We start from the raw sequence: 56,431 nt of genomic DNA, 5'->3' as shown, positions 1-56,431 counted from the left end.
CCCCTACCCCATCTTCGGCCTGCCCCGGGTCATCACCTGTGAGGAGAATCTGGACCGGTACCTGTCCATTGTGGACTCCCCCGCCAACAGCCTGTGCCTGTGTACCGGCTCCCTGGGCTGCGCCAAATTCAACAAAATTCCCGCCATGGTGCGGAAGTATGCCGGCGCCGGCCGCATTGGTTTTATGCACATCCGCAACGTAAAAATTCTGGCCGACGGCTCCTTTGAGGAGCGGGCCCATCTGACCTTCTGCGGGAGCCTGGACATGTATGAAATTGTAAAAGCGCTGGTGGACAGCGGGTTTGACGGCTACGTCCGCCCCGACCACGGCCGGATGATCTGGGGCGAGAGCGGCAAGCCGGGCTACGGACTCTATGACCGGGCCCTGGGCGCCGCCTACATCAATGGACTGTTCGAGGCCTGTGAAAAGGCCAAGCGAAGCTGAGAAAGGATGATTTTTGTGGAAAAGAACGTTCTGAATACCGATCTGACTGGAAAAGTAGTGGTGGTCACCGGTGCGGGCGGGGTGCTGTGCTCCGCTTTCGCCAAGGTGCTGGCCCGGGCGGGGGCCAAGGTGGCCCTGCTGGACCGCAACCAGGAGGCCGCCCAGAAGTTTGCCGACGAGATCACCGCCGAGGGCGGCGTGGCCAAGGCCTATGTCTGCGACGTGCTGGACAAGGAGGTCTGCTATGCCGTGGCCGACGCGGTGGAGGCCGACCTGGGCCCCTGTGACATCCTCATCAACGGCGCCGGCGGCAACAACCCCCGGGCCACCACCGACAAGGAGTACTACGAGGACGGGGACATGGACGCCGACACCAAGAGCTTTTTCGACCTGGACAAAAGCGGCGTGGAGTTCGTCTTCAACCTCAACTTTATCGGCACCCTCATCCCCACCCAGGCCTTTGCCCGTCAGATGGTGGGCCGGGAGGGCTGCAACATCCTGAACATTTCCTCCATGAACGCCTACACCCCCCTGACCAAGATCCCCGCCTACTCCGGGGCCAAGGCGGCCATCAGCAACTTCACCCAGTGGCTGGCCGTCCACTTCTCCAAGGCCGGCATCCGGGTCAACGCCATCGCCCCCGGCTTCTTCTCCACCAAGCAGAACCAGAAGCTTCTATTTAACGAGGACGGCACCCCCACCGCCCGCACGGGAAAGATTCTGGCCGCTACCCCCATGGGCCGGTTCGGCGACACGGAGAAGGAATTGGCAGGCGCGGTCCTCTTCCTGCTGAACAACGAGGCCGCCAGCTTTATCACCGGCGTGTGCATCCCCATCGACGGCGGCTTCTCCGCCTACTCCGGCGTGTGAGCCGGGAAATTTCCCCCACAGTCCCCGCCGGCCTGCCGCCTCCGGTCCGGAGCGGGCAGTATGCTTCCAAACGCCTGGCTTTCTCCGGGCCCTAACGCACCCTTTTTTCTTTGTCAATCCTGCCGGAGTGTAAAATTCTTTTACACTCCGGCCCTTTGTGTCTATACACATTCAAAGCAGTGCCAATTGCGGCCTCGGAGTCAACCGCTATAATAACAGACAGAAAGGGGGCCAGAGGCATGGCACATGAGATCCTGGCGGTGAAGCTTTGCGAATTGGAGGATCGGTTTATCCGTCTGAGAAGCCGAATCCATCTCAGCGAAACCGCCGGTCACGATCAGCTCCGGCAGGAGATCCGGTCCTTGTCCCGAGAGTGTATGGAGACGGAGCTGACCCTGTGGCAAAAATTGCAGCTGTCCAGAGCCGAGGTTGTGGCAACCCTGGCAGGCACTTACAGCGAAATCGAGCAGAGTATTCAACGGGCAAAGGCAAAGCTGGAAGAACAGGCCGCCGCCCGAAATGACGCCGAGGCCCAGGCGGAAGAGAAGATCCTCCTGGCGGAGTACGCCCTGGATTTTGCCGTGCAGGCGGCCAACCGGGCCTTGCTGCTGGCGATGGAAGCCATTGACGCCCAGTCGCCCGGCCGGGAAAACGAAAGGAGACCGTCATGAAAGAAGTAAAATCGCCCAAAAAACCGCTGATTTATTATTACTGTATCGTTCTGCTGATGATCCTGGCGTTCAATATGCTGGTCACCCCCCTGCTCACCCAGAACCGGGTGGTGGAGGTGGATTACGGGACCTTTATGGACATGATCGACGACAGGAGCATCGGCGTGGTACAGGTCGAAGACACCCAGATCCTGTTCACCGACAAAACCGGGAGCACCATCTACAAAACCGGTCCCATGGAGGACCCCACCTTGACACAGCGGCTCCACGAATCCGGAGCGGAGTTTACCCGGGTGAGTGCCGAGTCGGTCTCCCCTGTGTGGAGCTTTCTGCTGACCTTCGTGCTGCCCATGCTGATTTTTGCCGCCCTGGGCCAGTACATGAGTAAAAAACTGATGGAACAGGCCGGAGGCGGAAAAAACTCCATGGCCTTTGGAATGGGAAAGAGCAACGCCAAGGTCTATGTCCAGTCCACCAAGGGGATCAAATTTTCCGACGTGGCCGGTGAGGACGAGGCCAAGGAGAGCCTGGCGGAGATCGTGGACTACCTCCACAACCCCAATAAGTACAGCCAGGCCGGCGCCTCCATGCCCAAGGGCGTCCTGCTGGTGGGCCCTCCGGGCACCGGCAAGACCATGCTGCCAAGGCCGTAGCCGGCGAGGCCAACGTGCCCTTCTTCTCCATGTCCGGCTCGGAGTTTGTGGAGATGTTCGTGGGCATGGGCGCCTCCAAGGTCCGGGACCTGTTCCGGCAAGCCAAGGAGAAGGCCCCCTGCATCGTATTTATTGATGAGATCGACGCCATCGGTCAAAAACGCCACTCCGGCAGCGGCTACGGCGGCAACGACGAGCGGGAACAGACCCTGAACCAGCTGCTCACGGAGATGGACGGCTTTGAAGGCAACACCGGCGTGATCATCCTGGCGGCCACCAACCGGCCTGAATCTCTGGACCCGGCCCTCACCCGCCCCGGACGGTTTGACCGGCGGGTGCCCGTGGAGCTGCCCGACCTGGCGGGCCGGGAGGCCATTTTGAAGGTCCACGCCAGAAAGATCAAGGTAGGGTCGGATGTGGACTTCCATACCATCGCCCGCATGGCCTCCGGCGCTTCCGGCTCGGAGCTGGCCAACATCATCAATGAGGCCGCCCTTCGGGCGGTGCGCAACGGGCGCACCATCGTCAACGAGTCGGACCTGGAGGAGAGCATTGAGGTGGGCATCGCCGGTTATCAGAAGAAAAACGCCGTCCTCTCCGACCACGAGAAAAAGGTGGTCTCCTACCACGAGATCGGCCATGCTCTGGTGGCGGCCAAGCAGACCAACTCCGCTCCGGTGCAGAAAATCACCATCATCCCCCGCACCTCCGGAGCTCTGGGCTACACCATGCAGGTGGAGACCGGCGACAAGTATCTGATGACCAAGGAGGAGATCGAGAACAAGATCGCCACCTACACCGGCGGTCAGGCCGCCGAGGAGATCGTCTTCGGCTCCTACACCACCGGCGCCTCCAACGACATCGAGCAGGCCACCAAGCTGGCCCGGGCCATGATCACCCGCTACGGCATGAGCGAGGACTTTGACATGGTGGCCATGGAGACGGTAAACAACCAATATTTGGGCGGCGACGCCTCCCTGGCCTGCTCTCCCGAGACCCAGCGGGAGATCGACCGGCAGGTGGTGGAGCTGGTGAAGCGGCAGCATGAAAAGGCCAGGCGGATTCTGGAGGAGAACCGGGAAAAGCTGGACCAGCTGGCCCAGTTCCTCTATGAAAAGGAGACCATCACCGGCGAGGAGTTTATGGAAATTCTGATGGGAGGCGAAAGGAAATGAGAAGGCGCTCCGGATTTGGCTGGCTGGAACTGGCCATTGGCATCCTTCTGATTCTGTTGGGGGCTCTGGCCTTTCTCCGGCCGGACCTTGCCCTGAACAGTCTGGTGTTTGCCTATGGCGTGGCCGCCGTGGTCATGGGCATCGCGGACATCATCCTGTACATCGAAGTGGAACGGTATACGGGCTTCGGCCCCATCCTATCCCTGATCGCCGGGGTTTTGAGCGTCATGTCCGGCGTCATGCTGGCGGTCTATCCCAGGACGGGAGTGCTGGTGCTGACAGTGCTGTTCCCTATCTGGTTCATCGCCCACTGCATCTCCCGCCTGACCCAGCTGAACCATGTCCGCTATGTGGCAGGCAGCGGGGTCTACCGCTTTGCGCTGGTGATCAACATCATCGGTTTGATCCTGGGCTGCCTCATGATCCTGCGCCTGCTGTTCACCCTTGCCACACTGCGCTATTTTGCCGGCTTCTACCTCATTTTGCTGGGCATTGAAGCCGTGGTGACGGCGGTCAGCCGCATGGGCACCCGTCGCTGAGGCTTCTCCTGCTCCGCTTCCGGCTGAGCAGGCCTCCCCCGCGGAGAAAACAACAAAACAGAAAGGCGTTTGTGTATGGACCCGATTTTTCTTTTGGCCACATTGGATGAAACCTATCTTCCCCAGCTCCAGGTGATGCTCACCTCTCTGCGGGTGAACAATCCCCGGGATACCTTCGTCCTTGCCCTGCTCCACAGCGGGATTTCGGACCAGGCCCTGGACAGGGTGCGCATACAGTGCGGCACATACGGATATACGTTTATGCCCGTTCCGGTGGATGACACCCTGTTTCAGGAGGCGCCCATCACGCGGCAGTATCCCAAGGAGATGTACTACCGGCTGCTGGCCCCCCACCTGCTGCCCAAACAGCTCCGGCGGGTCCTCTATCTGGACCCGGACACCCTGATCATCAACCCCATCCGTCCCCTGTGGGAGACAGACCTGAGGGGCAAGCTCTTTGCCGCCGCCGCCCACACCGGCAAGACGGAGCTGATGAGCGGCGTCAATCAGCTGCGGCTGGGCACCGAACAGGACTATTACAACTCCGGCGTCCTGCTGATGGATCTGGAGGCCGGGCGGCGGGAGATCGTCCCCCAGGAGATCTTTCAATATGTACAGCAGCACCGCAGAGAGCTGATCCTCCCCGATCAGGACGTTCTCAACGCTCTGTACAGTGAGAAGATCCTTCCCCTGGAGGATGTGCTGTGGAACTATGACGCCCGCAATTACAGCAGCTACCTGGTCCGCAGCGGGGGGCGGTGTGACCTCAGGTGGGTGATGGAGCACACGGCGATCCTCCACTTCTGCGGAAAAGAGAAGCCCTGGAAGCCCAAATATATCCACCGCTTCGGCATCCTGTACCAGCACTATATACAGCTGACCCGGCGGGAGTGGGGAGTCCGTCTATGACCCACCGGTACGCGCGGATTTCCGGCCGCCTGCTCCTCGCCGCCACCCCCACGGCGCCGGACCGTCCGTGGCGTGTCCATACTGAAACAAAAGGGCCGGCCCACTGCTTTAGCACCGGGCCGGCCCTTTGGGAAAATCCAGATCTCAATAATCAAACTTCCACATGTAGCGGCGATAGCTCATGGGATGCATCCGCACATCCCCCATGGCCGCAATAAATTGCTTGGAGATGGGGTGGAGCAGCAGGGCGTTGAAGTACTCCGCCACCTGAGGATCCAGCTGGCCCAGGCCAAGCTCCTCCGCATCGATGATCCAGTGGTGGCCGCCAAACTGATTCAGGAACCGCTCGGCCCGCTCGTCCAGTGGACGGGTGCGGCCCACGCTCTTGAACAGCAGAATAGCCAGATCCTTGTCACAGGTCTCAAAGGCGCCGTGGAAATACTCGCCGGAGTGGATGGGGACACAGTGCACCGTCTGCATCTCCTGGAAGAAGCAGAAGGCATCGGAATAGGAGACCTCCCAAGCAGCGCCGCTGCTCATCACGTTCCACACCGTGTCATCCTTATAGGTCATGGCAAACTGGGCCGCCTTGGCCTTGACGCTCTCATGGGCGGCGCCGTAGATCTCAGGCATCTTTTCAAAGGCCTCGATAGCCTTATCATAGGCGGCATAGTGGTCATATTCCTTCAGCAGCCAGAAGGCAATTTTCAGCGCCGTGCCCTGGCTGTTGTAATGGACCAGAGAGGGGTCCTGATACCACTCGTCCGCATGGTAATAGGTGATATAGTACCGGGCGGTCTGAGCCGTGAGAGAATCCGCATAGCCGGACAGACCCACCGTTACAGCGCCCTTTTCATTGGCCACCCGCAGGGCCTCCACCGTCTCCGCGGTGGCCTTGGTGGAGGTGGCAATGACCAGAGTGTTGGGACCTACGGTCTGGGGAGTGGCATTGACAAACTCGCTGCTGTTATAGCCCAGCACCTTCAGACTGCTCTCCTGCCCCAGCAGATACCGGGCCGGATAGGAGGAGGCGAAGGACCCGCCGCAGGCCACAAAAATCACCTGCTGCAGTCCGCCGTTGGCGTCCAGATCCCCCTTCACCTTCTCCATGACATCAATTACTTCCTGCATGCCTTTTACCATTGCATGTTCCTCCTTTTTATTCCGCCCTGGCGGCTGCGGTGGCGGCCTCATCCACCTGGAACTCCACGCCCTGGCGGCTGATGACCACACCGTACTGGTCTCTGGCCGCTTCCACGGACACCTTGCCTTCAATCACGTCCTTGAGCACCTTTTCCGCCGGACGCTTACGGGGATCGCCGTAGCCGCCGGCTCCCGGCGTGATGACTCGGATCACATCGCCCTTCTTCAGGGGCAGGCTGGTGGTCTTGTGCCCCATCCGGGTCACGGAACCGTCTTCCGCCGCGACACGGTAGAAGGCGCCGGTGCCGCCGGGCTGGCCACCCTCCAGCCCCCAGGGGTGGAACTTGTGCCGGTCGCCCAGGCCGGTATAGAGCACATTGTCCTGGAGGATCTCCAGTTCCCGCTCAATGCCCAGTCCGCCGCGCATCTCACCGGCGCCGCCGGTGTCCGCCTTCAGCTCATACTTCCGGGCCAGAATCTTGGTAAACTCCATCTCCGTGGCCTCAATGGGCATGTTGGAGGTATTGGTCATGTTCACCTGCACACCGGACAGGCCGTCATAGTTCCGGGAGGCTCCGCCGCCGCCGGCAATGACCTCGTGGAAAATAAAGACGCTGTCTGTGCCGATGGCTCCCTCGCCGGACAGAATGGTCGTGGTGCAGGCTCCGTTTCCGGCGGTGACAATGGCATTGGGGAAAATGGGGGCCAGCGCGCCAAAGATCGCGTCGGGTATCCGCTGCTCACAGTCAATCTGGGCGCCCACCGGGCTGGGCTCTGTGGGATTGACAATGCAGCCCTTGGGGGCAATGAGGGTTACAGCCCGGTTAATTCCCTCGTTGGCTGGAATATCATCGCCCATCAGGGCCTTTACCGCAAAGAACACCGCGGCCTGGGTACAGGGGTATGGCACGTTGATGGGGGCCTTGATTTGCTCCGCCGTTCCGGTGAAGTCGAAGATCAGGTCGTCCCCCTTTACGGTGACGGACACATGGATGGGCAGGGGATCGGGATACTTGTCCCCGCAGCCGTCCACATAGTCGGTGTAGGTGTACACGCCGTCGGGCAAACTGGACACCACGGCCCGGACCCGGCGCTCGGAGTAATCCACCAGTTCCTTCATGCAGTCAATCAGGGTGTCGCCGTAGCGGGCATAAGCCTCCTGCAGCCGCTCCACGCCGATGAGGTTGGCGGAGATCTGGGCGGTCAGGTCGCCCTCCCGCTCCTGAGGTACGCGGGTATTGTCCAGCAACAGGTCCATCACGCTCTGGTCCAGTTCTCCCTGCCGTCGGATCCGGATCACCGGAATCCGGATGCCCTCCTGGAACAGGGAGTCGGCATCGCCTGAGGTGGAGCCGGGCACCTTGCCGCCAATGTCCGAGTGGTGAGCGATGTTGGCGATCCAGCCGATGAGCTTCTCCCCGGCAAAGGCGGGGGCGGCGATGACGATGTCAGGCAGATGGTTGCCGCCGCCGTGATAGGGGTCATTGGCAATGAACATATCTCCGGGCTTTACATTTTCCCGACCGAACTTGGCATAGATGTTGGGGACTACTCCCAGCATGGAACCCAGCAGCACCGCCAGGCTCTCCACCTGGGCCACGCTGTTGCCGTCCGGGTCGATGACGGCGGTACACACATCCCGCCGCTCCTTCATGTTGGTGGAATAGGCGCTGCGGACGATGATGCCGAAGGTTTCTTCCGAGATGGACATCAACAGGTTCCGGAGGACCTCCACGGTCACTGTATCAATTTTTCTTCCCATCTTACTTCTCCTCGTCATGGATCTTCAGATTGTGATAACCGTCCACATGGATCGTCCAGCCCGTCGGCACCACCAGGGTGGTGTCCATCTGCTCGCAGATGCAGGGACCCGGAATGGCCTGGCCGGGCACGAAGCTCTCCCGCTGGTACACCGGAGTCTTCACATAGTAGTTCTGGCCCTGGAACAGCACCTGCCGGTAGGCGATGGGTTCGGGCAGATCCGCATCGGGCCGCAGGGGCTCAGGCGTCAGCTCCGGCTTGTCAATGATACCGATGGCGGACACCCGGTAGTTGACCACCTGGACCACGGCATCCTCCTTGCAGTAACCATAGCTGCGTTTGTGCTCGGCGTGGAAATAGGCCAGCACCTTCTTCAGGATCTCCTCGGTCATCTCGCCGGTGGGTACCTGGATGCTGATTTCAAAGTTCTGACGCAGGTAGCGCATATCCAGGAAGTATTCAAACTGCCGCCGCTCTCCAAGGACACCCTCCTTGTCCAGCAGTTCGTTGCCCTGCTCCGTCATGCTCTGGAACTGTCTGGCCATCTCCGGCACATTTTCGGGAACGGCATTGAGCACCATGGTCCGGGACAGGTCAAACTTGGTATCGGCCAGCAACAGGCCAAGGCTGCACAGGGTGCCGGGGTGGGGCGGGATCAGGACCTCCTTCATCCCCAGCTCCTTGGCCACCTCGCAGGCGTGGAGGGGACCGGCGCCGCCGAAGGCCATCAGGCTAAACTCCCGGACGTCATAGCCCTTTTCCACCGAGACGCTACGGATAGCGCGGACCATGTTGGAGTTGACCACGGTGATGATACCGTTGGCCGCCTGCTGCAGGTTCAGGTCGGACTTGTCGCAGATCTTGGTCTGAATGGCCTGCTTGGCCAGCTCGATATCCACGTCCATGCGTCCGCCCAGGATCTTTTTCTGGTTCAGCTTGCCCAGAACGATGTTGGCGTCCGTGACGCAGGGGTTCTCCCCGCCCCGCATGTAGCAGGCTGGGCCCGGCGTGGCGCCGGCGCTCTTGGGGCCGACCTTCAGGGCGCCGCCATCGTCAATTTTGGCAATGGAGCCGCCGCCGGCGCCGATGGTGATGATATTGATCATGGGAATGCGGGCGGGGTAGCCCTCTACCTCCCGCTCGTTGGACACCTGAGGCGTGAAGTTCTCAATCAGGGAGATGTCCGCGCTGGTGCCGCCCATATCAAAGGTAATGATCTTGTCCGCATTGCACTGCTTGCCGATAAAGGCCGCAGCGATGACGCCCGCGGAGGGGCCGGACACAGCGGTCTTGATGGGGCAGTCCACCGTCTCCTTGATGGAGATGATGGAACCGTTGGACTGGGTGACATAGGGCTCCACCTGGATGCCGATGCCCTCTACCGAGTCCCGGAAGTTGTTCACATACTTCTTCATCACCGGGCCCAGGTAGCTGTTGAGCACCGTGGTGCTCATGCGGCTGTACTCCCGGAACTCAGGCACCAGTTTGCTGGAGATGGTGACGTAGGCTTCGGGAAACTCCTCTTTGATGATCTCCTCAATGCGCAGCTCGTGGACCGGATTGACGAAAGAGAACAGGGTGCACACGGCAATGGCGGCCACCTTCTGCTCCTTCAGATAGCGGACCACCCGGCGGGTCTCTTCCTCGTCCAGAGGAGTATCCACCGTGCCGTCATAGCGGATCCGCTCCGTCACCGTGCAGTTGAACCCCGAGGGGATCAGCGGATAGGGCTTCTGGGCCTGCAGGTTATACAGAGACGGGCGGCGCTGGTTGCCGATCTCCATCAGGTCCTTGAATCCCTTGGTGGTGATCAGGCCCAGCCGGGCCCCCTTCTTTTCGATCAGAGCATTGGTTCCCACGGTGGTGCCATGGGCCAGATAGCTGACGGAGGCCGCCTCCGCCTTTTTCATGGCCAGCACCGCCAGAACGCCCTGAATAATCGCCTTGGAGGGGTCGGAGGGGGTGGAGCTGTCCTTGTGGTGGAACAGCTCGCCGCTCTTCTGGTCAAATACGGAGAAATCCGTAAAGGTGCCTCCAACATCTACGCCAATCATGTAAGCCATATGTTTCACCTCATCGTACAATTTGGAGTGTTGTCCTCTCCGGACGTTTCAGTCCCCCTCACGGGTTCCGGGGCGCCCAGTTGGCGCACAAGACGCCGCCTCACTCTTCTTTTTGCCGATGCCACGGCGCCAACGGCATCCGTGGCATCGGCCTTGGTTGGGATGGATCTTAGTGCTCGTTCACCACGACCTGCTCCAGGCAGATTCCGGCCTGCTGGCTCAGAACTCCGGAGAGGAAGTCAAAGTTCTCCACATAGTTGCCGGACACGAAGGCCTGCTCCCGGTAGCAGATAAACACCAGGGGAGACAGCTCCAGGGCCCGCTCACGCAGCTGCTGATAGATCTCGTTGCGCGCGGTCTCGTCCAGGATGGTACGTCCCTCGTACAGCAGCCGGTCGATCTCCTCATCGGCAAAGTAGGGGGAAGCATCCATACGGACATCGCCGCTCTGATAGAAGATGGAGGTCCAGTCCATATCCAGGATCTTGCCGATGGTGCCGCAGACAATCATGTCGTAGTCACCGGTGTTGCTGCGCTCAATGCGGGTGGCCCAGTCGGGCAGATCCGCCGTCACCTGGATGCCGATCTCGCTCAGAGCGTCGGCCACCACCAGGGCGGTCTGCTCGTGGAAGGAGTAGTCGCTGGTGGCCAGGATGTTGCAGCTGAAGCCGTCGGGATAGCCGGCCTCGGCCAGCAGCTCTTTGGCCTTCTCCAGATCGCGGCTGAAGTAGTTATCAAATTCGCCGTTGTAGCCCTGCTGTCCCGCAATGGTGGGGAAGCCATACAGGGCGGTGCCGCGGTCGTTGAAGGCGGTCTGAATGACGGCTTCGCGGTTGATGGCATAGGCCACAGCCTGACGCACCCGGTAATCGGCGAAGGGGCTGCCCTCTTTGCAGTTGAACTCCAGCATCATGAAGGCGCCCTGGCGGCTGTACACGGTCACGTCCGAGTTGCCCTCAAACTGGGTCACGCCGGTGGCGCTGACATAGTCGATCAGATCCACCTCGCCGCTGATCAGGGCGTTGTTCCGGGTGGTCTCGTCCAGATAGAAAATAAAGCTGACGTTCTTGGTCTTGGGCAGGCCCTCCTTATAGTAGCCGTCATAGCCCTCCACGTCGATCTGGAGGCCCCGGTCCCAGCTGACCAGCTGATAGGGGCCGCAGCCCATGGCGGAGGTGGCGATATCGTTGCCGGCCTCCATCCAGGCCTTGCTGATGATGGCGCTCTCAGGCAGGCTCAGGTACTCCAGGAAGGGGGCGCAGGGCTCAGGCAACACGAACTCCACGGTGCTCTCGTCCACCACATTGACGGTGACACCGGCGTCGGTGAAGTAGGACTTGTAAGTAGCCGTGCTGTCATCGGCCATGATGCGGTCAAAGCTGTACTTCACGTCCTCTGCGGTAACCGCGGACCCGTCATGGAAGGTGACGCCGTCCTTCAGCACGAAGGTGTAGGTCAGGTTGTCATCGGAGACGGTGTAGTGGTCGGCCACCTCGCACTCAATCTCGCCGTCCAGATTGTACCCCACCAGTCCGCGGTACACGTTCTGGAGCAGGAAGCGGGTGGAAACATTGGAGTGAATGTGGGGGTCCAGAGTGGCGGGCTCCACGCTGGTGCCGATAAGCAGAGTGTCAGAGGTGCCGGTGGGCTCCACTTCCTCCAAACTTCCGCTGCCGGAGGGCTGGGAGCTGCTCGTACTGTCTCCGCCGCCGCAACCGGCCAGCAGGCCCAGGGACAACGCAAGGCTCAGGCAGATGCTGATCAGTCTTTTTGCTTTCATTGTGTTTCCTCCTTATTCAGATGCTTATTCCGAGAGCCGGGGGCGCCGGCCGCAGAATCCTTGGATCAGGATGCCTCAAAAGCTCTTCTTCAGCTTGGGGTCCAGCACATCCCGCAGGGCGTCGCCCATCAGGTTGGTGGACAAAATGGTCAGGCACAAAAACAGGGAAGGCCAGAACATGTACTGCCCGTTTGTGGCGATGTAGGCCCGGGCGTCGCCAATCATCTGGCCCCAGGAGGGATTGGGCGGTTCCACGCCCAGTCCCAGGAAGCTCAGTCCGCTTTCCAGCAGGATGCCGCTGGACACAGTCAGGCTGAACTGGATAATGAGAGAGGAGACGATGTTGGGCAGCAGGGTCTTTACCAGGATGCGGAAGGTGCTGGCGCCCAGCAGCTGCTGGCTTTCCACATACTCCACCCGCCGCAGCTTTCGGGTGGAGGAGTAGGCGATACGGCAGAAGTGAGGGGTATATAGGATCCCCACCACGATAACCAGATTGAACATGCCCGAGCCCCAAAAGCCTACCACCAGCATAGCCAGCAGGATGGAGGGGAAGCAGAGGATGATGTCCACCACACGCATGATGGCATTGCCCCATGCGTCCTTGATATAGCCGGCCAGCAGTCCCAGCAGGGACCCGGCCACCATGGCAATCACCGTTCCGCCAAACGCCACGATCATGGTGGGCTGCAAACCCACAATCAGCCGGCAGGCAATGCAGCGGCCATATTCGTCCGTCCCCATGGGATATTCGGCGGAGGGGGCTTCCAGCGTCTGGGTATAGTGGATCTCCAGCGGGTCGTGGCTGATCAGGAAATTCCCGAACAGGGCGACGAACAGCAGGGGCACCAGGATGATGGCGCTGAGCAGAAACTTTTTATTCCGGATGCATTGTTTCAATACGTTCATTTTTTCATCCCCCTAGCGCGCCCGTGGATCCAACATTCCATACAGCATATCCACCACCATGTTGGTCAAAATGAAAATTGCGGACAGGATCAGCATACAGCCCTGAATCAGCGGATAGTCACGGTCTCCGATGGCGTTCACCAGAAGGGTGGCAATGCCGGGCCAGTTGAATACCGCTTCACACAGCACGGTGCCGGCAATCAGGTTGCCCAGCTGCAGGCCGATTATGGTGACAACAGGGATGAGCATATTGCGCATCACATGCTTCAGATACACTTTCCGTTTGGACAGGCCCTTGGCCCGCAGGGGCCGCACCGACTCGCTGCCAAGGGACTCCAGCATGCTGGAACGGGTCATCCGCAGGATGGAAGAGGCTACGCCGAAGGCCAGCGCCACCGCCGGAAGCACCAGCCGCAGCAGATGTTTCGTCATCCCTCTGGCCACCGGCACATAACCGCTGGAGGGAAGCACCCCAAGGGTCAGGGCAAAAATCAGCACCAGAAGGTAGCCCATGACAAATACGGGGACGGAATTGCCCAGGGAGGAGAGAAGGGTCAGTCCCAAATCCACAAATCCGCCCCGGCGCACCGCCGAAATGATTCCCAGGGGAATGCCGATGACACAGGCCAGCACCATCGCAGCCGCCGCCAGCTCCAGCGTCCGGGGCAGACGGTCCTGGATCGCCTCCACCACCGGGCGTTTTTCACTGTACGACTGTCCCAGATCGCCGTGAAGCAGATCGGTGATCCAATCGAAATATTGGGTCATCACCGGCTGGTCCAGACCAAGCTCCGCCTCCAAAGCGTCATAGGCCTCTTGATTCACCGCCGACCCGTCCCGGCTGAGCATCATCAGCACCGGGTCGCCCGGCATCATCTGCAGGGCGAAGAACACAATGGTGGTGACAACAAAGATCTGTACGACGGCGGTCAAAATCCGTTTGACAAAAAACTTGGCCATCACTCCGCCTCCTTTCCCACCAGGTGGCAGGCGGCGTAATGTCCCTCGCCCACCTGCCGCATCTCCGGCTCCACTGTGGCACAGCGCTCCTGGGCATAGGGGCAGCGAGTGCAGAACCGGCATCCCGCCGGCGGATTCACCGGGCTGGGAATGTCTCCCTGCAGCAGCACCCGGTCAATGTGCAGATACTCCACCGCCCCGGGGATGGCGGAGAGCAATGCCTGGGTATAGGGATGGGCGGGCGAGGCATACAAATCCTTGGCCTCGGACACCTCAATGATTTTCCCCAGATACATCACGGCAATGCGGTCGGATATGTACTTCACCACGCCCAGGTTGTGGGAAATAAACACGTAGGTCAGCCCCAGCTCCTTCTGAATGTCCCGGAGCAGATTCAAAATCTGGGCCTGAATGGACACATCCAGAGCGGACACCGGCTCGTCACAGACAATGAATTCCGGATTCATGGCCAGCGCGCGGGCAATGCCGATGCGCTGCCGCTGGCCGCCGGAAAACTCGTGGGGATAGCGGGTGGCATAGCCCCGGCTCAGCCCCACCAGATCCATCAGCTTGAGGACCTCCTCCTGGATCTGGGTATGGGAGAACCCTCCGGCAATGCGGTAGGGCTCCGCAATGATGTCAAATACCCGCTCCTTTGGATTCAGGGAGGCAAAGGGATTTTGGAAGACCATACGCAGCTTGGCCCGTTCGCTCCGGCTGAGCGTCCTCACATCCTGTCCCTTGTAAAGGATGTCCCCGGAGTCCCGCTTGACCAGCCCCAGGATCACCCGGGACAGCGAGCTTTTCCCGCAGCCGCTCTCCCCCACCAGGCCGAATGTCTCCCCCTTCTCCACGGTAAGAGACACCCCATCCACCGCGTGGACGAATCCTTTTCCGCTGGAAAACATGCCGTGCTGAACAGGAAAATACTTTTTGAGGTTTCGCACCTCCAGCAATGGTTCGCTCAAACCGCCTCTCCCTCCTTTCGGCCTTCCGCCGCCAGATGGCATGCCACAAAGTGCCCGGACTCTATCTCCACCAACTGGGGCCGCTGCGTTTTGCACCGCTCCTGGGCATTCCAGCAGCGGGTGCAGAAGTGGCAGCCAGCCGGCATATTCCGGATGTCCGGCACCGTTCCCTCGATGTTGAACAGCCGCTCATCCCCGGTATCCAGCCTGGGAATGGCCCGAAGCAGGCCCCGGGTATAGGGGTGGGCGGGATTGGAGAACAGCTGTTCCCGGGTTGCGCTCTCCATCATGTTGCCGCCGTACATGACGATAATCCGGTCCGCCATGTCTTTTACCACATCCAGATCGTGGGTGATCAGGATAATGCCGATATTGAACTTATCCCGGCTTTTCTTCAGCAGATCCATAATCTGAGCCTGTACGGTCACGTCCAGAGCGGTTGTGGGCTCGTCTGCAATGAGCAATGTGGGGTTGCAGCTTAGCGCAATGGCGATCATGACCCGCTGGCACATGCCGCCGGACAGTTCAAAGGGATAGGAGTGGAACACCCGCTCCGGGCTGGGGATACCAACCAGGTTCAACATCTCCAGCGCCCGCTTTTGAGCCTCCTCCCGGCTCATTTTCTCGTGGGTCAGGATGCCCTCCATCAACTGGTTGCCCACGGTGAACACTTGATCCAACGACATGATGGGCTCCTGAAAAATCATGGAGATCTCTTTCCCCCGGATCTTGCACATCTCCGCGTCGCTCAGGCCAACCAGCTCTCTTCCCTGGTACTTGATGCTGCCGGAGGCGATCGCGCCCTGCTCCGGCAGCAGGCCCATAATGGATAGGGACGCCATGGTCTTTCCGCTTCCGCTCTCGCCCACGATACCCAGGATCTCTCCCCGCTCCACCTGGAACGACAGTCCGTCTACCGCGGCGAATTCCTGCTTTTTGTTGCGGAATACCATCCGAATATCCTGTACCTGCAGCAAAGGTTCCTTCAAATCCGCTTCCTCCCTTCCAACTCACCCCCGTCTGGTCCTGTCTTATCAGGGGGTGGTGACAATGTGCATCTGATATCCCTCCGGAATCGGACGCCCATGGCCGAAGGCCCCGGGCTCCAGGCATCTCTGAGCGGAAAACCGGGCGGCCGCAGCTGCTGCGGCCCGGATCGTCTCCGGCTCCGGTACGCTGCCCCTCGCCCTCCAGTCCGGCGTCAGATGGACCAGAATGGCCGAGGCAAAGGCATCCCCCGCCCCCATGGTGTCCACCGGCTCCACATAGTCGCTGGGCTGGGTGTAAAATTCCTTCCCGTCATAGAGCAGAGCGCCCTGAGCTCCTCGGGTCGCTACCGCCAGGCCGCAGCCCAGACTGCAAATTTGCTCCATCAGCGCCCTTGCCGCCCTGTCATCCAGCTCCGAACAGGAGAGAAACGCCAAATCGGTCAGGGCCGCCACCCGTTTCAGCCGCGCCTCGTCCTTCCACTGCAAGGAAAAGTCATAGGACAGCAGTACGCCGGTCTCTTTTATCTTCTCCAGTTCCCCGTCCAGGTAGCTGTTATTCGAGGTGTGGACCACGTGATAGGAGCCGATATAGGTCAGATCCTCGCCCTTCAGCCGCAGAGGCTGAAGCCGGAGTACGCCGCCCTTGTTGCTGCCCAAAAAGACCCGATCTCCGTCCTGCAAAGTGACCCGAGCCGCCCCGTTCTCTCCCGCGTAATGGCGGCAGCGTGAGGTGTCCACACCCAGCTCCCGGAGGACCTGCTGAATATGCTCCGCCGGTGCGTCGCTTCCAAAGGCGCCCAGAAATCCTGTCTGCGCTCCCTGCATTCTGGAAAAAACCGCGACATTCAGGGCCTGTCCCCCGGGATACATGGTATTTTTATGTACATACTGATCGCTGACATTGTCTCCGATCCCCAGCAGCCGAACCGTCCCTTTCTCCATCTCCGTCTCCTCCGAAGCAGTCTGTTCTGTTTGAAGCAAGCTAAAATGTTGTGTGTGATTATAGAACATTATATCATCATTGAAGAAAATTTCAATAGTTTTTCGAAAAAATTTATCTCTTTTTTGTGCTAATTGTAAAATGAATTTTCTCCTGCACCCCCTTTTTCCCTTTACCTCTACCTTAATATGCAAAAAAGTGGGTTAAGATGTATGTAATCTCCATCTTAACCCACATTATCTTTCATATAATTTTGGTAAATGTTTCTTTTTCGGTCGTTTTGGCATTTTTATCTCCGGATATCTTCTATTGTCCCGCTGTAAAAAAGCATCATTTCCTGCACAAAATAACCAAAAAATACCGCCTTTCTGTCCATGAAATTCCCCTAAAAGCACAGGGCAAAATCCATCTGCTCCCCATATCCGATCTGATAGGACGTGTGCGCCGGACGGTCCTCCAACATCTCCCAGACCAAGCCGACATATTGGAGCACCGGCGTGGATTCACGAATCTTCAAGTGTTTGGCAATCTGTGCATCCGCCTTTGCGATGGTAACAAACCGCTGCCCGATCACCGGACGCAAGTCCACTTCCTTGTGTTCCCGAATCAGCTGATACATGGACTGCCGCTCCAAATCCAGATCCATCAGAAAGGCATAATCCATGGGAAAATAATTTCGTTCAATGACGATCGGGATCTCATCGGCATACCGAAGCCGCTCCACCAGCAGCACCTGGCTGCCTTCGGGCAGTGCCAGCTGTTTTAAAATATTGGGGTTGGGGTTGGAAATGACTTCCCTTCGCAGCAGCTTTGCCGAGGCCTGCATGCCGTTTGACCGGCAAATCTCCGTAAAGCTCAGGGCGCTTTGCGAATAGGGGCGGGAAAAACTCTTCTTTGTGACAAAAGTCCCCTTTCCCTGTTTTTTTTGCAGCACGTATTCCTCCACCAATTCGCTGATGGCACGGCGAATGGTAATCATGCTCACATTATACATGGCCGCCAGTTCCTTTTCCGAGGGCAGCCGCCCGTTGGGCTGATATTTGCCTCCATGAATGTCCGCCAGAATATGCTCCTTGACCTGTAAATACAGGGGGGTGATACTGTTGGAATTGATCATATGGAGTTCACCTCAATTATACGTACTTATCATGGTTCAGAAATCTTTGCTCTGTTTCTGTTCACAAATTTGTCTTTTGGTGTAATTTTTCCTCTTTCCGTCCAGTAAATCTTCGGATTTCAGATCTTGTCCATCTCCTTTGTGCGGCCGAGTGCGTTTCAGCAAAGTGTCTAAAAAATCAACTGCATAATATTATATTATATCATAACCAGAAGCATTGTAAATATCTTTTTTCTCTTTCTCCCCTTTGGAATGTGTACCGCCCCGACCCGCGGCAGCAGGGTCTGGGCCGCCCCTTCCAGCAATATTTGACCAAAGGCATCTCCGCCCACCTATTCTACCATCGTCACACTGGTCCCCAGAGGGGCGCACTGGACAGTTTGATCGTGTTTCTTTCCTCCTGGGGCCATATTGAATTCCTTCCCCATTACCGTCTCCCTCTCCTTGGGGGCACGGCCAGTAGTGGCCACCAAGCCCATCACATAGCTGCCCACTGCCAAAATCTTTGGCCTTTTCTCCATGGTTGTTTCCTTCCTCTACCTTTTCGCTTAAAACCCACTTAAATTCCTTGGAGCACGACTGATTTTCCCGTTCTATACATCCCCGGTTGGCCGCTACCCTCGGCTTGTGCTGCGGGTTGTCGAACTCTCCGGGCGCGGGCATCAGACTGTTTTATTCTCCGGTTTATGCGCTCTGCCCATCGCTTGCCGGGATGAACTGGATGCCCAGCTTTTCTGCTTTCGCTTTGGCCTTCTGATGCGCGGCGGCGAGGTCTGCTTTTGCGAATTGCCGGTCGTAGTGCGCTTGTGTGACTTCGTGCATTGGGACGAGGGTGTAGAGCAGGTTGCCGTTTTTCTTGATGCCCTTCTTTGTGATGATCTCCGTGTTCTCTGTAACGATGAGACCGCGTTCCTCCAACAGTCGGACATAGTTTGCAACCGTGTTTCGGCAGTAATGCAGCTTCTTTGCCATAGTCGCCGTACTGGGATGACACTGGCCGGTCCTGCGGTCTGCGTGACGCAGCAGGTAGATGTAGACTGCAATGGCTCCACCGGGCAGATCAAATTCGAGCAGTTCGTTGGGGACGGGGAAACAGCTTTTCACATGCTCCCAACCCACGGGAGGTTTCGTTCTTCTCATGTGCGCTCACCACCTTTTGTGTGCTCCTCCACCCACTGGATAAACTTTTCCTTCGGCACGACCATGCGGCTGCCGATGCGCAGAGTGGGAAAATCTTTTTCGTGCATCAGCTCGTATGCGCTGGATGGCGCGATGCCCAGAGTCTTTGCCACTGTATCTGAGTTGAGGAACAGCGGCAGTTCGTCGTAGTTCTTGTAGATAGACGATTTCATTTTCAATTCTCCTTTCAGATTTTAATTTTGTTTTGCCGCACACCGTACACCTTCCTGCCCCAGACTTTCTGCGGCGTTGTCCCATGTCGGCACGCTCTCGTCGCCGCAAACTTTGTATCACTCGTTTCCGGACTCGTCCGAAAACTTGTTCACGCCGTTGCGGCTCCTCTTCCCACAAAGTCTGCGACTTTGCGGGAGCCCTTTTGACGGTCATGGCGATGCTTCCCTCACGGTGTATGCACTCCGGCTGCGGGTATTCAGTTGTCGAGGTGCAGTGAAACTTTACGCTTTCGCTGTTTTCGTTTTCATGTTAGAATAATTTTAGAGAGGTTTACATCAGGAAGTGATCTTTTGGGAGGTGTCAGCATGGCTTCGGAATTGTATTTGATGGAGGTAGGCGATGGACGCTATTCCATCCTGCTTTGTGATGACAGGGGAATCACGCAGATGCCTGCTCTCACTCCCGCGGAGACTTTGATCGCTTTTTCTGAACTGGACTATACCGACTATCGCAAAGTGGTGCGGTGGCTGCGAGATGAGCATCCTCTGTTTGAGGAGCGCATCGACATTCCTGTGAGCGATTTGGAGGACTTTGTCGCGAAGGCAATTCTGCTGACGCCCGACCTGTATGAGATCGACCCTGTGAGCGGATTTGTTGTGACGGACATTCTGCTCCGAACTTTGCAGACAGAGGATGACGGCACGGCGATGTTCCTGCTGACAGCCGGACAGGCGATCCTGCGGGTGATGGAGGAACCACTTCGTGTGCAGAACTATCTTCGGAACATTATGGAGATCACCTTCGACGGCACAGCCGGATCGACACCGGCAGAGCAGTACGAAAAGCCGAAGGCATCTTATGCCGACATCGCGCGGATCTGTGATCCGGCGAGGCTGCCACGGCAAGAGGAGTATCTATCGATCCGACTTCACAATCTGATGGAACTTTGGATATTGGTGTTGGCGCTCTACTTTGAACAGGACAACCAGCGGATCTGCCGGTGCGGTTACTGCTGGGGCTATTTCATCCCGAAAACGAAAAAGGTCACCCGGTACTGTGACCGGGTGACCGATGGACAGAGCTGCAAACAGCGCGGCGCAAATCTGGCGAGGTTGGATAAGACTTCGGAGGATGAAGCCCTCCTGGTCTATAAAAAGCTGCGGGACAGGATGTACTCCCGTCTGCTCCGCTGGCAAGATGCGCCGCCCTCTGAGCGTTCGAAGCTGATACCAATGGACTACGAGCAGTACGACCAGTGGAGCGAAAACGCGCGGCTGGCGCGGGAGGAGTATGTCCAGGGAAAATTGACGGCAGAGGAGTTCCTGCGGAAGATCGACACCACCCATGAGCTGACGAGCTATGAAGCGGGCAAGATCAACCTGCCCGATGGACCGAGCAGGTGGCAGCAGCTTGTTGCGAGGGATTTCAGATTTGACCCGGAGAGATACTTTCCGGAAAAAATGGCACACCTGAATCTGAGCGACCCCGACCCGCAGTGCCAGATACTGACCGCCGATGACCTGCGGAGGGAAGCTCAGAAGGGACACCAGAGCCTGAAAGAGAAATACGGAAAATGAAAAAGCCCACGGGAGCGGTTCAAGAGAACTGGTCCCGTGGGTTTCTATTGAATTCAGCAGCGCAAGATAACTACATTTGACATCGGTTTTCTGATTGGCTTCAATCGATCTTTTGCATTCGGTATCCAACTCCGATGTGAGTCTGAATATACCGGGCCGATGATGTATTGGACTCCAATTTTTTTCGCAGTGCTGCCATGAAGACACGCAGAGATCCAATATCGTTTTCCCAACTGCTGCCCCAAACATTCTGCAGAATGAACCGGTGTGTCAACACTTTTCCGGTGTTGCGTGCCAAAAGACAGAGCAACTTATATTCCATAGGGGTCAGCTTCAGATCCTCTTCACCGAGGTATGCACATCCCGCAGAATAGTCGACCCGCAACAAGCCATTTTGATAGACAGCCTGTTCCGCGCCAGCGTTCTGCATCAGTCCCAGCCGTCTTTGTGTTACCCGCAGGCGGGCAAGAAGCTCATCAACGGAGAAGGGCTTGGTCAGATAATCGTCAGCTCCGGCATCCAGAGCGTCGATCTTATCGCTGTCTTCACTTCTCGCGCTGATGACGATGATCGGCATATTGGACCAGCTTCGGATGCGGCGGATGACCTCCACACCGTCAAGATCAGGCAGGCCCAAGTCCAACAGAACGATATCGGGATTGTGTGAGGCGGCTTCCATCACAGCTCCCTCTCCAGTGCCGGTAGTAATAAAGCGGTAGTCGCGTGCTTTTAGTGTGGTGGTGATCAGGTTACGCACCGGGGCGTCATCCTCTACCACAAGGATCTGATATTTACTCATGGTAAGCTGCCTCCTCCAGCGGAAGGGTGAAGTGGAATATTGCTCCATGTGGGAGATTGTCTGTAACGCAAATCGTTCCTCCATGAGCTTCTACAATGGCTTTGCAGAGGTAAAGTCCAAGGCCCAGGCTGCGGCGGTTATCCGCTATTCTATTTTCACCGCAGTAGAACTTATCAAAAATTTTAATCTTTTCTGCATCACTGATTCCATTCCCCGTATCAGCGATCTTGATCTCCGCCATCTTCCCCCGCTTTGCAGTGCTGATATAAACAGCAGTCTCAGGCGGAGTGTATTTCAGAGCGTTGTCAACAAGGTTGATGATAACCTGTACGATCAGTTTCGCATCAGCCCGAACCAGCATAAAATCATCTTCACAAAACACTGTGACAGTATGCCCTTTTAGCTTGGGACGAATATGCTGCATTGCCTCCTCAAAGATTTCGGAAAGCAGTTCCGGAGAAGGCTTTAGTGCCATGCGCCCTTCTTCAATACGGGTGGAGTATAAAAGATTCTCCACCAGATTGGTCAGCCACACAGAATCATCATAAATGTCAGAGTATATCTGTCGTTTGGTTTCTTCATCAAAACTGTGGCCGTTATGAAGAAGATTGTCTGCGTTGCCGGAGATGGTGGTCAAGGGAGTACGCAGATCGTGGGAAATGGTACGCAGAAGATTAGCCCGGAGCTGCTCGCTTTCAGCCAACACTGCCGCTGCTTCTTTTTCTCTGATATTTTTTTCATTCTCTAAGGCCAATGCTGTCTCACCGAGTATAGACAAGAGGATTCCGTTTTCTGAAGCATCCAGTGCCCCATCCTTCGCATCAATACCGACCACACCGTAAACACGCTCATTGACCCGGATGGCAAGATACTGATATTGGGCATCCGGAAAGCGTTCGGTAGTTGCCCCTGCAGTGTGGTTGTGTTCAAGCACCCATTGAGCAACTTCCAACTCGTTTGTTTTCTTAAACAAAGGCGCATCCTGGTCTGTAAACACTATAGGTTCGGAAAGTTGACCATCTGCATGATTGAATAAAATGATATCTCTGCCAAGCAGCTTTTTGATTTGTTCTCCGGCTGTCTGCAAAATAGCTTCTTTGCCCTCGGCCTTTGACAAAAGCTGATCTGTATCAAACAGGATCTTGGTACGGTGAGCGATTTTGGCAGATTGCTTAGCCTGCTCCTTATAGCGGATCGCAAAGGTGCCGGTGATGTAGGCCGTCAAAAACATGATGATAAAGGTCACCGGATAGCCTGTTTCGTAGGCGGTCAGCGAAAAGCGAGGCTCTGTGAACAGGTAATTGAAAATAAAAACACTGGCGATGGAAGATACAAGACTATAGATCCGATGAGATGTGGCAATGGATGTCAGCAGAACACCAAGAATGTAGACCATGATAATATTCGGCCTGGTAAAGCCGATCTCGTGGAACAGCAAGCTCAACAGCGTTGCCGCCAAAAGGATAAGCACGCTCTTGATTATATTTTTTAGAATATCTGCATTGCTGTGCTGTCTTGCTTTTTTAGGATGATAGGTGGTATCCGCAGCCTTATCAGGAATAATGTGAATATCAAGTTCCGGCACATAGGACAGCAGCAGTTGTGTCAGTGTAGGTTTTCCAAACAGATGCTTTCGGGTAACGGCACTTTGCCCCAGAACGATTCGCGTGATACCGGATATGCGGGCAAATTCCGCGATTTGATAAGGGATGTCATCACCGTATACAGTTTCGATGTCTGCGCCGAGTTGCTCCGCCAGTTTTCGGTTTTCCTCCAGCCGCCTTTTGTTCTCCTCGGTGGCAAGGGCAAAATCAGGCGTTTCTACAAACAGTGCAGTGAACTGACCATCGAAAGCCTTTGCCATTCGCGCAGCGGTGCGGATGATCCTTGCATTGGAGGGAGCGGAAGACAGGCAGGCGAGAATATGGTCCCGTTTGCCATCATTGGTATGTTGATTCATCTTGCTCACTCCTTCCTGTTTTTCTGATATTATCACAAATCCGATGCATTTTCCATAGTGATACAACAGCACTCAATCCAGATAGTCCGCATAGCCGCACTTCACGCTGCAATGCTCATTTACAAGTGCGCCTATCACACGATCCCGGTTCTTGGCTTTGGCTTTGTTTTTCCAAATCACATGAATCCATTCGATTTCATCTAGAGCCTCAACGGGTAATCCCAACGTGCTAACCGGTTCCGTTCGTTTTTTATAAGGAATGAGCAAAGATCCATATTGCGTTTCAATATGCTCCAAGCGCTCATCGGCAAGGAGGCTGAAAGAATCAGGTCAGATGCGGAAGCATTTATGGACTGCCTTTTCGTGCCCTAAGACGAGCAGTGATGCGCCGCGACAGAGCATGGTGTCCGGTGTGATGCTCATATTGAGCCTACCGTTTTCCCGAATACCAAGCACATTGATGCCGAACCTTTTGCGGATATCCAGCTGGACAATGGTTTTTCCCACCCATTCCATCGGTGCCTCCAGTTCAAAAATTGCGTATTCATCATCCAACTCGATGTATTCCAGAATATGTTCGGACGAACAGCGGATCGCCGTCCAGGATGCCAGCTGTTTTTCCGGGTAGACCACCTCGTCGGCCCCGTTGTGAAGCAGGAACTTTTCCTGGATCTCGCGCGAGGCACGGGCTATCACCTTTTTTGCGCCCAATTCTTTCAATAGATAGGCTGTTTCCAGAGAGTTCTGAAAGTCATCGCCAATGGCGACGATGCAGGCGTCATAATTGCTTATTCCCAGCGAAGAGAGGAACGCCTCGTTGGTGCTGTCGCCGATCTGTGCGTTTGTCACATAGGGCAGTACCGAGTTCACACGATCTTCGTTTGCATCTACTGCCATGATTTGATGACCCATACTGTGCAGCTTCATGGCAATAAACTTTCCAAAGCGGCCCAAGCCAATCAACAATACTGATTTCATAAAAGATACCTCCTGTTCTCAGCCCACCGAAATCTTCTCAAGAGGAAGTCGGGACATCGTGTTTTTTGTTGCCGGGAGCGTTGCGAAAAGCAATGTCAGCCCGCCGACCCGTCCGATATACATCAGTGCGGTCAGAATCAGTTTGCTGGTCCATCCCAATTCCGGTGTGATGCCAAGGGAAAGCCCCACCGTTCCAACCGCAGAGGCACATTCATACAGGCAGGCAAGGAGCGGGAACCCTTCCAGTTTGCTGATGAGCATGCCACCCAGCAGAAATAAGCCAATGTACATTAAGAAAACGGTTGCGGCGTTTTTAACCGTTTCATCATCTATGCGTCGCCCGAAAAAGCGACCATTCTGCCGCCGTTTGAACACCGCTGCCGCCACAGCCGCCATCACAGCGAAGGTGGTCACCTTCATGCCGCCTGCTGTGGAACCGGGAGCGCCACCGATCAACATCAGAAGAGCCGTTAGCATCTGTCCGCTCTCGCTCATGGCATTCAGGTCAACCGTGTTAAAGCCTGCTGTTCTGGGTGTTACTGCCTGAAACCAGGCGCCCCAAAACCGCTCCGCCAAAGGAAGATGATTCAGTTCAAAGAAGAAAAAATAGACTGTTGGAATTAAAATCAAACCTGCGGTCATGGTAAGGATCACTTTGCTTTGCATCCGGTAACGCTTTATGTGGATGCCGTTGGTATAAATGTCACGCCAGGTCAAAAAACCAAGACCGCCAACGATGATCAATAGCATAACGGCCAGATTGATCACAGGATCGGAGGCGTACCCCATCAGAGAATTGAAAAGTACTCCATCATCTACAATGTCAAAGCCAGCATTGCAGAACGCTGAAATGGAGTGAAAAACAGCCATCCAGAGCCCTTCTCCAAATCCATAATCCCGAATGAAAACCGGAGCCATAACTGCTGCGCCCAGCAGTTCGATGAGAATGATTCCCTTCAGAATAAATCCGGTAAATCTGACAATCCCGCCCACCTGTGGCGCGGAGATGGCATCCTGCATGGTACTTCTCTGCATCAGAGAGATTTTCCTGCCTGCAGCCAGTGAAAGGGCTGCCGCCACGGTAATAACTCCCATGCCGCCGATTTGGATCAATATGAGGATCACTGTCTGGCCGAACAGAGTCCAGTGGACTGCCGTGTCATAAACCACCAGACCGGTAACGCATACTGCGGAGGTAGATGTCAACAGGCAATCCAGAAAGGGGCTGAATGTTCCGCTCTTGCTGGATACGGGCAGCATCAGCAGCATAGAACCCAGCAATATGACAACGGCAAAGCCGAGAATGATCATTTGTGAGGATGACAATCGTTTTTCCAATTTTCCCATGCCGACACCTCCGGGAACAGTTTTCTATTATCATTATGGCATACCAGATGTGAAACGGGCATTAGTGTCCCGATACCGGCATTAATTTCGCATTAAGACGCAAAATCCAGCCTGTATAAGCTGCTTGCTTACACAGACGGGATAGTTATTCAATCAGGTTTCCTGGCTGATTGAATTCACGCAATGATCGGCGTGCTGCTTCAGGTGTGCGTTTTTTCGTTAATGCCTGCTCCATTTATAATATTGTTTTCAATGGGAGCAGGGCTATCTATAAGCTGGACCGTTGCTTCATAGACCTGGTGCTCCAGAACCTTCAGGAGCCGGATATGGAATGGGCCGGCATCGATTTCTATGTCGTATGTGCCATCGTCCGGCACATAGCCCAAAACATGGAAAATAAGGCCTGTGATCGTGTCATGCTCGTTGTTTTTGACCAAAGCACCGGTCGTTTCTTCCAACGACGCCAATTCAACATTCCCGCGAATTTTCCAGGTGTCATCGTTGATTTTTTGAATAGGGCTTGAAGCAGGAGTCAACTCAGCCTCATCATCTTCCAAGGTTCCCACCAGCTGCTCAATCAGGTCATTCCATGTGACGATGCCAATCATGCCGCCGTATTCGTCAAGGACAATTGCCAGAGATACGCGGTTACGCTTCATATTTCGGAAAAGCACATCTGCCTTAATACTGCCAGGGACAAAATAAGGCTGTTTGACTGCGGTCGTCAGAACACTGTCCCGATCCTTGTTCTCCAGACGGAAATAGTCCTTGGCATTCAGGATTCCTACTACCTGATCGGGCGAGTCCTGGCAGATGGGATACAGGGTATGGCGGGTGGCGTGAATAGTATTTGCCCACTCCTCCATGGATTCCTCCATCCAGAGAAAGTCTACCTCAGTGCGATGGGTGGCGATCTCAGCGGCGGCAAGATCGTCAAACTCAAAGACATTCTGAATGAACTCCTTTTCATCATGGTCAATGGTGCCTTTTTCACTGCCCACATCCACCATCATACGAATTTCTTCTTCGCTGACCTCATCATCCTCATGGTTGGGGTCAATGCCTATCAGGCGCAGAACGGTGTTGGTTGAGAAGGTCAAAAACCAAACAATGGGAGCAAAGAGAGTGGCAATGGCGCTGATCAGCCCGGAGAGGCCAAGAGCCAGTTCTTCGGTCTTACGCATGGCCACCCGCTTGGGCACAAGTTCACCAAAAATCAGGGTGAAGTAAGAGAGGATCAGGGTGATCAGCACGACGGCAATGGCATCCAGAGTTGCACGGGGAATGCTGATACCCAGCCCCACCAAAAAATTCACCAATACATCCGAAAAGTTTTCAGCAGCAAATGCACTGCCAATAAAGCCGGACAAGGTAATAGCCACCTGGATCGTCGCCAAAAACTTCGCAGGCTGACTGGTTAGGTGGGCCAGACGCTTCGCCCGCTTGTCGCCTTGGGCCGCCATTCTGGCCAGTTTGTTATCGTTCATGGAGATCACGGCGACCTCCGCACAGGCGAAGATCGCGTTCAGCGCGATCAGGAACACCTGCAGCAGTAACATAGAAATAACGGAGTTTTCCAAACTTTGCACCTCACTAAATTTTTAAATATATTGTTCTTGTTTCGTCAATTCGCAATCTCCGTCAATCTCTCCTAAAAAAGGAATAAGACATGGAACCTGTTCGCGTTAAAATGCGCACAAGCCATGCCCTATGTTCAAAAATGCAATTATAGCTGTTGATTCGGTTATCGTCACTGTCATCGCTGCTCATTGTAAATTCTCATCCTCCAATCATTTTGGTATTGGCAAACATTCTACGAAAGAACCCATATATTGTCAAGGGAAAGCCGTTGCCTGGAGCATTTCTTTGCGAAAACTATACAGCGGCATTAACTTTGTATTAATGTTTCGACAGTTTTGTTGACATGCTACGTCACCGTCCATATAATAGCCTAAATAGTTCCTTGAGAGGAACTGTGTATAATGGATACCGCGGACAGCAGCAATACTGCCCGAATCGATATGGATAATTCAAAGGCATGGCCTGCGTTCGGATGTCGGAAGCGGGTCATGCCTTTTTGCTTTGATCAATGTTGGAGGTTTGAATGAACACAGAAAAACGGAAGGCATTTCTAATCAACTTTGCCTACTTTGGCGTGATATTCCTGTTAGCTTTTGTGCTGCTGCGGTATGCGCTTCCTTTGGTGTCGCCCTTTGCCATCGCGTTTTTGATTGCATATATTCTGAAGCGCCCGATCCGCTTTTTGACGGATAAACTGCGGATTCCCGGAAAGCTCTCCGCTACGCTTTCAGTCATTTTGTTCTATGGAGTCGTCGGGGCGATGCTCACTCTACTGAGTATCAAAGCCGTTTCCGGCATTGTGGATCTGATTGGCAACCTGCCCGCACTATATGAAACCTATGCGCAACAATACTTTATGGATATTCTATGGAACATAGAGGGTGTATTCATGGAGATGGAGCCTTCCTTGGTGGCGGCATTGGATGAGGTCGGAATGAGAATAATCCAGTCGCTGGGTGACCTTGTGACGGGTTTGTCTGTGTGGGTCATGGGCTTTGCGACCGATGTTGCGACATCGGTTCCCGGCCTCTTTGTCAAGTTGGTGTTGATGATCATTTCCACATTCTTTATTGCTATTGATTATGACCGCTTGACAGGATTCTGCCTGCGGCAGATGAGCGCTGGGACAAAAACTGTATTCCTCCAGATCAAGGAATATATTGCAGGTACATTATGGGTCTGTGTCCGTTCCTATGCCCTCATCATGTCTATTACATTTGTGGAGCTGTCCATCGGACTGACATTGATAAGGATCGATCACGCCATCCTGGTGGCGTTTGTCATAGCGATTTTTGATATTCTTCCGGTGCTCGGAACAGGCGGAATCATGATCCCGTGGGCGATCCTGACTGCTATTCAGGGGAACTACCCTCTGGCTCTTGGACTGCTGGTGGTCTATCTGGTCATCACGGTCATTCGCAATATCATCGAGCCGAAAATCGTCGGCAGTCAACTCGGCCTGCACCCTGTTGTGACCCTTTGCAGTATGTTCGTAGGTGCTCAGCTTTTTGGCGTGATCGGCCTGTTTGGTTTCCCGATTGGTCTGTCACTGCTGCGTTATCTCAACGACCACGGAGTCGTTCGATTGTTCCGGTAATATGAATAGAAGAAAGAGGTACGGGAGGGATTCATGGACGAAAAACTATCTTTGATTGATCGGCTTGCGAACCTGTTGGGGTGCGAGTATGTGAACCACCTTTATCACCTTCGTCTTTTGGATAGGCAGCAAAAGAGCCGACTGCTTGATGAACTTGAGAAGATCCCAGCAGAAGTTGTAAGCTTATTTGGGTGGAACAATGCTTTGGAATACCTTGCGGGAGAAGCCAAAGAATCCAGCGCAGAACGCGCAAGAGAAAAGCTGCTGGTAGTATTGACACAGATGATTTATGGAACTGATGATGGCCATTCCGACAGGTTTGAGGTGAATTGTGAGAATCTTGCTCCAAACGATTAGTTGTCGAAACAAAACCAGAGGCTCACAACCAGAAATATTTTGGCGCTGATAACCCAGATTTATATTACGGGAGGCGTGTCCATAAGATGATCAGCAAAAGAATCACTATCCCGTGTGAGTGCGGGATCGCTCATCATATAGCTACACAATTCGTTAAGACCGCAAACGAGTATCACAGCACTCTGCGCATCGACCGCGGTGATGGCTCGGTGAATGCCAAAAGCTTATTGGGCGTCCTTGCCATGGGAATCACCAAAGATGAACAGATTGTACTCACGGCGGAAGGTCCAGATGAAAGTGCGGCCATGGAGGCACTGGAGCGCTTGTTCAGGTAAATATTGTCCCAATTACCATTTTGTCTGATAGTGATTCGATCTGTCGATTTCACCAATTCTTGAAGTTCAGGGCGGTATCTGCTAAAATATCAACTGACAAATTGTAATAAAAAGGCCTATATGGTAAACTACATCTGAACGACAAATAATTTGGAGTGCATTGGAGTATGAGTATGGATTTTGTAACACAGGATGTATTCATGTTTTTTGACAAGCAGCCTGCTGCTTTTCCTATATACGAAGCCTTTAGATAAAAATTATTGGAATCATCGGTGTACAAGGGGTACAAACGAGATAAAATAGAAATGAGGGGCGATAGAGCGGAAATGTCAGATTTTCCACTCTATCTGAACACGGTCGCTGGTGGCCTTGATTGTAGAAATCAAGCCATCGGCGGCTTTTCTTTTGTCGTCAAAATCTATGCTCTCCCAGTTGTCGAGATAATAGGACAGCTTCTTTATCTGCTGGGGCGATATGGTTTCGACGCTCAAATCGGCTATTGCTTTTGAAATGGTCTGACGGCGGGTGTCCAGTTCTTCGATTTTCTTGTTGGCGTAGGCAAGCAAGGTCGCATTGGCTCCGGTCAGCGTGTCCAGCAGCTTTTCAATTTCTGCCTCCACCTGCGCCAGCTCTACTTGATAGGCTGTCAGCTTCGGATTGACCTTTTCCTCTTGGCCGTGGAGTATCTGAAAATCTTTGAACTTCTCCTGCATGGCTGAAAAAATGAATTGTTCAAATTCTTCTTTGCGGATTTTCCCGCAGCCCGGACAACCTTTGTTTTCCGTCCGTTTGGTGCAGCGGAAATAACCTGTGCTGTTTGGTACATGGGTGGCTTTCAGCGCATACCCACAATGCCCGCATTTGATTTTTCCGGCCAGCCAAGTGTTTTTCGGTTTCCGTCCCTGTTGGAAGGTGGTATTTGCCATGAGCTTTTTCCGGCATTTCAGCCATGTGTCAGAGGGGATCAATGCTTCATGGGGAGCGATAACAAGTATCTGGTCTTTTAGGCACCTGTCCTTGTCCTCCTTCACATCCCGCCCCTGATAGAGATAGCAGCCGTTTGTTCCGGCAAAATCGGAAGCGTCATTGACAATCGCCGCGCCCTGGCTCTTGAAAAACTCATACAGTTCCAAGTCGGCCTGTGCGTAAACAGGGTTCCGTAAAAGCTGGGAAAGGAAACTCCGAACCATTGACTTTTCGTAAATCTTGATACCCTGTTCCTCAAAGTAGCGGGTAATGTCTCCGAAAGAGGTTTCCGGCTCGGCGTACATCTCAAACATCAGCCGTACATGGTCGGCGGCTACGGGGTCGGCAACCATCTTTTTTGTACGGATACCCTCTACCACGGTGGGCTCCAACTGATAGCCGTATGGAGCCTGCCCGCTCATGTGAAAGCCTTTCAAGCAACGGGAATAGTAGGCGTCCGTGACGCGCTTCTGGATTGTCTCACGTTCAAGCTGGGCGAATACAATGCAGATATTCAGCATGGCTCGTCCCATCGGGGTCGAGGTATCAAACTTTTCCGTAGATGATACAAACTCTACATCGTACTCTTGAAACAGCTCCATCATATTTGCAAAGTCCAGAATAGAGCGGCTTATCCGGTCCAGCTTGTACACGATGACCCGCCGAACCTTTCCCTTGCGGATCTCGCCCAGCAGCTTTTGAAACTCCGGTCTGTCGGTATTCTTGCCGGAATAGCCTTTGTCCTTAAATACCCGGCAGCTCCCACCTTTCAATTCGTACTTGCAGAAGTCAATCTGACTTTCAATGCTGATACTGTCCTTGCGGTCTACTGACTGTCTTGCATAAATGCAATCTTCTCTGATAAATTCCATATTGGGCTCCTTTCCCTGTTGGAATGGAGCTACCAACCTTACAGCTATATTATACTATCAGCAGCCCCGGACAACAATGTTGCGAATGGTTAGTGAAATCTGTCCCCGTACTTACTGAACACATCGTAAAGACGGCGTTCAATTTCTTTTTTGCGCTGTTCCTTCTCCTTCGGGGAAAGTACCGGCGTGAGGCTTTCCAGCATAATGATTTTCCCTTGAAAGGGTACAGATTTTGTTTCTCGTTGATATGTGACGGCCTGTGTCATTGGAAACCTCCTTTTCAGAATGGGTGTACTTGCCAGCGTTTCCCTCTTGTCCTGTGGGGAAATGTCAAAAGACGGCACCCGCAGGTGCAGCCCTTTGAGCTTTCTCCACTTCGGGCCGATGTGGCCGTCAGTACGGACTGGAGTAGAACTTCTGTTTGGCGTCCTCCACACTGTTGAGATCAAAGACTTCATAAAGCTGTCCCACAACACGACGAATATCCTTCTTTGAAAAGCCGCAGTCCTCCATTGCCATGATGACATAGCCGCGGCAGGCGTCATTACTCCATTCATCCGGCTCAAAACCGGGAAACATCCCAAACGCATTTTCCATAAGAAACTCCTTTGAGAAAAAGATGGGGAGCCCCGCCGGATTGGTTGGCCTATCATCAGACAGCATTGCCGGAGGGCTCCCCACAGGTTTTTACTACATTACAGGCACATCGGACGGGCATAGGCTTTCTGCCCCATAGTATTTCAACTCTCCCCATTCTGATGGCAAGGCGTTCTCATTGCCTGCGACGGCTCACGGCTTGCAAGGCCGCTTCAACGCTCGGACTGTGACTAAACGCAAGTATCCGGGTTATGTACCTGTTCCGGTGGAACCAGCCTTGCCCCACCTATGGCATGAGCCTGATCGCTCGCCCTGTTTTATAGAGATTGTATTCTCCAAAAGCAGAGGTCATGGCGGGCCTGTCACACAGCGCATTTCCCTTCGTATCCGGGTGCCTTTTTATTCAATTTTCGATTTGCATGAGGGCTTGTCCGAACCTCGGGCCACCTTGACCCGAAGTGTTTTGCCTCTCATAAGCCATTTCATTTTTTGGCCTAAATCGGTACACATCACAGAGATTTTTTCAAAATTTTTTCCAAGTGCCGCAGCCCGCGCTCGATTGCCACACGGACTACTTTCTCATTGACCCCTTCTGCCCGGGCAATATCCTGTTTCGTCATGCCAAGAATGAAGTGGGCGTAAATTCGTTTTGCCTGTTTGTCCGGCAGGCTGGCAATAGCAGCGTGAAGCTCCTGCATGGTAACTTTCCGCTCGTACAGCTCGTGGGGCGAAAGCGCGACAAAGACAGCCTCATGCTCCAGCCCATCGTCTCGATCAAGGGAATAGTAGGCTTTATGGCGGTATGTACGCAGCCGGTAAGCAGCCTCCTTGCGGTCAAATTCTTTGAACATTTCAGCAACCTCGTCCGATACTTCCATGAAGCAATCCGATGTATAAAACGGGTAATAGTCCCGCAGATTGATAATAGCCATATTGACCTCCGTTTCGGTTGGTGGTTGACGAGTGACCGAAACGAAGGTGGCGGGGAGCGGCACCGGGGAATGACTTCGGGCCAACATGGCCCGAAGCTACCCCATAAGAACGCAAAAGCGCCCGGGCGGCACAAGGCCACTCGGACGCATGAAATAATAAATTCATTTAAGTACTGCCAAATTGCACATCCACCGCCAGACTGATCCTGTTCGGGGGATGAGCTTTTTTTGACAGGTTAGGGGGATGGAAAAGGAAAAAGGACACGGCGATACCTCCCGGACACCGCCGTATCCTTAAAAAAGGGCGACTTTAACACACCCCCCGCAATCTCATTTTTTGAAAAGAAAACGGCGGCTTGAAATTTGTTATTTCAAAACCGCCGCAAGGCTACTGTATTTTGTTTAGGCGCGTGATAAGCCAGCCGCCGAAACAACGGTTTTTTTATTATCCCGTTGGGCAGTTGTACTCTATATGTTTGGCTTAGCACTATTGCCGTTGCGATTATCTATCAATACCTTTTTCTGCTATGTATCTATACGCTAACTTATAAACTTGTGCCACTTTTTTGTCCGAAATATCCCAGGTAGATACTTCTTCTTTTATAAGGGTAGGAAATTTCTTGCTTATATCTCTTAGTGCGTTCCCTGCTGATTTTCGGACATATTCGCTGTTATCTGCTTTCAAATTGGATAGGAGGGAAATTGCAATTTCAGGATTTTCTCTAAAATAATCGCGGTTTGTCCATATACGAAGTCCCTCCGAAACAGCTCGGCGAACATTAGGGCGACTATCTTGCAACCATTCTTCAATAGTTGGCAAAGAGTTTTTATATCCGTTTGTAGAACAATATATATCAAAAGCCATAGCTAAAACTTCTTGGACTTTCCAACTCGGATGCGTACTTACGGTTTCGCGTAAAAACTCTAATGCAGTTGGGCTCATTGAGCTTGCATAACCATATAGGAGCACACCGATTTCTTGAATTTGAAAATATTCTGAGCAATACAATTCCGAAGCTATTTGGATATATTCTTCGGGTGAATAGGAGCTACTTAATTTAAGAGCTTCTTCCTTAACCTTTTTTAAATTGTCCTTGTCAGTGATTGTGTCAACTAAGTATTGTAAGTATTCCTTATCCATAAAAAAGCCTTTCTGCAATCTTGAATTTTTAGTTTCATAATAATAGATGCTCAAACAAAGGCAAAGACTCGGCCTCATCAACAATTTCCATAAAAATTTTTAACAAGCAATATAATCTCATCAAACCACTTTTGACTTGGCCGTTGATCAGGAATGTTATGATAATAATGCAATATCATTTGCGTAGTCTTTGTATTTTGAACATAACCATTTTGCTTGTAGTTTAACACAGTGAGGGATTGCCTCATTTTTTTCTGAATTGAATTTCTTGTATTCATAAATTCAATCCATTCCTTGCAGGTGCATGGGTTATTTATATCTAAAAAACTACAATGCCCTTGAAAAAACGACTCCAAATTTAACCTTGCGCGATATAATAATCCCTTGACAGCTTTAGGAGTAATATCTAATATTTCGCTTACTTCTTTTATTGATAAGCCAAACATATCAACTAAGGAAAAAGCTATTCTTTGATTGAGCGATAACTTTCTTGTCATGGCTAAAAAGCACCCATCGCGCAGCTTTATGACTTCCTCATTTGCTTCTACTTCATCCAACTGAATAGGTGGAGGAGTAACTAAGAGTTTACCATCCCGCTCTAATTCTTCGATATTTTCAAAGTATTCAACATTGTTTTCCCGTTGTTGTTTCCGTAATGACATACGAAACTCGTTGATACAAATTATGCGAAGCCACTTCTTGATTGCTTCTTTACTTCTAAGCTCTTTTATGTGGAGCCATGCTTTAATAAAAGTTTCTTGTGTTAGGTCGTCTGCATATTCAGGGTTAGCCGATAGTTTTAACGCCAAATTGTAAACATATTGCCCATAACTTTCGATGATATTTTCAATTTTAGGCAATTCTTTTCGACGGCGATCAAAGGGCTTTTGAGCATTTCGAGGTATCAGCCACAACCTACTAAACTTTATGGCACCCTCTATACGATTTTCTTCGCATAATTTCTGTATGCGGCGTTCTGAAATCCCCCAGTTTTTTGCAGCTTCTTGTACCGAAATAAAATCCATATCCTACCTCCACAAATAAATCACAAATAATTATATACGGTCAAACGAATAATTTCAATGATGTATATGTGAAAGTAAATAGTCGGAATCATGAAATACATACTCGTTCAAATAATAACACCTGAAACGTAAAATTACATTAGGTGATATTATGAAGATTGAAAGAGATGAACGACGATTTGATTTTCACGATATAGGGCTCGCCATCAAGCGGGCGCGGGAGGCCAGCGGGATGACGCAGGAGCAACTGGCTTATATTGTTGACCGGGCTCCGCGTACCATCATGTATAACGAAAATGACGGCCAGCACCCCAGCCTCAACACCTTTTATCAGATGGTGACAATGTTCGATATATCGGTAGATCAATATTTCTATCCGTCTAAGAACAAAGGGAGCGAGTGCAGAAAACGGATTGACGCCATGCTCAACGCCCTGGACGAAAAAGAATTGAAAATCGTGGAGGCCACTATTCAAGCCATGAAGCAGGCCAAAGAAACGGAGGATGTGTAAAAGAACGCATACCTCCGTTTTTTGCGCTATTTTCGGGGTGTCGCTAAATGGCAAGCAATGCCTCCGTGGCCACAAAGGCCCGGACGCCGCTTGTTGGGGCTCGCCCCAAACCCGTATCTTCGGGCCATGTTGGCCCGAAGTATTTGCGTCGCTTTGCTCCTTGTTTGCATAACCTCAACGCTCCTTTTCCTGCTTTCTGCCCGGCTCGGTGTAGCCCAGCAGAGTATCAATATTTGCCTTGATGGTGACGATCTCCTGCATATCCCGGCGCGCTTTCTGATACTCTCCATAAAGACGCTTTTTCTTTGCCGTGAGCTTACGGCCTTCCTCCTTCAGCACATCCATTTTCGGGAGTTTCGCCCCGCCCAGCAGACGGCGCATTTCCGCCTGTGCCGCCCGGTACAGTTCAATATCGGCCTCATGCTCCGCAAGGAATTTCCGGTTGTACTTCGCAGCCTTGTACTGCTCAAAGACCGGGCGTGTTTTGGCATACTGAACCGTTGCGGCCTTTAGTCCGGCATTGGTTTTCATGGCCTGCTCCGTCTGCTTGATCTGCTCGGAAAGCGCGTGAAAATGGTCGGTTGCCTCGGTGGCTTTCTGCGCCAACTGCTCATAATCAGTCAGGCCATTGTCCTGTATATAGGCGAGGGCGGCGGCCATCTGCTTGATGTTGAACACCTTCGCCCACCGCTCATAGCCCGGCCCCTTACCGGCAGCCAGCTTTGCTTGAATATCCACCGCCAGACTGATTTTTCGCTCCGGGCGTCCGGGGCGTTTTTCTTTGCCCTCAATGGCGGCCAGTATATCTTTCAGATCGTAGCCGTCTCCCAGCGTAGAGGCCCGCAGACGGGTAAAGCGTTCCTGCCCCTGCCCGGTCAGCCGGAAGCTGATACTACCGCCCCGCACCTTCTTGACTTCATATCCAGCCCGCTTCATCAGGCCGAGAAATTCGTCCAGACCGGCGGGGCGTTCCGCCAGTGCGGTATCAATGGCAAGGCGCAGCCGGTCCTGATACGAAAGCGGGCCTTTCCGTTCTTTCTGCCACTCCCCATAGTTCCGATACTTGCCCTTGCTCCGTGGCTTCGGGTTCTCCACGATGGACAGCCCGTTTTCAAGGCACAGCCTGTCGGAGAGCCGACGGAGAGCGAAGCTGGAGCCCCAAAAATTTCGGAATTTCCGGGTACAGTCAAGGGTGGTGGAGTTGTAATAGATGTGACAATGGATGTGATGGCGGTCTGTATGCGTGGTAACGATAAAAGCGTGCCGCCCCTTTGTCCATCGCATAGCCAGCTCATAGCCGATACGGTTCGCCTCCTTCGGGGTGATCTCTCCCGGATAGAAGGATTGTCGTATCTGATAGCACAACACATCATTGGCCTTGTTCTGTTCCCGGCCTGTCATGGCGGCATAGCTGGCTTTCGCCAAAAGAAACTCGTCCGCCACGGTGGCAGGGGCGCACTCATAAGCGGAGATATACTTTCCGCTTTCTGTTTTTTCCGGGTTTTTGCCATAGTCCAGACAATCCCGGATGGCCTCGGCAATCGTTTCGCCTTCGCCCGCATGGCGCTGCAACAAAGTTGTGGTAGCCAGAAATCATCCCTCCCTTCTATGAAAAAAGGGCGGCCCGTCCAGACCGCCCCGACTTCGGGCCATTATGACCCGAACACAAGATATTTGCCAAAAACACGATAGACTCTAACTTAATTTTGATGTAAAATATATACAATAAAGGGTCGTTAAACGGGGGTTATACATATGGGGACGATATTTGTTGCCGGGACTTACGGTGTAGGGAAAAGCACATTATGTAATAAATTGTCAACTGCATTAAAAATTCCTGATTTTTCTGCCGGTGATCTCATTAGTGCGGTCAACGGTGAAACTTATGGAGCAAATAAAGCCGTTAGAGACAAAGATGCTAATCAGAATATTTTGGCCTCACAAGTCAAGCAACTTCTGAGATCGACCCCTAGTATTATTCTTGCCGGACATTTTTGCATATTTGACATAAATGGTAATGTTGATACTTTGCCGAGTAGTGTGTTCTATGATCTGGAAATAGAAACCATACTTTTGCTGGAAGCCTCGTCCTCACAAATTATAAAGAATTTATCGGTGCGAGATAAAAAAGAGTATTCTGAAAGTCAAATTTTACTTTTACAAAAAGCAGAACATGAAAAAGCACATGAGATTGCTACAAGCATAAATTGTAATCTGTATGTTCATCATATGCTTTTTGATGAAACTGATATTATGAGTTGCTTATCTTATATAGAAAGGGGCCCAAAATTATGAGAGCTTTGCTTGACACAAATATAATCATCCATAGAGAAAACAAGCGTGTTTCCAATTATAGTATTGGCCACCTTTTTCGATGGTTGGATAAGTTAAAATATGATAAAGTAATCCATCCATACTCTATATCCGAAATAAAAAAATATCGAGATCCAGAAACGCAAGAGGCCATTTCGGTAAAGCTGGAATCATATGAGGTAATCAAAACTATTAAGGAACCAGACGATTCTTTTTTAGAATTGATCGGAATTCCGGAAAAATCGCAAAATGACATGATTGATGATTGCCTATTGTTTGAAGTATATTCAAACAGAGTTGACATACTAATCACGGAGGATCGGAGACTAAGAAATAAAGCTATAAAGCTAGGTTTGAGTGACAGAGTTTTTTCAATAAATGCATTCATCAGTGCAGCGACGGCTGAAAACCCAAGTCTCATTGAATATAAAATGCTTGCCGTTGAAAAAACCTATTTCGGAAATGTTGATTTAACCGATTCTTTTTTTGACAGTTTCCGTATCGCTTATCCAGGATTTGATAAGTGGTTTGCTCGCAAGTGCGATGAAGAAGCTTACATATGTAATACGGATGCTGGAAAAGTACTGGGATTCCTCTACTTAAAAACAGAAGGTGTCGATGAGAATTACTCAGATATTGTTCCGCCCTTTAAACCGATGCGCAGATTAAAAGTAGGAACATTTAAAGTTGAATCTACCGGATTTAGGTTGGGTGAGCGTTTTGTTAAAATTATTTTTGACAATGCCTTACAACGCAATGTTGACGAAATTTATGTAACACTCTATACAGATAGAGAAGAACTGTCCGCTTTGGCTGCATTACTGAAAAGGTGGGGCTTCACTGAATATGGAGTAAAAATTGGAAACGGGAAAGAAGAACAAGTTTTAGTAAAAAAGATGAAAGATTTTGATCATAATATTTCTTTTCGCAAAAACTTTCCCAACATTCAGTATGATTGCAATAAGTATATTTTGCCGATTTTCCCACAATATCACACCACACTACTCCCGGATTCCAAACTGAACAACGAGAATAAAATTGATTTTCTCGGAAGAGAACCTCATAGGTATGCATTACAAAAGGTCTATATCTCGTGGGCTCCCGGAAATGGTGTAAAGCCCGGTGATCTAATTCTGTTTTATCGAACAGGCCCCGAAGGTTCAAATAAAAAATATACTTCGGTTGTTACAACAGTCGCTATGGTGGATGAAATTATTAGCAATATTCATTCTCAGGAGGAACTGCTTAGTATCTGTCAGAATCGAAGTGTCTTTTCTACCGAAGAATTGAAAGGCTTTTGGCGTGATCATAGGCGTAATTTAAAAGTTTTAAAATTTATATTTGTCAAAAGCCTGAGCAAAAGATTAACATTGGGCTACCTTTGGGACCATGACATTGTGTGTGCTCCAAGGGGGCCTAGATCGTTTATGAAATTGAGTGATGAACAATATAATCAGATTATGCACGATTCTGAGACGGAAATTAAGTATGTAGAATGATGAGGATTTAATTTTGAAGGCGATTCTATTATCAATAAAACCAGAATATGTTGATAGGATATTGGCTGGTACAAAAAAATATGAATATCGTAAACGGCTAGCACGAAGTGACAGTTCTGTTCTACTTGTATATAGCACATCTCCAGTAATGAAAGTGGTGGCAAAAGTTGAAATACTGGGGACTATTTGTGCAGCTCCCTCCACCTTATGGGAACAGACTAAAAGTAACGCGGGCATTAGCAGAAAAAAATATCGGGAATATTTTCATGGGTGCAAAACAGCATACGCCTATGAATTAGGAAAAGTGGAAATATTTGATCCTCCACGAGATTTATTAGATTACAATATCACACTTGCCCCGCAATCTTTTTCGTATGTAGATATAGAATAAAGCAGGAAAGGGTGGCCTCAAGCCACCCTTTCCTGCTTCGGGCCATGCTGACCCGAAGTTAACTTGCCAGAAACCGATACAGAGCGGATTTTCCTCCGTCCAGTGCCCAAAGCAGAGAGCACGCCGCCGCTTGCAGCCCATACGGCGAAAGGAGGAAGGCGAGGAACAGAAATACAATCCCGCCGATGGGTGTCGGCGTGAAAAAGAGGGCGATACCCAGCACCGCCAGAATCACGGAGGCAATCGTCAACAGGAAGGCACAAATATCAAACAGAAACACCACCAGAACCGCCAGAAGGGACAGCGCCAGAACGAAGGGCGCAACCAATATTTTCAGCAGTATCTTCATCATCAAAACCTCCTTTATTCTTTCTATCTCTATTTTACCATGCCTGCCTGGGGACATAAATGTCGCAAAAGATTAGTGAATCCTGTCCCCAGTGTATTACTACACCCAGTCTTTGGTTGACGAACAGGCACGCAAGAGATAGAATTATTAAAAAGCGGGCAACGGAGGAATACCAATGAGCGGAAAATATTTGAAATACATTCCTAAGACATTACAAGAAGATTTTATTGATAATAGAGTTATTCCGTTTGTTGGGGCAGGCTTTTCAAAAAATGCTATTGCCCCAGAGGGTGCGAGCATTTTAGATTGGGAAGGGCTCGGGAAAAAAGTGGCAACATACATTCCCAATTACACTTATACGAATGCCATTGACGCATTATCGTTGTTTGAAAGTGAGTTTTCAAGGACTAAGCTCATTGAACTTTTGGCAAGAGAACTCTATGTTAATGATCTAAAGCCGGGAAAAACACATCGGACATTTTGCGATCTTTATTTTGATACTATTTGCACGACAAATTTTGATTTCCTCATTGAACAAACATTAAATGAGAAACACATTCCTTTTTCGATGGTAGTTTCAGAGGAGCGACTTCCAATAAGCACACATGAAAGAACTAAACTTATTAAACTGCATGGAGATTTTAATCATCCTGAAAGAATGGTAATAACCGAATACGATTATGATATATATGTTGATAAAAACAAAATTTTATCAACATACATATCCAACCTATTTATTACTAAAACGCTATTACTTATAGGATATAGTTTTGACGACAGCGATATTAGAACACTGTGGCAAATTATTGGTTCCCGCCTCGGGAAACTAAGCACTCCTGCTTATGTAGTTTTAGTAGATGCCAGCCCCATAGAAATAGCACGTTTTGAGAGAAGAAATATTAAAGTTATAAATCTTCCGGGTGACAAAGCCGACTATCCTGATATTTTGGATGAGTTTTTTTCTGAGATTAAGCAAGTTATTGATGAAAAGCTCCCCGAACAAATGGTGTTCACAAACGAGAAGGCTTCCGAAGAATTAAAAATGCCGGAGACGGATAATAGACTTTGTTATATTTCAGCACCATATCAAAGATTATCCTTTCTTAAAGATTTGCTATATCCTGTATTATACAATAACGGTATTTCTCCCATATCATTAGACGAAACTATAATGCCAGGCGAAATTATAACACGAAAGACTGACGCTCTGATTTCAAAAGCTTCAATGACCATTGTTGATCTCTCTGGTAACAACGCAAATATTATGTGGGAATTAGGAAACATAATGAGCAAGAACAAGCTATCTATATTGATTGTAGATGAAGATCAATCGGATAGTTTGCCATTTGATTTACAAAGTCTACATCTTTTCAAATATAATTTATATGGTGATAACAAGCATTTTGTGGACACATTAAATGATTTTTTACAAGCGCACAATAACGGCAAGAAAAACGAACCGGAAGCCGAAAAGGATTATTTGAGGCTGTTTGACAAGGGTGAATACAATGCTGCCGTTATTGCGGCATTTAGGTTTTTAGAAATAACTTTATCCAGAAAGTACGACTTTGTAAGGACCTCTCTGATGGAATCCCTAAATTTGTTAAACACGAATAATGCTGAAGATGAAGAAGCTCTTTACAAAGTAAAGAAGTATAGAAAAATACGCAATAACATCGTACACAATAATGTTAATGTAGGAAAAAGAGAAGCCAAAGATATTATTTCCTGCATTGAAAAACTCTGTGCATCCATAAATAGCGGAAATATAATCATATTATGATGTTTCTCATTAGGCCGTCATTCTATTGCTTGGAAATAAAACGATAATGAACTCCCTATTTGTCAGGCGGTACATAGGACGGACAAGCCGGATAGCTTGCCCGTCCTTCTCTTTATCGCTCTTGTTCGTGCCGCTTGGTGCGGGTCCGCGTCTGTTCCGGCTGGTCGGCGCGGAGCGCAATATCCACGCACCTGCGGATATTTTGAAGCTCGGAAAGGTCGCTGCGGGTGCCTTTCAGCTTGGCGTATTCCGTTTCCCTCTGTGCTTTAAGGGCAGCATATTCTTTCTCCCATGCGGAGATCGGCAGGGTTTTCACGCCCTCCGGCAAATGGGCATGGAGATAGCGGTTTGCCGCGTTCCAAAGGGTAAGCTCGGCGCGGCGGGCTTCCGCAAACTTCTCCTGTTTTCCTTTCCAGCGGATTTGCCGGTACTCGTCCTGTACGGGCTTGTAGGTCTGATAATTCCTGCCGTACTCAATGAGCTTTTGCAGCTCTTTCATGCGTTGCTCGGCGGTTTTCATTCCCGCCCGGATAGCGTCGGCCTGTTCGCTGACAGAGGAAAGGGCTGCGTCCAGCTCGTCAAGGGTAGAGATACCATGCTCGGAAAGATAGTTGACCGCCGCCGCTACGGTTTTCAGTTCGTCGGCTGCGTGCTGCTGTTGCCAACTCTGCGAATACTTCCGGCTCTTTTCTCTCTGAACGCTCAAATACTTCATCAGCAGATTTGCAAGGCCGGGGGATTGTGGCGGCTGTTCCGGGGTGGTTTCCCGCGCTTTGAACAGGTCGGCAATCCATTCTTTGAGCTTTCCAACCTGCGCCCGGATTTCCCGGATAAGGCGGTTTGCCTTTTGGATATTTCGGTTTAGTTCGCCTTTCTCGGTGGCGATACCTTTCTTCTCCATCTGGCAAGCCGCCACGCCCATGTGGACGGTGGGTATCTCCTCAATGCCGCGCTCGGCGTTGCTGCGGTGGTCGATACGCTGCGGGCTTCCGTTCCTCTCCAAAAAGTCGTTGGTAAGGTCAGCCCATGCCTTTCGCCACAAGAGGGCGTTGCCCTTGTCGTTCCAGCCGGTCAGGTCAACTTTGTGGGTCTTGTATCTGCCACTTGGCAAACGAATACGCTCGCCGTTTTCGTCAAGGTCATATTCCTTTTTGGACTTCGCCGCCCATGCGCCGCGCTCGTCAAGGGGGCGCATGGTAAGCATGATGTGACAATGGGGGTTGCCGCTGTCGGTGTCATGGATAGCAAAGTCAACGCACATTCCTCTGGAAACAAATTGAGAGGAACAGTATTCCCGGACAAGCCGTATCTGTTCCTCTCGTGATAATTCTATGGGGAGTGCCGCGTCAATCTCCCTTGCAAGCTGGGCGTTCCCGGCTTTCTCGTAAAGCTCCACGCTGTTCCACAAGGTTGAACGGTCAGAGAAAGAGGGCGGGGCATTGGGCGGCAGTAGGATTTCCGTATGGACAACACCGCCTTTGCGGGTGTAGTCGTGGGTCATTCCGTCCCACTCATTTGTCAACTTTTCGCCGCTTCGGTAGGCGGCTGCGGCAACGGCTGATTTGCCCTTGCCCCGGCTGACAATGCTGATATTACAATGGTAGATGGCTATGGGTATCACCTCCCGGATAGGATAATAAAACCCGCAAAAATGGTACAGACGCCAACGGCGGGTGTACTGTTTTTGTGGGTGTGCAGGGATAGCCGCGTAAGCGGCGCAAGGGGTGCAGCCCCTTGTTGCGGCAAAGCCGCCAATGTCGGTCAGAGAGGGAAGCAAGCGGCTTTCTCTCTGTGCCGACAAGCCCTCGGCAGAGCGCACGCACCCGTAAGGGTGTATAAGTGCGCCCTTTGTGCCAAAGGGATTATTCGCTTTTCCCGCCCTTGGTGCGTTTTTTCAGATAAGCCCGCGCTTCCTCGCTCGTCAAGGCAAGCCGGAGAAAGGCGGCGGCTTCCTCGTCGGTCATGGTCTTGGCTTCCGGCACAATGCTCTCAAAGACCGCACCCCGGACGATAAGGCGGTGGCTGCGTGTCCGGCGTTCTTCTTGGGATAACTTTTGCCGCAACACCTTTTCCCGGTTTTCAAGCTGCCGGATTTTCTTCTTCCCGTCCTCAATCTCGGCTTGCAATTCCTCGCGGTTTTTTTCTCTCGGTTTCGTCATGGGTGGTCACTCCTTTCTACCTGTCGGCATAGAAAAAGGACAGTCGATTTCCTCGGCTGTCCTTTTGATTAGGGTGTTTGGTTTACTCCGTTCTGCTCAATAAATGGGAATATTAAATATCAATACGCCCTTTAATACATTCCTATTAAAACATCAGCTTCGATTGTCAAATGTGTGAGAGTACGCCAATCAACGCAATCTTTTTCAACGCAAAAGAGAAGCGGCGTCATTTCAATAAACGACATTCTTTGTTCTGATGACAACTGTACGGTGGCTGAAACCGTTTCTCTTGAAATGGTTTTAAGATATTTCTCAAAATATTCAACGACAGACTCATTTGAATAATCTGGATTTTTCAAGTGTGCTTGCACTTTAGTCCTGATTTCCCTCAAATGATTTTTCGTAGGAATTACTTTCACAACATATCCGTTAGGAGATAGCAATCGCTGAAATTCTTTGTAGTGTGCAGGCGAAAATATGTCTAAAATACAATCCATACTTCCGTCTTTCAAAGGGATTTTTGATAAGTCAGTAACAAACCACTTCACTGCTTTGCGCTTGTCTTTTTTTGATGCAATCTGTATTGCCTCCCTTGACAAGTCAAAGGCAAAGATGTTTCGTTCTGTTCTTTGCTGTATCTGCCTTGCATAGAAACCCTCGCCGCAACCAACATCTAAAATGTTTCTTATAGATGGCGTATCAGAAATAAACTGTATGATTTTCTCCAACACAACATCATACATGCCATACTCCAAAATTTGGTGCCGGTTGTCAAAAGACCGCTTGCTGTAGTTGGTTTTGGGCGATGATTTTAACAACAAATTTACATACCCATATCTTGAAATATCAAAGCAATGTCCATGTCTACAAATTAGGCTATTGCCTTGTATATCCATTGATTTTGTGCAAATTGGGCATTGAAAATAAACCTTGCTGTCTGCAAAGCGTGATAAATTATTATTCATTTGTTTTTCCTCCGTAATTACATCTCTGCTTCAATAAGCGAGTTATGCAATACGGATAACCGCAACATAACTCGCGGTTTTATCTTAATCTCATAAATGTAACCATTGTGTTGTCCTCCAATCAATTCCGCAGTATTACTCTGCTTTTAGAAAAAGTATAGCACAAAACTATGAACATTTCCACTCTATTTCAGCCTGTCGGCGGCGTTGCTCTCTCTGGCGTACCGCCGCGCCGCTTCCCGCCGTTCCTCGCTGTATGGGGCGGTCAGACGGAAAGAGAAGCGGCCTTTCTCAATGTCAAACTCCATGCAGCCCGTTTCCGGGTCTGCGTCGGTCTGGCGGCACACATCGGGGTGCTGCTCGGCATAGGCGGCAAGCCGCTTCTTCAAGTCGGTATTGTGGGTACGGATATGGATCAACGGGTCTTTCTCATCAAACCAGATGTCTGTGGTCTTTTTTTGCTTGGGAAGCCCTGTTCGCATAAACTCTCCTTTCTGCGCCCCTGTTACGCAATAGGGGCATTTTTCGGGTGTTTTCTCCGGCTCTTGACTTGGAGAAAACGGCGTTTTTGACGATAAAAACCGCCCGGACGGGGAATGTATCGTCGGGGCGGCTGTTATCGCAAAATTTCCGATTTTTCCGGCTCTTGACCGTCCTGCAAGCTGTCGGCAAGTATCACTTTGAGCAGCTTGTCGCGGAATGTTTCTGTGCCGCTGTGATTGAAAAACAATTCCGCAACGATGGTCTGTCCGTTCTTCTGTGTCGTGATGATACTGTCGGGGGTCTGTTCTGCCATAGGCGGCTCCTTTCTCCGGGCGCGAAAAAGGGATTTCCCGTAGCCCGGAAAATCCCTCTTAGTTGTCGGTATTCTGTTTTACTGTGCGGGTGCTGCGGCGGCGGCCTGCGCCTTTCTCCTTGCCCGGTATTCCCGCGCTTTCATGCGGTCATATTCCCGTTGCTTTTCAAGGTTTCGCGCCCGGTACTCCCTTGAATACTGCCGGTGGTAGGCGCGGCTCTTTTCCTTTTGGGCTTCTTCGATTTCCTCCCGCATTTGCCGGACTTCCTGCTCCGTAGGCTCTGCAAGCTGCGTCACTTCGTTCTCAAATCTGCCGATATAGTTAAAATATATCCCGATGTGCTGAACAGCCTGTTTTGCCCTTTTCTTGTCGCGCTCATGCACTTCAATCCGGCTGATAAACTCGTTGAGAATGGCGGGGGTCAGGTCAGTAAAGGCGGCATAGCGTTCCGTCAGCTTCAAAAACTTCTGCGCCCGCCCTCCCGCGTTCTCATAAGCGGATAGCTGCTCTTGGAGTGTGGCAAGCTCCGTTTTCAGTGTGTAGTATTCTTCCGAATATTTTTGCGACATTTGCTCATAGCGGTCTTGCGGGATAGTGCCGAGGGCGTTGTCCTCATAGAGCTTATTCAGCACCTTGTCAATCTGTTCAAGGCGTGTCGTGATTTGCGGGATACGTTTCTGCTGCTTCTTGGTCTGGTCGGTCTGCTGCATGGCAAGGTTCTTTTTCACTAAGGCTTCAAACTCCGCCCGGTTGCTGATAGAGTAGTCCTCGATTTTCTTCAGCACTTCCGCGACGGTCTGCATGAGCAAGTCCGCGTCGATGATGTGTGGGGAATGGCACTTGGGGTTTTTGGCTTTCCCCTTGTGATACTCGCTGCAATAGGCAACATGCCGCTTGCCGCCGTTCCTGTAATCTATGCGGATGTGCATTTTTGCGCCGCAATCCTTACAGAAAAGCAAGCCCGACAAAGGGTGGATTTCCCCGTCCCCGTTGGGGCGTCTGACGGGCGCGTTTTCCAAAATCCGCTGTGCGGTTTCAAAGTCGGCGCGGTCAATAATCGGCTCATGCACATTTTCGGTTATCTGCCATTGGCTCCGGTCTACATAGTGGTTCCGCTTGTCCCGGAAATGCTTTGTAGTCTTGAAGTTGACTACATCGCCGCAATACTCCTGCCGCGTGAGGATATGGGTCAAGGTGACTTTGTTCCACTTGTAGCGGTTATCCTCATTGAGCGCCTTGTTTTTACACGTTCCCCGTCCCCGGTCTTTCATGTAGAAAGTAGGGGTAGGGATTTGCTCCTGCGTCAGATATACGGCGATTTGGTTGCGGTTCTTCCCGCCGATAAACAGACGGAAAATAAGGCGCACAACCTCGGCGGCTTCCTCGTCGATTATCCAAAAATCCTTGTTGTCCGGGTCTTTCATATAGCCGTAGGGGGCTTCGGTGGCAATCGGCTTTCCGCTCATGCCCTTCGTTTTAATGCCGGTCTTTACTTTCTTGCTGATGTCCTTTGCGTACCACTCCGACATGATGTTGATAAAGGGCGCAAACTCCAATGTGTCGGGCTTCTCGCTGTCTATCCCGTTGTTGACCGCGATAAAGCGCACATTGTTCCGTCTGAATATCTCCATAGCGTTGCCAACTTGGAGATAGTCGCGCCCCCAGCGCGTCAGGTCTTTCATAATGCAGACACCGATTTTTCCGTTTTCTACATCGTCCATCATGCGGGAATAGGCAGAACGGTCAAAAAATCTGCCGCTTTCGTCATCGTCAATGTAGTGCCGGATATTGGTTAAGTGCTGTCCTCTGGCATAGTTCTCCAAAAAGATTTTTTGGTTCTGTATGCTGTTGCTCTCACCGCCGTCCCTGTCCTCGTCGCCCACGGAAAGGCGGGAGTAAAGGGCGGTAATTTTGCTATAATCAGTCATGTGCATAACCTCCTGTGCGTCCATGTAGGTGTCCTTTACACTTAAAATTATGCACTCCAGCGGGCGGTGCCGTACTCCGCATCCCGCCGGAATTTCTTTGCCTGCTTGATTTTGGACTGTATCAGCAGATACACCCCAGCCGCACCGGCGAGGCCCACCAGCAGGTCAATGCCGCCAAGCCCCGGCCAGTAAGTTTCAAATGCTTTGGGGAAGGTGTCGAGCATCCCCATGAGCTTTGTCCCGAAGTCTGCGCCGGGGGCGATACGGTAGGCCGTCCCGATTTTGGAGAAAAACCAGAACACAAAGAAGTACGGCAGGTTGGGGAGCACATATTTTCTGATCTTGTCACTCAACGTCCGTCCTTCACCGCCTCTCTGGTCCGCTGCTTCTCCTTCGGCTTCGTCCTGATCTGCTCCGTGAGCTTGCGGAGCTGGCCGAGGATAGAAGTCTTGTCCTGGTCTTTGTTCAGCACCTTTGTACTGTATTTCTGGAAGGCCGCCGTGATGGCGTCCGCCTGATTGGCTTTGAAGAACAGCAGGTAATGGCCGGGGCTCACTTTATGGAAAGCGTAGTCCACATGGAACTCCTTCGCTATCCGGTCAAAATCCTTCGGCGCACCCACATACTGCATGGCGTTTTTGCCGCCGTAGTGGTTCATCAGCTTCTTCACGCTCTGGCGGCCCTGCGGGGTCAGCGCCTTTCGGTGGTGCTTTTGCAGCGCCCGAACCACCTTGCCAAGAGCGGCGGCCAGCACTTTTCCCGTCAGCTTTGCCGTCTTGATTGAAAGGGCAACTGTTTTTTGGTTTACTTCTTCCTGCATAAAACCTCCTTTCCGTCAGGGCTCCCGGTAGACGGGAGGCCCCCGCACATTCCGGGGCGACAGAAAACCTCGGGCCAATGTGGCCCGAGGCTTACCGCTCGGCATCCCTGCCGGACGGAGCTTTCTTTTCCGGCTCCGGCTGGACTTTTTCGCCCTGTTCCCGCATGGTCTGCAAGATAGAGGGCTTCTTTTGAAGCTGGGAGGGCTTTTCGCCGGACAGCGGCTTGATACATTCCAGACGGTCAGCCGCCCGGATGGCGTTGTCCGTGAGCTGCCGCTGCCATGCGCCCACGCTGGGAGCCCAGCGAAAGCCGTTGCTTTTCAGCTCGGCCCGGGTGTCCGCGTCAGGCTTTCCGTCAAAGAACACCTGCAAGCGGTTGTCCTCCCGGTTCATTTCCACACGGCCCCCGTCAAACTCCCAGCCGGAAAACTCCCGCTGCGCCTGTTTGGAAAGCTGTTCGATACGGGCCTTTACCCGGCGGATCTCCGCGTTGTTGTTGGTAAGCTGGTAGCTTTCAAAGGGCCTCGGGTCGCTCCGCCAGCTTGACGCCATGCTGGCTTTCAGCTTTTCGATCTGGTCAGGCGACAGCAGCGCACAGCCGTCCAGCTTGCCATGCTTGCGGTAATAAGCGTTGACCTCCTTCATAATGAGCTGGGAGCGTTCCAGTCCGTCCAGCTTTTTCTGGAGCTTTTCAATGGCCGCCGGGTCATCGGCGCTGATACCGCCTATGCCGGTGCTGCGTATCTTATCCAGCAGCCCTTGAATATGCCGCCATTCCTCCATGTTGCTGTCCCGCGCCCGGTTCTGTTTTTCCTTCTTTCCCACCGGGAAATTGGAAGGCCCCGCGATTAGCACAGAGGGAACTCTTGTGTCAATGGCAAAGCCCTGGTTCATGTTTTCGGCCAGCTTGCGGGCGTAGGTGTCTAACAGATGGTCGATCTTCTCATGGTACATGGGGTCTACCCGGGATTTTTGCTGTTCGGCTATGGCTGCGGCCTTGTCCACCATTGCCCGGAATTCCGCCGTTGCGCTCCCTTCCTTATAGTCGGAAAAGCTGTTCATTTCCTTCGCCCGGCGGGCGGCCCCTTCATTGATGGGGTAATAGTTGATGGTATGCACCTCCTTCATGCTTCGGGCCAACATGGCCCGAAGTCTTACCGTTCCTCATGGGAAGGCCCCGCCTTGTCCTTTTGCGGAGCGGGCGGGGCCTCTTGAAACCGTTTGAGCGCGCCGAGAATGGAATGGACAGGCTCGGCCTTTTCGGGATAGGCAAATACCCGGTGTTCCGGCGGTATGTCCTGCGTCCCGTGGTAATGCTCCTTGAAGCCAACCGGGTCCGCCGCCACATATCCGCCGGGAGCGAATACGCCGCCCTCGTTGATACGCATATCCCGCCCGTATGCCTCATAATCGAAGTAGCCTTGAATGTGCTCCGGTATGTCGATGGTCCCCAGCTCGTCGGCGTACAGATGGCCCAGCCCTTCATCATCGGAAATATCCGGGTAAAAGCGGTAGAGGTCAAGGTTCTGCGTCAGGTTGATTAGGTCCTTCGCGCTGCCCGTGTGTTTTCCCAAGACAAGAGCGGCCTCAAAGGTTTCCAATTCGCCCTTGTCCCGTACTTCCAGCAGGGCATGGCCCAGCTCGTTCAGCTCGTCGATGTTCTCGTACTCGTCCAGATAGTCATACAGCCCCAGCACATCGCTATCAAAGCTGGTAATAAACACTTCGCTGTACCGCTTTCCGTCTATCCCGATTTTGGCAAGGGCGGCCTGTACCTCCTGTGTGGTCGTGGGAAAATGCACCGTCGTTCCCACTTCAATCCCCATCATGGGGTACAGGGCCGTGTTGGTTATATAGGCTTCAAACATGGGTTCAATCCTCCTTTCCGGCCCTGTCTGCCAGCACTTCATAAATCCCGGCCATGATGTAATCGGCGCAAGGGAGGGCAATCGCATTTCCCAGCGCCTTGTAGCGTTGCAGGGGCCGGATTTCCTCGCCGTCCGCCCCGTACTTTGTCCAGCCCTCCGGCAGCCCCATCAGCCGCTCGCTTTCCGTTTCCGTCAAGAAGCGGATACAGCCGCCGTCCGGGTCGCCCTCATACCAAAAGGCGAAGGGCGTCACGTCGCTGGCTAAAAGAGTGGGAAAAGGGTCAGTTGGTAATCCGAAGCTGTTTCGGAAGGCGGTTTCTTCCTGCCTTTTTGCCGCTCCCCGCATACGGAAGCACTGAAAGGGGTGGATGACTGGTATTTGCCGCCCTGTTTCAAAAGAAGATGTTCGATCTCCTTCGGCGGCGGTCCGCCCGCCCTCTCGGCAAGGCGGAGGAAGTGGGAGCATTGGACGGGGCTTAAATAGTATGTCGGCGGCACGTCTGCCTCTAAAATCCGCCACGATGAAAATTCGCTGCCTTCGTGCCAGCCTTCGGGAGCCTGCCCAATACTGGGCGTCCATGAGCCGCCAGCACACATCAGGCGTTCCCCCTCGCACCATTCCGGCGTTTCCCCATCTTCCAGAAGGAGGCATTGGAACTTCGGTGTCCGAGAAGGCGGATAGGACGGCTCTAAAATCCATCCGGTCATTTGTAGAAAACGCTCCCATGACGTTTTCCCAAACAGCGATAGCTGGATATAGGTTATCAGTGGCATCCCTCATTTCCTGTATGATACGAAACGCCTGATAAAACAGGCTGGATTTTGCCCCGGCAAGGCCGGAGCGGTTGCCGATCAGAGAAAGGTTCTGACAGGGAGAGCCAAGGGTTATCACATGGACAGGCGGGATTTTCCCGCCGTCCACCTTCGTAATGTCCCCCAAGTGCGCCATATCGGGAAAGTGCCTTTTGGTTATGGAGATCGGTGCTTTTTCAATCTCGCTGGCCCACACCGGACGGATACCGCAGCGGGAGGCCGCCAGAGGGAAAACGCCTATCCCGTCAAAAAGGCTCCCCAGCTTAATGTCCGGCATGGCCCGGGCCGCCGTGTCCCTTCACGGCAAGAACCCCGTCCAGCGTAGTAGCCGCGATACCCAGCCGCCCGGCAACCGCAATATCGTTTTTCACATCCTCGTCCACAGCACCGCCGCAGACGATCAGGGTATGGGAGCGCCGCAGCATATCCCGGCGCATATCAATCCCGGCCTTATGTTCCTCGGGAACGCTGTCATTCAAGAACAGCGGAAGATACAAAAGCGGGCAGATGGGGGAAAAGCCCGCCTCATAGGCAAGGCGGCAGTAGTGGGCCGCCAGCTCCATATCAATATCCGGCTCACCGCTCCATGCGGCGGTCAGATAGGCCAAAGGTCGTTTCATTGGTTCAACCTCCATTTCTTTCTGATTTGCGGAAAGCAAGGTTTCGCCCAACCCCTCCGCCCCTTCCCCCGGGAAGGGGGACGGCTCTGGAGAATTTATATCCCCGTCGCTTGTCCGGGAAAAAGCATAACCGGGAGAAATCCGTCAAGGGTGCCTCTGGCACCGCCTGCGGCGGCGTTGCCCTTGACTGATTTTCCCGGCTATGCTACGGAATAACTGGCGACGGGGAATAATTTATATCTCCAGAGCTTCGGGGCGCGGGGCAGCGCCCCGCAATCCTCGGGCCATCTTGACCCGAAGTTTCGGCTTACTTTTCCGGCTCGGTTTTCTTCTCCGGCTTTTCGTGTTCCTTCTGCTGGCCCTTCCAGTCGTCCAGCAGCTTGATGATCTGGTCCTTCATTTCCCTCGGCGTGGTTTCCTTGCCGAAGTATTTGCTCAGTTCCGCACCCGTCAGAATCACTTTGTCTACCTCCTTTTTGTCCTCCATCATAATGCCGTCGATCACATCCCCGTTGAGCAGCTTCTTTTCGTCCAGCTCCCGCATACGCTTTGCCTGCGCCTGCGAAGGCGAGGACTGCTGGCTGTCGATGGCGACGGCGATATAGTTCTGGTTCTTCTTGCCGATGTAGGAAAGCTCCACCGCCGTAGTGAAGCCCAGCTTTTTCTCGTCCATCAGCTTCATCAGGTCGGGGACCAGCTCATTCAGCCGGATATACCGCTGCACCTGCTTGACGGCCATCTTGTTCCGCTCGGCCACGATCTCGTTGGAGCGTTTGCCTGCGTCCTTCGGGTCAATCTGGCCCGAAGTTCGGGAGCCCTGGTGCTTGATGGCCTCAAGCTGCATTTTCAGAGCTTTGGCCCGCTCGCTGGGGAGGATTTCTTCACGCTGGTTCAGATTGTCCTCCACCATCTGCGTGATGGCTTCATCGTCCGTCAGGTTGCGGACGATACAGGGCATATCCGCATATCCGGCAAGCTCGCTGGCCTTCTGGCGGCGGTGGCCGGACACGATTTCATAGCCGCCATCCTCACGGGGACGGACGATAGCAGGCTGGGTAACGCCCTTGTCCTTGACGCTGGACACCATAGCCCGCATTTCTTCATCGTCCCGGACCTCAAAGGGATGGTTCTTAAAGGCGTGGAGCTCGTTCAGCTTGATATATACGATCTGTTCCTCGCCACGGCGGGGAGCCTCCTTCGGCCCCTCGGGTTCCTTCGGAGCGGGAGCGGCCTGCACCGTGGGAGCCGCTTTTTTCTCCGGTTTCTCTTTGGGTGCCTTTTCCTGCTTTTTCTGTGCAGGGGCTTTGGGCTTCGGAGCGGTGGCCTTGTCCTTATCCTCTTTCGGAGGACGGCCCCGGCGCTTCGGCTGCTCGGGCTCTTTGGGCTTTTCCTGTTTTCCCTCGGCCTTTTTCGGAGCCTCCGGCTGCTTTTCCGGTTTCTCCGTTTTTGCCGGGGCAGGCTTTTCCCCGCCCGAAGCTGCCGCCCGTTCCTCGGCTTTCTTTCCTTTCATAATTTCAGCGAAGTCATAGACGGACACCTGCGTGCTCTTTGCCTGCTGTTCCGTCTTTTTTTCGGCCTCCGAGGGAGTAGGCGTTTTCTCCGGCTCGGGCGGAGTTTCCTTGCCCGGCCCGGTATCTGTTACCGGCTGCTCCGGCATTTTCGTGGTTTTATCATCTGCCATAAGCATTTACCTCCTGTTTTTGGGCGTAAAAAAAGGGGCTCAACTTTTCAGTCAAGCCCCGTGGGAAGTTCCTCCTTTCTCCGCCAAGATACAAAAATACCGCCCGTAGTCTCGTTTGGGCGGTACTTTGTGTAAGATTGGCAGTCCATTATTAAGTTTTTTATTATGTTCCCTTTGTACACCGTTGCAAAGATTCCCCAATACCACAACACGAGTGCAAAAGACACAGATTACCTTCTTTAACCGCCATGTGTATGCCTGTGTTTCTTTTCAGCGTGTTAGAAAAAAGGCTGACTTGCCTGACCCACTTATAGTTATTACGCTGGGGTTGTCGTATCCGTTGGAATCCAACAGTGTTGCGGTAAAAACGGAACCATATCCTGGCAGATGGACAACGCATATTGTTGCAGGAACTGTTGAAGAGATTGATGACGAATTATTTTCATGGGTACAGCAGGCTTATAGCTTTTCGGAAAGCAAATAAACTCAACCAAATTCAATTTGTACGCCTGCCACTATTGGAAAACGATCTCCCTCCGTCAATTTGACGAAGGGAGATTTTCTATGCTCAAAATCAGACAAAATGGTAATTGGGAGTAAATATTCCACTCTCAAAGAAAACGAAGTCATTTCCCAGAAAAGGTGAACAGGATAAGTGATCCCCAGTATTGGTATCATGGGAGAGATCGCAGACTTGAATGATTAAGCAAGAACGCCACGTCTGCATTCCGTTTTGGAACGACAGGCGTGGCGCTTGTTTTTCTGTGGTTCTGCCATTTACCCCGTTTATTAGAACCTATCTTCTGCAGATTCGTTAATCTCCCTTGTGTCTTTTCAACGCATAGCCTTGTAGGAGAAAGAGGCGGTTTCTAAACCTGTAAGAACTCAGTCAGCGGATGAACTTTTATTGATTACAGCTGCCCTAAATATAAATCTGTCCGTAAATAATAAAGAAAAGTTTTCCATTGCCGCAGCAATACAACAACGAGGATTTTAAGTCACTCGAATTTTCTGTCGTAGAGCAATGCCGCGATCATTACTACGAAGCAGGAGCCTGCGTTATGTACTAACGCACCAGTAGTTGGATTCAGAGCACCGGTGACGGACAGGATCACCGCGGCAAGGTTGATGCACATGGAAAGACTGATGCTGAACTTGATGGTATTGACCGTAGCGTTGGACAGCCGCTTCAGGTAAGGTAACTTGGAAATATCATCGCGCATCAAAACGATATCAGCTGCGTCCGCGGCGATATCACTGCCGAGGCCACCCATTGCAACACCCACATTTGCAGTCTTTAGTGCAGGCGCATCATTGACACCATCACCGATCATGCAGACGGCCTTTCCTTCGTTTTGGATGGCGATAATGTTGCTGACCTTCTCCTCCGGCAGGAGCTGTGCGCACACCCGCTTGATACCGACCTGATCGGCAAAGTAATCTGCCGTCCTTTTGTTGTCGCCTGTGAGCAGAACGATGTTGGTATTCATGCGGTGCAGACGCCCCACCATGTCTTTCGCTTCAGGACATAGCACATCAGACATGGCCAGAACACCGATGCACTTGCCACCTTCTGCAGCCAGGACGGAAGCCTTGCCCTGGGTGCGCAGCTTCTCAACGACCGTGCCGATCTCATCGGTCAGCACAACACCGTTTTCTGCCAAAAAGCTCTCGTTGCCGCACATCAGCTTTTTGCCGCTGATTTCAGCATAGATACCCTTTCCGGCAGTCATCTTAAAGGTGTCGGATTCCAGAACGGCCATATTGCGCTCCTTTGCGCGGGCCACGATAGCCTTATCAACGATTCCACGCTGTATGTCAATTATCCCATCAATACTCCGGCCAGCGGCGAGATCATGCGCAAGCGCCCGCTGTACCATAATCTCATGAAGCATAACGAATATTTCGCTCGGTGAATACGCCGCCTGAAACGGTGCCCTTAGACCGCACGAATGGTGCAGCCAGACCGCTGAAATGGTGCATGGTCACCGCAGACATGGTGCATTGACAGGATGGCCACTAAAATGGATTCAGCATCATCAGATGCAAATTCATTTTAGGGAGGCTTTACCATGGTCAATCACAAAGAGATCCTCCGGCTCAAAAGCCTGGGGCTTACCCACCGGGAAATTACGGATGCCACCAGCTGTGGTCGCAACACGGTCACCCGTACATTAGCCAGGGCTCGGGAACAGAAGCTTAGCTGGCAGCAAGCTCAGTCCATGTCGCAGCAGGAAGTTTCCAAGCGGCTATTTCCAACCGAGCAAAAGAACCCTGTCTACAAGATGCCGGACTATGAGTGGGTACACCAAGAGATGCAGAAGAACGGCGTTACCCTGAGCCTGCTGTGGGTAGAATACTGCGAGCAGTGCCGTCAGAACGGAGAGCTGCCCTACAAATCCACCCAATTCAACAAGTATTATGCGGACTATGTCCACAAAACGAAAGCCACCATGCACCTGGAGCACAAGCCCGGCGAGACCATGCAGGTGAACTGGGCGGGCCAGACGGCAGCTCTGGTGGACACAGACACCGGGGAGCGGCTGGACGCCTACCTGTTTGTAGCGGTGCTGCCATACAGCGGCTACGCCTACACAGAGGCCTTCCTGGACATGAAGCAGGAG

The 56,431-nt window shown here is 52.3% G+C and carries 57 protein-coding genes and 4 pseudogenes; 17 read left to right on the top strand and 44 right to left on the bottom strand.

Annotation, left to right across the window (positions count from 1 at the left end; all coding sequences use genetic code 11):
- The 6 genes and pseudogenes from B5E43_RS11465 to B5E43_RS11440 form a co-directional block, all read left to right on the top strand.
- The coding region (locus B5E43_RS11465) for a mannonate dehydratase (RefSeq protein WP_206406992.1) at positions 1–445 on the top strand (445 nt) is incomplete at its 5' end.
- 15 nt (positions 446–460) lie between these two features.
- Positions 461–1,315, top strand: a complete 855-nt coding sequence (locus tag B5E43_RS11460; protein WP_242964814.1) for an SDR family oxidoreductase — start codon at positions 461–463, stop codon at positions 1,313–1,315.
- 239 nt (positions 1,316–1,554) lie between these two features.
- Complete coding sequence (locus B5E43_RS11455; RefSeq protein ID WP_087396829.1) at positions 1,555–1,986, top strand: hypothetical protein; 432 nt, start codon at positions 1,555–1,557, stop codon at positions 1,984–1,986.
- Positions 1,983–3,814, top strand: a pseudogene (gene ftsH / locus B5E43_RS11450) (ATP-dependent zinc metalloprotease FtsH). Before B5E43_RS11455 ends, ftsH begins: the two are co-directional and overlap by 4 nt.
- Positions 3,811–4,353 carry a DUF308 domain-containing protein gene (locus B5E43_RS11445; RefSeq protein ID WP_087396827.1) on the top strand — a complete coding sequence of 181 codons (543 nt, stop codon included), beginning with the start codon at positions 3,811–3,813 and terminating at the stop codon, positions 4,351–4,353. Before ftsH ends, B5E43_RS11445 begins: the two are co-directional and overlap by 4 nt.
- A gap of 75 nt (positions 4,354–4,428) precedes the next feature.
- Positions 4,429–5,262: a glycosyltransferase family 8 protein gene (locus tag B5E43_RS11440; RefSeq protein ID WP_242964813.1), complete on the top strand. Its 834-nt coding sequence runs from the start codon at positions 4,429–4,431 to the stop codon at positions 5,260–5,262.
- 144 nt (positions 5,263–5,406) lie between these two features.
- Here the strand turns inward: B5E43_RS11440 and B5E43_RS11435 are convergent, their stop codons facing one another.
- From B5E43_RS11435 to B5E43_RS11375, 13 genes are all read right to left on the bottom strand, one after another.
- Positions 5,407–6,405: an SIS domain-containing protein gene (locus B5E43_RS11435; protein WP_158099041.1), complete on the bottom strand. Its 999-nt coding sequence runs from the start codon at positions 6,403–6,405 to the stop codon at positions 5,407–5,409.
- 16 nt (positions 6,406–6,421) lie between these two features.
- Positions 6,422–8,167, bottom strand: a complete 1,746-nt coding sequence (locus B5E43_RS11430; RefSeq protein ID WP_087396822.1) for a hydantoinase B/oxoprolinase family protein — start codon at positions 8,165–8,167, stop codon at positions 6,422–6,424.
- A 1-nt stretch (position 8,168) separates the two neighbouring features.
- Complete coding sequence (locus tag B5E43_RS11425; protein ID WP_087396820.1) at positions 8,169–10,229, bottom strand: hydantoinase/oxoprolinase family protein; 2,061 nt, start codon at positions 10,227–10,229, stop codon at positions 8,169–8,171.
- Positions 10,230–10,398: 169 nt separating this feature from the next.
- Positions 10,399–12,009 (bottom strand): ABC transporter substrate-binding protein, encoded by a 1,611-nt coding sequence (locus B5E43_RS11420; protein WP_087396818.1) that lies wholly within the window; start codon positions 12,007–12,009, stop codon positions 10,399–10,401.
- A 75-nt stretch (positions 12,010–12,084) separates the two neighbouring features.
- Positions 12,085–12,918 carry an ABC transporter permease gene (locus B5E43_RS11415; RefSeq protein WP_087396816.1) on the bottom strand — a complete coding sequence of 278 codons (834 nt, stop codon included), beginning with the start codon at positions 12,916–12,918 and terminating at the stop codon, positions 12,085–12,087.
- A gap of 12 nt (positions 12,919–12,930) precedes the next feature.
- The gene (locus B5E43_RS11410) at positions 12,931–13,878 is read right to left on the bottom strand and encodes an ABC transporter permease (protein ID WP_087396814.1); all 948 of its coding nucleotides are present in this window, start codon (positions 13,876–13,878) and stop codon (positions 12,931–12,933) included.
- A complete protein-coding gene (locus B5E43_RS11405) occupies positions 13,878–14,846 on the bottom strand; it encodes an oligopeptide/dipeptide ABC transporter ATP-binding protein (protein WP_087396812.1) in 969 nt (322 codons plus the stop codon). Before B5E43_RS11405 ends, B5E43_RS11410 begins: the two co-directional genes overlap by 1 nt.
- Complete coding sequence (locus B5E43_RS11400) at positions 14,843–15,835, bottom strand: ABC transporter ATP-binding protein (protein ID WP_087396810.1); 993 nt, start codon at positions 15,833–15,835, stop codon at positions 14,843–14,845. The genes B5E43_RS11405 and B5E43_RS11400 overlap by 4 nt, the downstream gene beginning before the upstream one ends.
- Positions 15,836–15,880: 45 nt before the next feature.
- On the bottom strand, positions 15,881–16,777 hold the full coding sequence (locus B5E43_RS11395; RefSeq protein WP_087396808.1) for a PfkB family carbohydrate kinase: 897 nt from the start codon (positions 16,775–16,777) through the stop codon (positions 15,881–15,883).
- 383 nt (positions 16,778–17,160) lie between these two features.
- Positions 17,161–17,892: a GntR family transcriptional regulator gene (locus B5E43_RS11390; RefSeq protein WP_087396806.1), complete on the bottom strand. Its 732-nt coding sequence runs from the start codon at positions 17,890–17,892 to the stop codon at positions 17,161–17,163.
- 332 nt (positions 17,893–18,224) lie between these two features.
- Positions 18,225–18,413 (bottom strand): hypothetical protein, encoded by a 189-nt coding sequence (locus B5E43_RS11385; RefSeq protein ID WP_087396804.1) that lies wholly within the window; start codon positions 18,411–18,413, stop codon positions 18,225–18,227.
- 163 nt (positions 18,414–18,576) lie between these two features.
- Positions 18,577–19,032, bottom strand: a complete 456-nt coding sequence (locus B5E43_RS11380) for a helix-turn-helix domain-containing protein (protein WP_087396802.1) — start codon at positions 19,030–19,032, stop codon at positions 18,577–18,579.
- Positions 19,029–19,244 (bottom strand): helix-turn-helix domain-containing protein, encoded by a 216-nt coding sequence (locus tag B5E43_RS11375; protein WP_087396800.1) that lies wholly within the window; start codon positions 19,242–19,244, stop codon positions 19,029–19,031. The genes B5E43_RS11380 and B5E43_RS11375 overlap by 4 nt, the downstream gene beginning before the upstream one ends.
- A 366-nt stretch (positions 19,245–19,610) precedes the next feature.
- Here B5E43_RS11375 and B5E43_RS11370 point away from each other — a divergent pair, with 366 nt between their 5' ends.
- Positions 19,611–20,822 carry a hypothetical protein gene (locus B5E43_RS11370; RefSeq protein ID WP_087396798.1) on the top strand — a complete coding sequence of 404 codons (1,212 nt, stop codon included), beginning with the start codon at positions 19,611–19,613 and terminating at the stop codon, positions 20,820–20,822.
- A gap of 100 nt (positions 20,823–20,922) precedes the next feature.
- On the opposite strand, the gene B5E43_RS11365 is transcribed toward B5E43_RS11370, so the two are convergent.
- The 6 genes from B5E43_RS11365 to B5E43_RS11345 form a co-directional block, all read right to left on the bottom strand.
- The gene (locus tag B5E43_RS11365; protein ID WP_087396796.1) at positions 20,923–21,621 is read right to left on the bottom strand and encodes a response regulator transcription factor; all 699 of its coding nucleotides are present in this window, start codon (positions 21,619–21,621) and stop codon (positions 20,923–20,925) included.
- Positions 21,614–23,581, bottom strand: a complete 1,968-nt coding sequence (locus tag B5E43_RS11360; protein WP_087396794.1) for a DUF4118 domain-containing protein — start codon at positions 23,579–23,581, stop codon at positions 21,614–21,616. Before B5E43_RS11360 ends, B5E43_RS11365 begins: the two co-directional genes overlap by 8 nt.
- Positions 23,582–23,653: 72 nt before the next feature.
- A complete protein-coding gene (locus tag B5E43_RS14935) occupies positions 23,654–23,878 on the bottom strand; it encodes a hypothetical protein (RefSeq protein ID WP_143383005.1) in 225 nt (74 codons plus the stop codon).
- Between the two features lie 33 nt (positions 23,879–23,911).
- Entirely contained in the window at positions 23,912–24,559 is a 648-nt protein-coding gene (locus B5E43_RS11355; RefSeq protein WP_087396792.1) for a TrkA family potassium uptake protein, read from the bottom strand.
- A gap of 18 nt (positions 24,560–24,577) precedes the next feature.
- A complete protein-coding gene (locus B5E43_RS11350; RefSeq protein WP_087396790.1) occupies positions 24,578–25,906 on the bottom strand; it encodes a potassium transporter TrkG in 1,329 nt (442 codons plus the stop codon).
- 200 nt (positions 25,907–26,106) lie between these two features.
- Complete coding sequence (locus B5E43_RS11345) at positions 26,107–27,465, bottom strand: hemolysin family protein (RefSeq protein WP_087396788.1); 1,359 nt, start codon at positions 27,463–27,465, stop codon at positions 26,107–26,109.
- A gap of 545 nt (positions 27,466–28,010) precedes the next feature.
- Between B5E43_RS11345 and ytvI the strand changes: the two genes are divergently transcribed.
- From ytvI to B5E43_RS11330, 3 genes are all read left to right on the top strand, one after another.
- Positions 28,011–29,084: a sporulation integral membrane protein YtvI gene (gene ytvI / locus B5E43_RS11340; protein WP_087396786.1), complete on the top strand. Its 1,074-nt coding sequence runs from the start codon at positions 28,011–28,013 to the stop codon at positions 29,082–29,084.
- A gap of 33 nt (positions 29,085–29,117) precedes the next feature.
- Positions 29,118–29,441 (top strand): hypothetical protein, encoded by a 324-nt coding sequence (locus B5E43_RS11335; protein WP_087396785.1) that lies wholly within the window; start codon positions 29,118–29,120, stop codon positions 29,439–29,441.
- Between the two features lie 86 nt (positions 29,442–29,527).
- Entirely contained in the window at positions 29,528–29,776 is a 249-nt protein-coding gene (locus B5E43_RS11330) for an HPr family phosphocarrier protein (RefSeq protein WP_087396783.1), read from the top strand.
- A gap of 329 nt (positions 29,777–30,105) precedes the next feature.
- Here the strand turns inward: B5E43_RS11330 and B5E43_RS11325 are convergent, their stop codons facing one another.
- The 7 genes and pseudogenes from B5E43_RS11325 to B5E43_RS15540 form a co-directional block, all read right to left on the bottom strand.
- Positions 30,106–31,614: a recombinase family protein gene (locus tag B5E43_RS11325; protein ID WP_021419833.1), complete on the bottom strand. Its 1,509-nt coding sequence runs from the start codon at positions 31,612–31,614 to the stop codon at positions 30,106–30,108.
- An 89-nt stretch (positions 31,615–31,703) separates the two neighbouring features.
- On the bottom strand, positions 31,704–31,880 hold the full coding sequence (locus tag B5E43_RS15255; protein WP_164475092.1) for a hypothetical protein: 177 nt from the start codon (positions 31,878–31,880) through the stop codon (positions 31,704–31,706).
- Positions 31,881–32,007: 127 nt separating this feature from the next.
- Positions 32,008–32,211 (bottom strand): hypothetical protein, encoded by a 204-nt coding sequence (locus tag B5E43_RS11320; RefSeq protein WP_242964812.1) that lies wholly within the window; start codon positions 32,209–32,211, stop codon positions 32,008–32,010.
- A gap of 509 nt (positions 32,212–32,720) precedes the next feature.
- Positions 32,721–33,143 carry a sigma factor-like helix-turn-helix DNA-binding protein gene (locus B5E43_RS11315; protein WP_087396779.1) on the bottom strand — a complete coding sequence of 141 codons (423 nt, stop codon included), beginning with the start codon at positions 33,141–33,143 and terminating at the stop codon, positions 32,721–32,723.
- A gap of 502 nt (positions 33,144–33,645) precedes the next feature.
- Entirely contained in the window at positions 33,646–34,284 is a 639-nt protein-coding gene (locus B5E43_RS11310) for a DNA alkylation repair protein (RefSeq protein ID WP_087396837.1), read from the bottom strand.
- 77 nt (positions 34,285–34,361) lie between these two features.
- The gene (locus B5E43_RS11305; RefSeq protein WP_275533008.1) at positions 34,362–35,144 is read right to left on the bottom strand and encodes an RNA polymerase sigma factor; all 783 of its coding nucleotides are present in this window, start codon (positions 35,142–35,144) and stop codon (positions 34,362–34,364) included.
- Between the two features lie 3 nt (positions 35,145–35,147).
- Positions 35,148–35,309: pseudogene (locus B5E43_RS15540) on the bottom strand (helix-turn-helix domain-containing protein); the annotation flags it as partial.
- Positions 35,310–35,460: 151 nt separating this feature from the next.
- On the opposite strand from B5E43_RS15540, the gene B5E43_RS11300 reads away from it, so the two are divergent.
- Positions 35,461–35,820, top strand: a complete 360-nt coding sequence (locus B5E43_RS11300; RefSeq protein ID WP_087396775.1) for a helix-turn-helix transcriptional regulator — start codon at positions 35,461–35,463, stop codon at positions 35,818–35,820.
- A 174-nt stretch (positions 35,821–35,994) separates the two neighbouring features.
- Here the strand turns inward: B5E43_RS11300 and B5E43_RS11295 are convergent, their stop codons facing one another.
- Positions 35,995–37,410 (bottom strand): relaxase/mobilization nuclease domain-containing protein, encoded by a 1,416-nt coding sequence (locus tag B5E43_RS11295; RefSeq protein ID WP_087396773.1) that lies wholly within the window; start codon positions 37,408–37,410, stop codon positions 35,995–35,997.
- Positions 37,411–37,575: 165 nt separating this feature from the next.
- Between B5E43_RS11295 and B5E43_RS11290 the strand changes: the two genes are divergently transcribed.
- Genes B5E43_RS11290 through B5E43_RS11280 form a run of 3 tightly spaced genes read left to right on the top strand, consistent with a single transcriptional unit; the run spans position 37,576 to position 40,023 of the window.
- Positions 37,576–38,115 carry an ATP-binding protein gene (locus B5E43_RS11290; protein ID WP_087396771.1) on the top strand — a complete coding sequence of 180 codons (540 nt, stop codon included), beginning with the start codon at positions 37,576–37,578 and terminating at the stop codon, positions 38,113–38,115.
- Positions 38,112–39,632, top strand: a complete 1,521-nt coding sequence (locus B5E43_RS15350; RefSeq protein ID WP_206406991.1) for a hypothetical protein — start codon at positions 38,112–38,114, stop codon at positions 39,630–39,632. Before B5E43_RS11290 ends, B5E43_RS15350 begins: the two co-directional genes overlap by 4 nt.
- Positions 39,633–39,645: 13 nt before the next feature.
- Complete coding sequence (locus B5E43_RS11280) at positions 39,646–40,023, top strand: ASCH domain-containing protein (protein ID WP_087396769.1); 378 nt, start codon at positions 39,646–39,648, stop codon at positions 40,021–40,023.
- A gap of 58 nt (positions 40,024–40,081) precedes the next feature.
- Here B5E43_RS11280 and B5E43_RS11275 read toward each other — a convergent pair whose 3' ends face one another.
- Positions 40,082–40,372 (bottom strand): CD1845 family protein, encoded by a 291-nt coding sequence (locus B5E43_RS11275; RefSeq protein WP_087396767.1) that lies wholly within the window; start codon positions 40,370–40,372, stop codon positions 40,082–40,084.
- Positions 40,373–40,547: 175 nt separating this feature from the next.
- On the opposite strand from B5E43_RS11275, the gene B5E43_RS11270 reads away from it, so the two are divergent.
- Complete coding sequence (locus B5E43_RS11270) at positions 40,548–42,155, top strand: SIR2 family protein (protein ID WP_087396765.1); 1,608 nt, start codon at positions 40,548–40,550, stop codon at positions 42,153–42,155.
- Positions 42,156–42,267: 112 nt separating this feature from the next.
- On the opposite strand, the gene mobQ is transcribed toward B5E43_RS11270, so the two are convergent.
- From mobQ to B5E43_RS11205, 15 genes and pseudogenes are all read right to left on the bottom strand, one after another.
- Positions 42,268–43,767, bottom strand: a complete 1,500-nt coding sequence (gene mobQ / locus B5E43_RS11265) for a MobQ family relaxase (RefSeq protein ID WP_242964815.1) — start codon at positions 43,765–43,767, stop codon at positions 42,268–42,270.
- A gap of 250 nt (positions 43,768–44,017) precedes the next feature.
- On the bottom strand, positions 44,018–44,314 hold the full coding sequence (locus B5E43_RS11260) for a DUF3847 domain-containing protein (RefSeq protein WP_016147288.1): 297 nt from the start codon (positions 44,312–44,314) through the stop codon (positions 44,018–44,020).
- Between the two features lie 131 nt (positions 44,315–44,445).
- A complete protein-coding gene (locus B5E43_RS11255; protein WP_002584969.1) occupies positions 44,446–45,279 on the bottom strand; it encodes a methyltransferase domain-containing protein in 834 nt (277 codons plus the stop codon).
- Between the two features lie 185 nt (positions 45,280–45,464).
- Complete coding sequence (locus B5E43_RS11250) at positions 45,465–45,761, bottom strand: hypothetical protein (protein ID WP_005930687.1); 297 nt, start codon at positions 45,759–45,761, stop codon at positions 45,465–45,467.
- 134 nt (positions 45,762–45,895) lie between these two features.
- Positions 45,896–46,075, bottom strand: coding sequence for a transposon-encoded TnpW family protein (locus B5E43_RS11245; protein ID WP_005930684.1), 180 nt, complete (start codon positions 46,073–46,075; stop codon positions 45,896–45,898).
- A gap of 78 nt (positions 46,076–46,153) precedes the next feature.
- Complete coding sequence (locus B5E43_RS11240; protein ID WP_005930681.1) at positions 46,154–48,028, bottom strand: recombinase family protein; 1,875 nt, start codon at positions 48,026–48,028, stop codon at positions 46,154–46,156.
- A gap of 23 nt (positions 48,029–48,051) precedes the next feature.
- Positions 48,052–48,357 carry a conjugal transfer protein TraG gene (locus B5E43_RS11235; RefSeq protein WP_087396763.1) on the bottom strand — a complete coding sequence of 102 codons (306 nt, stop codon included), beginning with the start codon at positions 48,355–48,357 and terminating at the stop codon, positions 48,052–48,054.
- A complete protein-coding gene (locus B5E43_RS11230) occupies positions 48,354–48,824 on the bottom strand; it encodes a PcfB family protein (RefSeq protein WP_021419861.1) in 471 nt (156 codons plus the stop codon). The genes B5E43_RS11235 and B5E43_RS11230 overlap by 4 nt, the downstream gene beginning before the upstream one ends.
- A 91-nt stretch (positions 48,825–48,915) precedes the next feature.
- Positions 48,916–49,953, bottom strand: a complete 1,038-nt coding sequence (locus B5E43_RS11225; protein ID WP_242964811.1) for a hypothetical protein — start codon at positions 49,951–49,953, stop codon at positions 48,916–48,918.
- A 26-nt stretch (positions 49,954–49,979) separates the two neighbouring features.
- Positions 49,980–50,693 carry an antirestriction protein ArdA gene (locus tag B5E43_RS11220; RefSeq protein WP_087396761.1) on the bottom strand — a complete coding sequence of 238 codons (714 nt, stop codon included), beginning with the start codon at positions 50,691–50,693 and terminating at the stop codon, positions 49,980–49,982.
- Between the two features lie 4 nt (positions 50,694–50,697).
- The gene (locus B5E43_RS15720) at positions 50,698–50,889 is read right to left on the bottom strand and encodes a hypothetical protein (protein WP_333490978.1); all 192 of its coding nucleotides are present in this window, start codon (positions 50,887–50,889) and stop codon (positions 50,698–50,700) included.
- A gap of 65 nt (positions 50,890–50,954) precedes the next feature.
- Entirely contained in the window at positions 50,955–51,467 is a 513-nt protein-coding gene (locus B5E43_RS15715; RefSeq protein ID WP_343214310.1) for a hypothetical protein, read from the bottom strand.
- Positions 51,418–51,783: pseudogene (locus B5E43_RS15710) on the bottom strand (DNA cytosine methyltransferase); the annotation flags it as partial. The pseudogene B5E43_RS15710 and the gene B5E43_RS15715, both read right to left, overlap by 50 nt.
- Positions 51,770–52,126 carry a hypothetical protein gene (locus tag B5E43_RS11210; protein ID WP_036744842.1) on the bottom strand — a complete coding sequence of 119 codons (357 nt, stop codon included), beginning with the start codon at positions 52,124–52,126 and terminating at the stop codon, positions 51,770–51,772. The pseudogene B5E43_RS15710 and the gene B5E43_RS11210, both read right to left, overlap by 14 nt.
- Positions 52,127–52,433: 307 nt before the next feature.
- Entirely contained in the window at positions 52,434–53,813 is a 1,380-nt protein-coding gene (locus B5E43_RS11205) for a ParB/RepB/Spo0J family partition protein (RefSeq protein ID WP_087396757.1), read from the bottom strand.
- A gap of 109 nt (positions 53,814–53,922) precedes the next feature.
- Here B5E43_RS11205 and B5E43_RS14930 point away from each other — a divergent pair, with 109 nt between their 5' ends.
- A complete protein-coding gene (locus tag B5E43_RS14930) occupies positions 53,923–54,291 on the top strand; it encodes a DUF5655 domain-containing protein (protein WP_158099040.1) in 369 nt (122 codons plus the stop codon).
- A gap of 514 nt (positions 54,292–54,805) precedes the next feature.
- Here B5E43_RS14930 and B5E43_RS11200 read toward each other — a convergent pair.
- Complete coding sequence (locus B5E43_RS11200; protein WP_087396754.1) at positions 54,806–55,702, bottom strand: HAD-IC family P-type ATPase; 897 nt, start codon at positions 55,700–55,702, stop codon at positions 54,806–54,808.
- A gap of 177 nt (positions 55,703–55,879) precedes the next feature.
- Here B5E43_RS11200 and B5E43_RS11195 point away from each other — a divergent pair.
- A pseudogene (locus tag B5E43_RS11195) lies at positions 55,880–56,431 on the top strand (IS21 family transposase); the annotation flags it as partial.

Source organism: Flavonifractor sp. An100 (assembly GCF_002161175.1).
GTDB lineage: Bacteria > Bacillota > Clostridia > Oscillospirales > Oscillospiraceae > Lawsonibacter.
The sequence above is the reverse complement of the archived record's forward strand: the minus strand, read 5'-3'. Positions and strand labels throughout refer to the sequence as shown.

What these genes read in the sequence shown, in the direction of transcription:
- B5E43_RS11410 (WP_087396814.1), bottom strand. Translation starts at nt 13,878, where the DNA reads ATGGCCAAGTTTTTTGTCAAACGGATTTTGACCGCCGTCGTACAGATC.
- B5E43_RS11435 (WP_158099041.1), bottom strand. Translation starts at nt 6,405, where the DNA reads ATGGTAAAAGGCATGCAGGAAGTAATTGATGTCATGGAGAAGGTGAAG.
- B5E43_RS11250 (WP_005930687.1), bottom strand. Translation starts at nt 45,761, where the DNA reads ATGCGAACAGGGCTTCCCAAGCAAAAAAAGACCACAGACATCTGGTTT.
- B5E43_RS11350 (WP_087396790.1), bottom strand. Translation starts at nt 25,906, where the DNA reads ATGGGAAAATTGGAAAAACGATTGTCATCCTCACAAATGATCATTCTC.
- B5E43_RS11205 (WP_087396757.1), bottom strand. Translation starts at nt 53,813, where the DNA reads ATGCTTATGGCAGATGATAAAACCACGAAAATGCCGGAGCAGCCGGTA.
- B5E43_RS11385 (WP_087396804.1), bottom strand. Translation starts at nt 18,413, where the DNA reads ATGGAGAAAAGGCCAAAGATTTTGGCAGTGGGCAGCTATGTGATGGGC.
- B5E43_RS11310 (WP_087396837.1), bottom strand. Translation starts at nt 34,284, where the DNA reads ATGGATAAGGAATACTTACAATACTTAGTTGACACAATCACTGACAAG.
- B5E43_RS15715 (WP_343214310.1), bottom strand. Translation starts at nt 51,467, where the DNA reads ATGCCACTGATAACCTATATCCAGCTATCGCTGTTTGGGAAAACGTCA.
- B5E43_RS11415 (WP_087396816.1), bottom strand. Translation starts at nt 12,918, where the DNA reads ATGAACGTATTGAAACAATGCATCCGGAATAAAAAGTTTCTGCTCAGC.
- B5E43_RS11365 (WP_087396796.1), bottom strand. Translation starts at nt 21,621, where the DNA reads ATGAGTAAATATCAGATCCTTGTGGTAGAGGATGACGCCCCGGTGCGT.
- B5E43_RS11370 (WP_087396798.1), top strand. Translation starts at nt 19,611, where the DNA reads ATGGCTTCGGAATTGTATTTGATGGAGGTAGGCGATGGACGCTATTCC.
- B5E43_RS11360 (WP_087396794.1), bottom strand. Translation starts at nt 23,581, where the DNA reads ATGAATCAACATACCAATGATGGCAAACGGGACCATATTCTCGCCTGC.
- B5E43_RS11225 (WP_242964811.1), bottom strand. Translation starts at nt 49,953, where the DNA reads ATGAAGGAGGTGCATACCATCAACTATTACCCCATCAATGAAGGGGCC.
- B5E43_RS11315 (WP_087396779.1), bottom strand. Translation starts at nt 33,143, where the DNA reads ATGGCTATTATCAATCTGCGGGACTATTACCCGTTTTATACATCGGAT.
- B5E43_RS11425 (WP_087396820.1), bottom strand. Translation starts at nt 10,229, where the DNA reads ATGGCTTACATGATTGGCGTAGATGTTGGAGGCACCTTTACGGATTTC.
- B5E43_RS15350 (WP_206406991.1), top strand. Translation starts at nt 38,112, where the DNA reads ATGAGAGCTTTGCTTGACACAAATATAATCATCCATAGAGAAAACAAG.
- B5E43_RS11275 (WP_087396767.1), bottom strand. Translation starts at nt 40,372, where the DNA reads ATGAAGATACTGCTGAAAATATTGGTTGCGCCCTTCGTTCTGGCGCTG.
- B5E43_RS11445 (WP_087396827.1), top strand. Translation starts at nt 3,811, where the DNA reads ATGAGAAGGCGCTCCGGATTTGGCTGGCTGGAACTGGCCATTGGCATC.
- B5E43_RS11230 (WP_021419861.1), bottom strand. Translation starts at nt 48,824, where the DNA reads ATGCAGGAAGAAGTAAACCAAAAAACAGTTGCCCTTTCAATCAAGACG.
- B5E43_RS11240 (WP_005930681.1), bottom strand. Translation starts at nt 48,028, where the DNA reads ATGGACGCACAGGAGGTTATGCACATGACTGATTATAGCAAAATTACC.
- B5E43_RS11210 (WP_036744842.1), bottom strand. Translation starts at nt 52,126, where the DNA reads ATGAAACGACCTTTGGCCTATCTGACCGCCGCATGGAGCGGTGAGCCG.
- B5E43_RS11375 (WP_087396800.1), bottom strand. Translation starts at nt 19,244, where the DNA reads ATGAAATCGTCTATCTACAAGAACTACGACGAACTGCCGCTGTTCCTC.
- B5E43_RS11395 (WP_087396808.1), bottom strand. Translation starts at nt 16,777, where the DNA reads ATGGAGAAAGGGACGGTTCGGCTGCTGGGGATCGGAGACAATGTCAGC.
- B5E43_RS11345 (WP_087396788.1), bottom strand. Translation starts at nt 27,465, where the DNA reads ATGTTACTGCTGCAGGTGTTCCTGATCGCGCTGAACGCGATCTTCGCC.
- B5E43_RS11320 (WP_242964812.1), bottom strand. Translation starts at nt 32,211, where the DNA reads ATGGAAAATGCGTTTGGGATGTTTCCCGGTTTTGAGCCGGATGAATGG.
- B5E43_RS11290 (WP_087396771.1), top strand. Translation starts at nt 37,576, where the DNA reads ATGGGGACGATATTTGTTGCCGGGACTTACGGTGTAGGGAAAAGCACA.
- B5E43_RS11220 (WP_087396761.1), bottom strand. Translation starts at nt 50,693, where the DNA reads ATGTTTGAAGCCTATATAACCAACACGGCCCTGTACCCCATGATGGGG.
- B5E43_RS11390 (WP_087396806.1), bottom strand. Translation starts at nt 17,892, where the DNA reads ATGATCAATTCCAACAGTATCACCCCCCTGTATTTACAGGTCAAGGAG.
- B5E43_RS11455 (WP_087396829.1), top strand. Translation starts at nt 1,555, where the DNA reads ATGGCACATGAGATCCTGGCGGTGAAGCTTTGCGAATTGGAGGATCGG.
- B5E43_RS11325 (WP_021419833.1), bottom strand. Translation starts at nt 31,614, where the DNA reads ATGGAATTTATCAGAGAAGATTGCATTTATGCAAGACAGTCAGTAGAC.
- ytvI (WP_087396786.1), top strand. Translation starts at nt 28,011, where the DNA reads ATGAACACAGAAAAACGGAAGGCATTTCTAATCAACTTTGCCTACTTT.
- B5E43_RS15255 (WP_164475092.1), bottom strand. Translation starts at nt 31,880, where the DNA reads ATGACACAGGCCGTCACATATCAACGAGAAACAAAATCTGTACCCTTT.
- B5E43_RS11355 (WP_087396792.1), bottom strand. Translation starts at nt 24,559, where the DNA reads ATGAAATCAGTATTGTTGATTGGCTTGGGCCGCTTTGGAAAGTTTATT.
- B5E43_RS11430 (WP_087396822.1), bottom strand. Translation starts at nt 8,167, where the DNA reads ATGGGAAGAAAAATTGATACAGTGACCGTGGAGGTCCTCCGGAACCTG.
- B5E43_RS11260 (WP_016147288.1), bottom strand. Translation starts at nt 44,314, where the DNA reads ATGACGAAACCGAGAGAAAAAAACCGCGAGGAATTGCAAGCCGAGATT.
- B5E43_RS11440 (WP_242964813.1), top strand. Translation starts at nt 4,429, where the DNA reads ATGGACCCGATTTTTCTTTTGGCCACATTGGATGAAACCTATCTTCCC.
- B5E43_RS11335 (WP_087396785.1), top strand. Translation starts at nt 29,118, where the DNA reads ATGGACGAAAAACTATCTTTGATTGATCGGCTTGCGAACCTGTTGGGG.
- B5E43_RS11300 (WP_087396775.1), top strand. Translation starts at nt 35,461, where the DNA reads ATGAAGATTGAAAGAGATGAACGACGATTTGATTTTCACGATATAGGG.
- B5E43_RS11245 (WP_005930684.1), bottom strand. Translation starts at nt 46,075, where the DNA reads ATGGCAGAACAGACCCCCGACAGTATCATCACGACACAGAAGAACGGA.
- B5E43_RS11255 (WP_002584969.1), bottom strand. Translation starts at nt 45,279, where the DNA reads ATGAATAATAATTTATCACGCTTTGCAGACAGCAAGGTTTATTTTCAA.
- B5E43_RS11420 (WP_087396818.1), bottom strand. Translation starts at nt 12,009, where the DNA reads ATGAAAGCAAAAAGACTGATCAGCATCTGCCTGAGCCTTGCGTTGTCC.
- B5E43_RS11200 (WP_087396754.1), bottom strand. Translation starts at nt 55,702, where the DNA reads ATGCTTCATGAGATTATGGTACAGCGGGCGCTTGCGCATGATCTCGCC.
- B5E43_RS11380 (WP_087396802.1), bottom strand. Translation starts at nt 19,032, where the DNA reads ATGAGAAGAACGAAACCTCCCGTGGGTTGGGAGCATGTGAAAAGCTGT.
- B5E43_RS11270 (WP_087396765.1), top strand. Translation starts at nt 40,548, where the DNA reads ATGAGCGGAAAATATTTGAAATACATTCCTAAGACATTACAAGAAGAT.
- B5E43_RS11330 (WP_087396783.1), top strand. Translation starts at nt 29,528, where the DNA reads ATGATCAGCAAAAGAATCACTATCCCGTGTGAGTGCGGGATCGCTCAT.